This is a genomic window from Thioclava sp. ES.031, assembly GCF_002563775.1.
Lineage (GTDB): Bacteria > Pseudomonadota > Alphaproteobacteria > Rhodobacterales > Rhodobacteraceae > Thioclava.
In genome coordinates this window covers 1,614,532-1,669,628 of record NZ_PDJO01000001.1, presented here as the reverse complement: position 1 = coordinate 1,669,628, position 55,097 = coordinate 1,614,532, and the positions used below count along the sequence as shown (strand labels likewise).

The window sequence follows — 55,097 nt, the reverse complement described above, 5'->3', positions numbered from 1 at the left end:
GCGTTTCCCAGGTGGATTGGTGATTGCAGACATAGATGCAGGGGCTGTCGAGATGTTTGTTCTCGAGCCCTTGCTCGCACACGCGCAACCGCAGGATCCCGCGTGCGAGCGCGAAGACCCCGCCTGTCCAGACCCGCACGGCGGCGCGCACGAGCCGGGGGCGCCGCGCCAATGCGAGGACCGGGATCATTGGCGCTTGCAGAGCCGTCCACGCCCCGAAGGCCGCGTCGAAGAGCTTCGAGCGCAGGCCCTCGAACCGCGGCGCCGACCGGGCCTGTTCGCGTCGCGCGCGCGGCGCCGTATGTGCTGTATGATCAGGCTGCAATCGAGTGATCCATCGTATCAAGCGGCGAGAAACCGGCGGTGGTCGCGGCTGCGAGGAACGCGCGGCGCGCATCGCCCACGGTGCCCAGACACTCCATCGCCGCTTCGACGCGGTCAATTGCACGGATCTGTGCGGTATCACTGACCGGCCATTTCTCGCGCAGCCAGTAATGCACCTGTTCGATGGTGCTGAAGGTTTTGACGTCGCCGTCCGGCGACACGACAAGGGAGATGGGTTTGCCCCAGTAAATTTCGATCAAGGTTCGTTTCTTTCTAAGCGGTCGTGACGGCTCCGATTTGGACGGTTGCGCGATCACGGAGGCATAAGTGCGGGCCAAGCCGTTACTATGCGGTGAATTGGGTCTGCGCGCGCGGGCGCGCCGGTTTGGTATCCCGAGCGGATCGCGAGGCGTCAGCGTCCATGCGCGCGGATCGCGGTCCGGTCCCTGAGACATACGAAGCTCCGTGGAGGTCGCTCGGGACAGAAATTGCGGTATCGACCAGTTCAGCCCGGTAGGAGGGTTGAGGGATTGGTCTGCTCGAACAGGCTCACGGCATGATGGGCCGATATGAGGCTCCTTTTCCTTAGTGCCGCCTTTGAAAAGCTGCGGCCCGACAAAGCTCAAGATCGTCGCTGAGCCGGGAGGAACAGGGTCCGAGAATTAAGATATGCGAGTGCAGACATAAGGGTTTTGCACCGAAATTACGAGGATTTTGCAGACGCGGGCCGGAGTTTTCGCGCAACGGCTTGATTGTGCGCGATATAAACCCTGTGCGCCCGCAGGCGGGGTCGCGGGGGCCGATCTCGTAGCGCTTATTTCCTTTGCAAAGCGGGCCGAGTTCGCGTAGGTAGACCGGACTACGCTATTCCCTTCTGCAACCTGTTCCCTTTGTCGGCTTCCGTCAGACGATTGATTTGACCAAGCCTGACTGCCGCATTCTGCGGGTGGGATATTCTCGTCCACGTTTCGGACCTTGCGCGCGCGGGCATCTCGCAGCGCGAAGACGGACAGGCCGTCACCTACGAATTCGAAGCCGGCCGCGACGGGCGCAAGCCCGCCTGCGATATGGCACTTAGCTGATTTGAATGGTTCCGGGTCCGGCTCCAAAAGGCCGGTTCCTGCGAACAGCGAGGGCCTGTGCCCCGCAACCACGACTTGGGCGGCGTCTTCCGTGACCTGCCCCCGAGAGCCGCGACGGCTCAGGAAAAGTCGACTGCCGCAATGCGCCTCATTCGCGAGGCCGACGCCGGGAAACGAGCGCTCTGACCGCGAGTTTGCGCGCGGCACGATTGGAACGGAACGCGGGCGAACGCACCGCAAAACCGCCTTCTCCCAAGGAGAAGCCGGGACGCTGGCCGAAGATTTCGGTCATTCAGAGGAACTTCCCGAGTATCTCTCGGGACAAAAATGGAGGGCCGAACATGGCTGTCGAAAAAATGCCAACGGGCAAGAAGCCCCAGACGAATGAAATCGCGAACAACAAGGGCCATGCCGCCCTCGCCTGGCCTCATTTCTTCCGGACTCTTACCGAAGAGAAAGCTGCGAACGCGGAAAGCACAGCGCCGCGCAGCGCCCAGAAATAGTCCTTGCCTGAAGATCGGGACCGGAATTCCCGGCATGAAGGCTGAGCGATGTGAGGTTCCACGCGAACCGGCCGACGCTCGCCACACGACGTGCCGGGAGGCGAAGCGGCAGGAGGAAACTCCTGCCGTTTCTCTTTGAGAAGGGATGCTCTGCCGATCGCGGCCATCAGCGCGACGCACGCGGCTTTCTACCTAGCAAATTTCCAACCTGCATTGGGGCATCAGGGCCTCGGTCTCGGGCGCGTCGAGAAGCGCCGTTCCCTCTGTCCCGACTGTCGCAGCCGCCGCGGCAACGCCCCATGTGAGGGCCTGCTCGGGGGGCTCGCCCCGCGCAAGCGAGAGCGTGAAGGCGCCGAGAAACGCATCCCCTGCCCCGATCTTGCTGCGCACCGGCACCTCGGGCGCATGGCAAAAGACCCTCTGATCGCCTGCGACCATCGCGGACCCCTCCGCGCCATGACCGGAAATCACGATCCGCGCGACGCCGCGGCGCACAAGCTCGTCCGCGAAAGCGAGGCTGTCTGCAATCGACCGTATCTCGCGGCCGGAGGCCGTTTCCATTTCGCCGCGATCGAGCCGCAGGACATCCAAAGGGGCTGCGGGGTGATGGATCAGGTGCTGAAGCGGTGCCTTGGAGGTGTCGACAACCAGACGCCCGTTGCGCTCAGCGACCACCGCCTGCACCTGCTGCGGAAAATCGACGGGAAGCCCTTTCGGGACACCGCCGCTCAGCACGACGAAACCGTCCTGCGGCACGGCCTGCGATATCTGCTCCAGGATCATGCGGGCGTCGGTGTCGCTCAGCGAGCCGCCCGGCAGGGTGAAGCGGAACTGCTCGCTCGTCTCGGCATCGGTCACCGCAAGGCTGTACCCCGTCTCCGCCGCCACCCGACATTCCAATACAGGGACGTTTTCTGCCGCCAAGAGTGACAGGAGACGATCCCCCATGGTCCCGCCGACCACGACAAACGCGCGCACCTCTCCGCCCAGCTTCGCGATCGCCCGCGCGACATTGACACCCCCTCCGCCCGGATCCATCCGCGGCTCGCGGCAATAGAGCTTGGGACCGGCCTCGACATGGTCGGTCGCGGTTGCGTAATCGACCGCCGGTTTGAGCGTGATCGTCAGAATGTCCGGCATGACGCACCTTTTCCGCAAATCAGCCTTCCGCCCTATTCTAGACGACAGCGGTGCCTTGGTGGAAATTGACCTTTGCGACCGCGTCGCCCAAAGCCCGCATTCCCGCGATCGCACGCCCCGCTCATGTCACCCGCCCACGCGCCTTGAACGCAGGCGTGTCCCAGGCCCGCTGCGCCATCACATCGCCGAGGATTTCAGCGGCGCGCGTCACGTCGCTTTCATCGAGATAAAGGGGCGTGAAGCCGAAGCGCATCGCATCGGGCGCGCGGAAATCTCCGATCACCCCGCGTGCGATCAAGGCCTGAACGACGGCGTAGCTTTCGGCGAAACCGAACGACACCTGACTGCCGCGGGCCTCCGGGTCGCGCGGGCTGAGCAGCGTCAGCTCGGGGCAGCGCACCTCGACCTCGCGGATGAACAGCTCCGACAGCGCGACGGAGCGCTTACGCACTTCCGCCATCGTCAGCCTATCCCAGACCTTGAGCGCCTCTTCGAGCGCGGTCATCTGCAGGACCGGCGGCGTGCCGACGCGCATCCGCTCGACCGCGCGGCCGGGGCGATAGTCGAGATCGAAGGCGAAGGGCGCCTCATGGCCGAGCCAGCCGCTGAGCGCCGGGCGCACCGTGTCAGCGATGTCGGGCCGGACATAGATGAAGGCCGGGGCGCCGGGGCCACCGTTGAGATATTTATAGGTGCAGCCGACGGCGAATTCGGCCCCGTTCGCCGTCATGTCCACCGGCACCGCGCCCGCGCTATGGGCGAGATCCCAGATCATCACAGCGCCGACCGCGTGGGCCTTGCGGGTGATCGCCTCGAAATCGTGCATCCGTCCGGTGCGGTAATCGACCTGCGTCAGCATCACCACCGCCACCTCCTTGGTGATCGCGTCGGCCACGTCCTCGGGTGCGGGCGTGCGCAGCTCGTGCCCGCGACCGAGCGAACGGATCAGCCCATCCGCCATGTAGAGATCGGTCGGGAAGTTGCCCTTGTCCGACAGGATCACCTTGCGGTCGGGCCGCATTTCCAGCGCCGAGGCCAGCGCCTGATAGACCTTGATCGAGAGCGTATCGCCCAGCACGACCGAGCCCTCCGGCGCACCGATCAGCCGACCGATCCGATTGCCGACGCGGGCGGGCTGATCCATCCAGTGCGCCTCGTTCCAGCCCCGGATCAGCATCTGCCCCCATTCGTCGCGCGCGCAGCTCTCCAGCCGCTCCGCCACGCCGCGCGGCAGCGGCCCGAGCGAGTTCCCGTCGAGATAGATCACCCCCTCGGGCAGATCGAAAAGATGCTTTCTCGGCAGGTTCGCCATGGGTCTCTCCCTCAGATAATCGCGGCCTTGTCGGCGCGTCTCGAAACCCGGCAATCGGCTGATGGATCACGAGAGTTTCGGCTCCGGCGCACGCTACCCGCGCAACCATGCCCTCGCAATATCCCGTGGGATATGCTCTGTCTCCGAATGGGACGCGAAACGAGCGGGAGGGAACATGGAAGACCTGAGCGGGATCGACTGGGAAGACGCTTTCGAGAACGGCGGCTATATCGAGAATGGCAGCAGCTACCCCGATCTCTGGGCCAAGCGCGCCGCGGAATTCCGGTCGCGCCATGCCGATCGGATGAGCGAGGTAGCCTATGGCGAAGCGCCCCGAGAAAAGATCGACCTCTTCCGCCCCGAAGGCGCGTCCAAGGGGCTCGTAGTCTTCGTGCACGGCGGCTACTGGCTGAAATTCAGCAAGGACATGTGGTCCCATCTGGCGCAAGGCGCGCTGGCACAGGGCTGGACCGTCGCCCTGCCCGGCTACACGCTCGCCCCCGAGAACAGCATTCCCGGCATCGCGCAGCAGATCGCGCGGGCCATCGATCACGCGGCGGGGCTGGTGGAGGGGCCGATCCATCTCGTCGGCCATTCCGCGGGCGGGCATCTCGTGACGCGGTCGGTATCGCAAGGCAGCGCGCTCTCCGATGAAACCGCGGCGCGCATCCGGCGGGTGATCTCGGTAAGCGGCGTGCATGACCTGCGCCCGCTGCAGATGCATTCGATGAACGCGCGGCTCGGGATCACGCCCGAGATCGCCGCGAGCGAGAGCCCCGCCCTGCTGAAGCTGCGCCCCGGCGTGCAGGCCACCGTCTGGGTCGGCGCGGCGGAGCGGCCGGAATTCCTGCGCCAATCGTCCCTGCTCGCCGAGCACTGGCCCTCGGCCGATCTGGTCGCGGCCTACGGGCGGCACCATTTCGACGTGATCGAGGAGCTGTCCGACCCGTCCAGCGCGCTGGTCACGGCGCTTCTGAGCACGGGTTAAGAAAGCGTCACTCGCCGCCAAAACCGCCTCACCGCTCCACACATCACCTTCACGTTCGCGCGCTCGGGCTTTGCTGCACTTGCATTCTAACCGGCCTTGGGGTCTCAAAAGAGTGCATCTGTGCACCAAAGCGTCTTGCGAGTGTCGAACATGAGCGATGCCAACAACACCTACGAACACAGCGTGCCCTTCTTCTGGCCGATGGCGGCGGCGATGGAGTGGCAGAAGATCGGGCTCGACGCGGTCGAAAAAGGGCTGACCTATCTCGACGAGGCGGCGAAGATCACGCATCCGCCCGACCCGGACTGGGCCACGAAGAACCATATCCTGCTCGATCTCGACACGATGCGGCTGCGCGATTTCGGCGGCACGGGCGGCGACCTCCCGGTGATTGTCGACGCGCCCTATGCCGGGCATTCCTCGACCATCGCGGATTATGCCAAGGGCCAGAGCCTGATCGAGACGCTTCTGGATGCAGGCCTCGGCCGCGTTCTCTGCACTGACTGGAAAAGCGCGACGCCCGAGATGCGCGATTTCGACATCGACAAATACCTCGCCGAGATCAATGTCGCGGTCGATGAGCTCGGCGGGCGGGTGATGCTGGTGGGGCTGTGTCAGGGCGGCTGGATGTCGGCGATGTATGCCGCGCGCTTCCCCGAGAAAGTCGCGGGCCTCGTACTCGCCGGATCGCCCATCGACACCGATGCCGGGCACGGTCCGATCCGCAAGCTGGCCCATGAAATGCCGCTCTCAGCCTATCAGGAGATGGTCGAGGCCGGTGAGGGCCGGATGCCGGGGCGGTTCATGCTCGCCGGCTGGAAGAACATGCATGCCGATCAGCAGTATTTCGGCAAGTTCGTCGATCTCTACGAGCATATCGACGACCGCAATTTCATGAAGCGCACCGAGCGGTTCGAAAGCTGGTACGAGAACCCCATCGACCTGCCGGGGCGCTATTACCTGCAGGCGATCGACCTGCTCTTCAAACAGAACCTGTTCGCCAAGGGCGAGTTCGTGGGCCTCGGGCGCAAGCTCGATCTGGGCGCGATCACCTGCCCGGCCTTCCTACTGGCGGGCAAGGCGGACGACATCACCACGCGCGAACAGGTCTTCGCCGCCGAGACGCTGCTCGGCACGCCGCGCAAGGATATCGTGAGCCGCCTGGTCGAGGGCGGGCATATCGGCCTCTTCATGGGCAGCCACACGCTCTCGAATGTCTGGCCGGAAATCGGCCAGTGGCTCGGCAAGCTCGGGGCCAAAGCTGGAGACACGAACAATGGACCAGACCGTCGCTGAACCGATGACGCAGGATGTGCCGGAGACAGACCGCAAGACAGGTCTGAGCTCGGCAGAGGCGGCACAGAGGCTCGAGCGATACGGTCCGAACGCGCTCCAGAGCGACGAGAAAACCCTGCTACAGCGGATCGCGGGCTATTTCTGGGGGCCGATCCCGTGGCTGATCGAACTGGCGGCGCTGTTGTCGCTCGTGCTGCGCGACTGGTCCGATTTCGCGGTGATCTTCGTGATGCTGCTGCTCAACGCGGCCGTGGGCTTCAAGGAAGAAAGCAAGGCGAGTTCGGCCATCGCGGCGCTCAAGGCGCAGTTGGCCCCGAGCGCCCGCGTGAAACGCGACGGGCAATGGCAGGAGATCGCCGCGCGCGATCTGGTGCCCGGCGATATCGTGCGCCTGTCGATCGGCCAGATCGTGCCGGCTGATCTGACGCTCTTCGAGGGCAAATATCTCTCCATCGACGAGGCGGCGCTGACGGGCGAGTCCCTGCCCGTCGACAAGGCGGTCGGTGACAGCGCCTATTCCGGCTCGGTCGTGAAGCTGGGCGAGATGACCGGCGAGGTCACCGCGACCGGGATGGAAACCTATTTCGGGCACACCGCCTCGCTCGTGCAGACCACGAATGGCAAATCGCATTTCCAGAAAGCCGTGATGCAGATCGGGAATTTCCTGATCGCGGCGGCGCTGGTTCTGGTCGCGATGATCGTGATCGTCTCCTTCCAGCGGCACAACCCGCCGCTCGAGGTGATCCAGTTCGCGCTGATCCTGACGGTGGCGGCGATCCCGGTGGCGCTGCCGACCGTTCTGTCGGTGACGATGGCGGTGGGCGCGGAACGGCTCGCGCGGATGAAGGCCATCGTCTCGCGGCTGGTCTCGATCGAGGAGCTGGCGGGCGTCGATGTGCTGTGCTCGGACAAGACCGGGACGCTGACGCTTAACGAACTGACCGTCGAGGACCCGCGCCCGGCAGAGGGCATCGCGGTCGACGATCTGCTGCGCGCATCGGCGCTTGCCTGCGACCGCGACGCGCCCGATGCGATCGACAAGGCAGTGCTGGCGGCGGCGGAGGGTATTGCGCTCGACGCTATCGAGACGCTCAGCTTTACCCCCTTCGATCCGGTGAGCAAACGCAGCGAGGCGGAGGTCCGGCACGAGGCCGATCACTGGCAGGTCGCGAAGGGCGCGCCGCAGGTGATCGTGGAGCTTGCAGCCCTCGCGGACGATGCGCGCAAAGCGGTGGAGGCCGAGGTCGAAACCCTTGCTCAGCAGGGCTACCGCGCGCTCGGGGCCGCACAGAAGCGCGCCGGGCAGGATTGGGAATTCCTCGGCCTGCTGCCGATCATCGACCCGCCGCGCCCCGATGCCGCCAGCACCATCGCAGAAGCCCGCAACATGGGGATCGACGTCAAGATCATCACCGGCGACCACGAGGCGATTGCACGCCAGATCGCGGGCAAGCTGGACCTCGGGCAGAAAATCTATCCGGCGGGACAGTTGCTCGATGGCGACCCGGCCACGGTGGAGGCCAATGTCCGCGCCGCCGATGGTTTCGCGCGCGTCCTGCCCGAGCACAAGTTCCGCATCGTCGAGGTGCTGCAGGCCGGGCATTCCATCGTCGCGATGACCGGTGATGGGGTGAACGACGCCCCTGCCCTGCGCAAGGCCGATGCCGGGATCGCGGTGAGCGGGGCGACCGATGCCGCGCGTGCCGCCGCCGATCTGGTGCTGACCGACAAGGGGCTGTCGATCATCACCACCGCCATCGAGGAAGCGCGCCGGATCTTCGAGCGGATGACGAGCTACGCCACCTTCCGCGTGGCCGAGACGATCCGTGTGCTCTTGTTCATGACGCTCTCGATCCTGATCTTCGATTTCTACCCCGTCACCGCGATCATGATCGTGCTGCTGGCGGTGCTCAACGATTTCCCGATCATGATGATCGCCTATGACAATGTCTCGGTCTCGCCACGCCCGGTACGATGGGACATGCGGCGCGTGCTGACGGTGGCGGCGACGCTGGGCGTGACCGGGGTGATCGAGACCTTCGTGCTGTTCTGGTTCGTCGATGCCTATCTCGGCCTGCCGCGCGACCAGATTCAGACGATCATCTTCCTCAAGCTTCTCGTCTCGGGGCATATGACGCTGTTCGTCACGCGCCATCAAAGCTGGTTCTGGCGGCGGCCCTTCCCGGCGCTGCGGCTGTTCGCGACGACGGAGGCCACGCAATTGCTGGGCACGCTGATCGCGGTTTACGGGCTCTTCGTGACGCCGATCGGCTGGGGGCCCGCGCTGCTGGTCTGGCTCTATTGTCTCGTCTGGTTGCCCCTCGAGGGGGCGATGGCCTTGCTCATTCGCGCGCTTTATGATCGCAGGGCACAGGCGCGCGGGCACTGAGCCCCTCACGGCGCGCGCAGGAGGCACATGACGGACGACGCGCAAGAGGCACAGGACACGCCAGCGGGCAAGTTTGGACGCGGATTGCCGGTGGGCATCTGGGCGCTGGGGTTCGTGTCGCTTTTCATGGATATCTCCTCGGAGATGATCCACGCGCTTTTGCCGGTCTACCTGATGACCGGGCTCGGCGCGACGGCGCTGGCGGTGGGCGTGATCGAAGGGATCGCCGAAGCCACCGCCGCGATCACCAAGGTCTTCTCGGGCGCGCTGTCGGACCGGATCGGACGGCGCAAGGAACTGGCCGCGCTCGGCTATGGGCTGGCGGCCGTGACGAAACCGATCTTCCCGCTCGCCCCGACATTCGACTGGCTGGTGGCCGCGCGCTTCATCGACCGGGTGGGCAAAGGCATCCGCGGTGCGCCGCGCGACGCGCTGATCGCCGACCTCGCGCCGGGCAAGATGCGCGGTGCAGCCTTCGGGCTGCGGCAATCGCTCGACACGGTGGGCGCCTTTATCGGGCCGCTCGCCGCGATCGGGCTGATGTGGCTGTTCTCGGACGATTTCCGCTCGGTCTTCTGGGTCGCGGTGATCCCTGCCTTCCTATCGCTCGGGCTGATCCTGTTCGTGGTGAAAGAGCCCGCCCATCCCCGCACGCAACGCCGCGTGCGCAACCCGCTCGCCCGTTCGGAACTCAAGCTCCTGGGCCCTATGTTCTGGTGGGTCGTGGTGGTCGCCACGCTCTTCACCCTCGCCCGGTTCAGCGAGGCCTTCCTGATCCTGCGCGCCAACGATGATGGCATTCCTGTGATGCTGGTGCCGCTGGTTCTGGTGGGCATGAACGCGGTCTATGCGCTGATCGCCTATCCGGTGGGCGCACTCTCCGACCGGGTCGGGCGCGTGGGACTACTGCTGGTCGGGCTGGGGCTGTTGATCGCGGCGGACCTGACGCTGGCGCTGGTCAGCGGGATCGGCGGGCTTGCGGTCGGCGTGCTGCTCTGGGGGATGCATATGGGCTTCACCCAGGGGCTGCTGGCCGCGCTGTTGGCCGAAGCGGTCCCGGCAGAGCTGCGCGGCACCGCCTTCGGCATGTTCAACCTCGTGACCGGCGTGGGGCTGTTGATCGCAAGCGTGCTTGCCGGGGCGCTCTGGGAAATCGGCGGCGCGCAATGGACGTTCCTGGCGGGGGCGGGTTTTGCGACGACGGCGGCGCTGAGCCTGTTGCCGATGCGCTCGCGGTTCAATGGCACGCATAAACCCAAGGACGCAGCCTGACGCAGAGAGCGCCGCGCGGAGACCCCGCGCAACGCTCGCAACGCTTGAGACGGCTCAGGCGGTCGCCTCGACCTCCAGTTCCAGCTCCTCGATCATCGCATCGCGCATGACGAATTTCTGCGGCTTGCCCGAGACCGTGAGCGGCAGGCTCTCCTTGAAGCGGATCACCGCCGGAACCTTGAAATGCGCGATCTCGTCGCGGCAGAACGCGCGGATAGCGTCTTCGGTCAGTTCGGCCCCGTTGCGCGGCACGATCCATGCGGCGACGATCTCGCCGAACTTGTGATCCGGTATCCCGAAGACCTGCGCCTGACTGATATCGGGATGGGTGTAGAGGAATTCCTCGACCTCGCGCGGATAGACGTTCTCGCCGCCGCGCACGATCATGTCCTTCACCCGGCCCGTGATGTTGCAATAGCCCTCGCTGTCGATCCGGGCGAGATCGCCCGTATGCATCCAGCCGTCCGCATCGAGCGCCTCATCCGTGCGCTCGGGCTCGCCCCAATAGCCGCACATGACCGAGTAGCCGCGCGTCAGCAGCTCGCCCTGCTCACCCACATTGGCGAGCGAGCCATCCTCGCGCACGATCTTCACTTCGAGATGCGGCTGCACCTGACCTACTGAGGAGACGCGCTTTTCCAAAGGCGTATCGGTGGCCGACTGGAACGAGACCGGTGCCGTTTCGGTCATCCCGTAGGCGATGGTCACTTCCGACATGTGCATCTTCGACTGCACCTGCTTCATCACCTCGATCGGACAGGGCGCGCCCGCCATGATGCCGGTGCGCAGCGAGGACAGATCGTGGTTCGCGAAATCGGGATGCTCCAGTATCGCGACGAACATGGTCGGCACGCCGTAAAGCGCGGTGCAGCGCTCGGCGGCGACACATTCCAGCACGCTCTGGGCATCGAACCCTTCGCTCGGCACGACGATGGTCGCGCCCTTGGTGACGCAGCCCAGCGTGCCCATCACCATACCGAAACAGTGGTAGAACGGCACGGGGATGCAGACGCGGTCCGCTTCGGTCGCCAACATCGCGCCGGTCACGAAATGCGCGTTGTTGACGATGTTGCGATGGGTCAGGGTCGCGCCTTTCGGCGACCCGGTCGTGCCGGAGGTGAACTGGATGTTGATCGGCTCGTTCGGGTCCAGCTGAGCGGTGATCGGATCGAGCGCGCTACGGTCCTGCGCCTCGCCCAGCGCCTCCACATCCAAGAAGCGATGGCATCCGGGATGCTGGGTCTCTCCCAGAGTGATGATGTCGCGCAGGTCGGGCAGTTTCATGGTTTCCAGCTGGCCCGGCTCACTCTTCGCAAGCTCCGGCAGCAGGCGCTGGATCATCGACAGGTAATCCGAGCTCTTGAAGGTCTCCGCCAGCACCAGCCCCCGGCAGCCCGTCTTGCGCAGCGCGAATTCCAGCTCGTGCAGACGATAGGCCGGGTTGATGTTCACGAGGATCACCCCGATCCGCGCCGTCGCGAATTGCGTCAGCAGCCATTCCGAGCGGTTGGGCGACCAGATGCCGAGCCGGTCGCCGTGCCGCAAACCGAGCGCGAGCAGACCCGAGGCGAGCCGGTCGACCCGTGCCGCGAACTCAGCCCAGGTCCAGCGGATTCCTTCCGAGGTGAAGATGGCTGCCTCGCGATCGGGCCAGCGCGCGGCGGTGCGCTTGAGCACGGCCGGGATCGTGTCCTCGATCAGCGGGGTATCGGTCGGTCCGGCGACATGGGCCAGACCGCGTTTCGGGGCCACACCGAGTTCAGGGTGCGGGTTCGTCTCGCTATGCATGATTTCCTCCTCTGACACCCCATCGCCGGCACATTGGGCCAACGATCCTCCATGGGGGCGCTCATATTAAATGAACGATGGTTCATTTAATGCAACCCTAAAGCGTCGAGACAAGGAAATCCTGCCCTGCTCGCGAAACCGTGTTCGAGACGGTGATCGCCGCGGAGCCCAGCAAAACCTGACGACTCGCCGCGTTTCTGCTATAATTAAAGGATGTCGAATCTTCTGGGGGAGGAGAGAAAATGCGACCGGAACTCACGACGCGCCGCCGCGCCTTGCGTCTTGCGTTCGAGCGGTACATCGAGGCGGACAGAGCGTGGCGAGACGCGCTTGTGGCCTTGAACGACTGGTTTCCGCCAAGCGCGGACCGTCGTCCGGGAATGATCGGCAATCCGGGTTCACCGATACGGCGGCTCTATGACGCGCGCAGCCGGGCGCTGGTGCGCTTTGAGGTCACGCAGGTCAAGCTGGCCACCGCTAAACAACGGCTGGCAGAGCGCCGCGCGCGCGAACTGCCGCCCGTGTTTCTGATCGGGCCACCCTGCTGACAGCAACGCGCCGCGTTGAGGCGACGTCCCTTCAAAGTCACGGCGGACGCGTGTTTCCTCCGCCGGGGGTGCTTGTCATTTCCCCAAGGCTGACGCAGCTTCGCAACGGGCAGCACCGGACTTGTAACGGTGCCGCGGGTCCGACTCGCGCCTATAGCCCCGATACGCCCCTTCTCTGGAGAGCTTCATGAGCAGTTTCGTCACGATCACCCATGCGGATTGCCTTGGTCACGATACCGGGCCTCATCATCGCGAGCGTCCGTGGCGGCTGGAGACGGTGCGCGGACTGATCGACGAGCTGGAGCTGCCCGTCATCGAGGCGCGCGAGGCCAGTGACGAGGATCTCCTGCTGGGCCATGATCCGGCTTATCTTGCCGCACTCGAAGAGGTCTTCGCGCGGCAAGAGCATGCCGATCTCGACTCGGACACCCATGTCTCGCCGGGCTCGCGCCGTGCGAGCCGTCTGGGCGCGGGCGGTGCCTTGCAGGCCGTCGATCTCGTGCTGTCGGGCGAGGCCAAGCGCGTCTTCGTCGCGACCCGCCCGCCGGGGCACCATGCGACGCGGACGCGGGCGATGGGGTTCTGCATCTATGGCAATACCGGGCTTGCGGCGCTGCATGCGCTTGAACGGCATGGCCTGTCGCGCGTCGCGGTGCTCGATTTCGACGTGCATCACGGCAATGGCACGCAGGATATCCTCTGGGACGAGCCGCGCAGCCTGTTCATCTCGTCGCATCAGGAGCCCAAATCGCTCTGGCCGGGCACCGGGGCGCGCTCGGAGACCGGGGCGCATGACAACGTGCTCAACCTGCCGCTGGCCAGCGGAAGCGGCGCCTCCGAGATGAAGGTGGCATGGGAGGACGGGCTGGCGCGGCTCGAGGCCTTCAAGCCGGAGCTGATCATCGTCTCCGCCGGGTTCGACGCGCATCGCGAGGACGATATCTCCGGGCTGCTCTGGACCGCGGGCGATTACTGGTGGCTGACCAATGCGATCCGGGGCGTCGCGCGCCGCTGCTGCGAGGGGCGTATCGTCTCCTGTCTGGAGGGCGGCTATAACCCGACCGCGCTTGCAGAGGGGGCCACCGCCCATCTCGAGGCCTTGGCGCGCTGATATCCCGACACGCGACAGGCCGGGTCCGGTCCGCTCCCCCCGAAAGACAAAGGCAGGCACGAGATGGCACGTAACCGCTACTATTCCGGTCCGGTCACGGACCATTTCGACGGCGAGCGTTTTCACCCGCATGGCCAGCCCTCTACCGACCGCTCCCTGCGCGATATTCTGAAATGGCACCGCGAGGGGCAGCGGGCGCGCTGGCCCAAGAATGTCCCCGTCGAGCCGAACATCCCGCCCGAGCGTAGCGATGCGGCGCGGCTGACCATGGTCGGTCATGCCTCGGTTCTCATTCAGGTCGCGGGGCTCAACCTGCTGACCGATCCGGTCTGGTCGGAGCGCGCAAGCCCGCTGCGCTTTGCCGGGCCCCGTCGGGTGACCGCGCCCGGTATCGCCTTCGACAACCTCCCGCCCATCGACGCGGTCCTGATCAGCCATAACCATTACGACCATCTCGACACCGTCACTTTGCGCAAGCTGCATGCGCGTCACCGCCCGAAGATGGTGATGCCGCTGGGCACGGATGCGACGGTGCGAAAGGCGGTCCGCGGGGCACAGATCGAGACCGGGGATTGGCACGACCGCATCGCGCTGGCCCCCGGTGTCACCGTCACGCTGACGCCTGCGAACCATTGGTCGGCGCGCGGTCTTGGGGATCGGCGCATGGCGCTCTGGAGCGGCTTCTGGATCGACACGCCGCAGAGCCGGATCTGGTTCGCGGGCGATACCGGCTATGGCGACGGGGCGCTCTTTCGCGATATCCGCGCCCGGCACGGCGCGCCGGACATCGCGGTGATCCCGATCGGGGCCTATGAGCCGCGCTGGTTCATGCAGCCCCAGCATGTCGCGCCCGAAGAGGCCGTGCGCATCTTCACCGATATCGGCCCCACGCAGGCGCTTGGCTGCCATTGGGGGACGTTCCAGCTGACCGACGAGCCGCGCGAAGAGCCGCCCGCCCTGCTGGGTCAAAGCCTTGCGGCCTCCGGGATCGCGGCGGAGCGCTTCCTCCCCTTTGCCCCCGGCGAGGTCTATCTGGCGCCCTCTGGTATCTGAGACCGCCACCCCGACGAAACGCAGAGACACGCCAGCGTTGACGGGTTCGCTTTTCCTAAATATAAAACTGACGTCAGTTTCATTTTTGGAGCCGGAACGTGAAGCCCTCTCTCGCAAAAGCGTCGCAGGACGCCGCCGTGTTCTCTTTCCCGGAGCATCTTGCCACGACCAGCGCCGGACGCCCGAAGGGAGAGCGCACCCGCGCCCAGCTGCAAATCGCCGCCTGCAAGGTTTTGCAAGACGGCGGGCCGCAGGGCCTCACCGTCGCGGAGATCTGCAAGGCGGCCGGCGTCTCGAACGGCACGTTTTACCTTTACTTCAAGGATCGTAACGCCCTTCTCGACAGCCTGCTTCGGGGGTTCGTGGCCTTCCTTCAACTGGCGATGAGGGCGGCGAGCGAACGCGAAGGCCATGATGCGCCGCGCGCGGCGACCCGCGCCTATCTCCGTCTGTTCGAGCAAAATAGCGGGTTGATGCGCAGCCTGATCCACCCGACCGACGGCTTCCCCGAGGCGCAGGCGGCGTTTCAGACGCTGAACCGCGAATGGATCGAGGCGGTGGTCGCCTCCGTGGAACGCAGGCAGCGGCAGGAGGGCAAGACGGCGCCCCCGCGCGACGAATTGCTGCGCCGCGCCTATGCGCTGGGGGGCATGGTCGATCAATACCTCTCCAACCTTCTGCTGGCGAAGGATCCGGCCGTGATCGAGATATCGCAGGACCGCGACGCGGTGCTGGAGACGCTCTCGCTGCTCTGGGACCGGGGGATGACGGCATGAGCACCATTCCCGGCGCCGAGAACCTCTCCCGCGCGGAGCTGCAGCCCGAGATCGAACGCCGCTGGCAGGCGCAGCGCGCCCATGTCGTCGCGCATTCCGCCTTCTACCAAAGGCTCTGGCAGGGGCGCAGACCGCCCGAGGACCTGCGCGACCTGCCCGAATTGCCGCTCTCCGACAAATCGCAACTGCGGATCTCGCAGGCCGAGCATCCCCCCTTCGGCGACTACCTCGCCGCCACGCGCAGCACCGCCAACCGCCTGCATCGGACGTCGGGCACCACCGGTCAGGCGATGAACCTCGCCCTGTCGGCCCGCGACGCGTTGGTGACGCAGGAAGTCGGCGGGCGCTGTCACCGTTCTGCGGGGCTGACGCCCGAACACACGGTGGTGCATTGCCTCAATTACCAGATGTGGATGGGCGGGCTGACCGATCACATGACGCTGGAGGCGACGGGCGCGCTGGTCGTGCCCTTCGGCGTCGGCTCGACCGAGCTGCTGATCCAGACGATCCGCGAGGTCGGCATCACCGCGATCTCCTGCACGCCCTCCTACCCTTCCGTGCTCGAACGGGTCATCGCCGAGAAACACCCCGGGCTCACGCCACGCGATCTGGGCCTCAAGCTGGGTCTGTTCGGGGGCGAGCCGGGCCTTGACGATCCCGCCTTCCGCGCCCGCCTGCGCGAGACCTGGGGGATGGAGCCGCGCAACGCGAATTACGGCGTCTCGGACGTCTTCTCGAACTTCGCGGCGGAATGTCCGCATGACACCAAGCTGCATTTCATGGCCGCCGACGTGCTGCATCCCGAACTGATCGACCCCGATACCGACGCGCCGATCCCGCTGAAGGCCGGGGCGCGCGGCGAATTGGTTCTGACCCATCTTGTCCGCGACTGCCAGCCGCTGGTGCGGTTCCGCACGGGCGACATCATCACCATCGGCGAAACCGAGCCCTGCGCCTGCGGCTGCACCGGGTTCCGTTTCTCGGTCGTCGGGCGCTCCGATGACATGGTGGTCGTGCGGGGCCTGAACATGTTCCCCTCGATGGTCGCCGCCATGCTTAACGAAATCCCCGAGCTTTCGGGAGATTATCGCATCACCCTCGACACGCCGCCGCCCTATGACACCCTGCCCGTCAGCGCCGAACTGGCGGAGGGCGAGCACGCCACGCCCGATCTTGCGCGCAAGGTGGAGCAACGGATCAAGTCGAAACTGGGCGCGACGGCGAGCGTCACCCTGCTCCCGGCCCACAGCTTCCCGCGCACCGAGGGCAAGACCAAACGCGTCATCCGGAGTTTCCAATGAGCCATTTCAGCTACGACACCGTCCTGAGCCAGCTTGGCGCCAAGGGCGTGCGCACCATCACCCTCAACCGACCCGAACGCCTCAACGCGATGAACCGGCAGCTGGTTGTCGATGTGGCGCGTGCTTTCGAGGACGCCAATGCCGACCCGGCCACCAAGGCGATCATCTTCACCGGGGCGGGCAAAGCGTTTTGTGCGGGCGATGACCGCAAGGCCCATACCCATCCCGAGACCGAGGAAGAGGCGCGCGAGATCGTGCACGCGATCCAGCGCGCGACCCATGCGATTACGCTCGGCGCGAAGCCGGTGGTCGGCGCGATCAACGGCTGGGCCGTCGGCGGCGGCTTGGAATGGGCGATCAATTGCGACTTCCCGATCTGGGCGGAGAGCGCGAAGGGCTTCTTCCCCGAGGTCTCGCTGAACCTATTCGTCACCGGGGCCGTCACCTCGCTCCTGCCCGCGCTGGTCGGGCTGAACAAGGCGCGCGAGATGCTGATCTTCGGCGACCGGTATTCGGCGCAGGAGATGGGCGAGATCGGGTTGGCGTGGAAGGTGGTTGACGATGCCGCGCTGATCGCGGTGGCCGTCCAGACCGCCGAACGGCTCGCCGATCTTCCCGTCCTGTCGGTCCGTGCGATGAAACGCGTTCTCAATCACGCCGCGGTGCCGGACCTGCACCGGGCGCTGCAGCTCGAGACCGATGCCACGGTCGCGGGTTTCCTCGACCCGGAGACGACGCGGCGCGTGACGGAATTCTGATCTGCGCGGGCAGAAGCTTTTTCAAACTCCGTCACTTATTGGGATTGCTTCCTTGTGGTGACCGGGACGAAGGGTCAGATTGAGGGCGGCGGACATCCGTGTGCCGCGCCCCGCTTTCGGGGCAACCGCACGGCGGAAAGAGAGGGATGAAATGAGCTGGTCCTATTCACTCGGCAAGATCGGCGGCACGGTTCTCAGGGTGCATGTCACCTTTGTCCTGCTGATCATCTGGATCACCGCTTCCGCCTGGGCGGCGGACGGGCCGCAGGCCGCGCTGATCAACATGCTCTTCATCCTGTCGGTCTTCGCCTGCGTCGTGCTGCACGAATTCGGCCATGCGACGATGGCGGCCCGGTTCGGCGTGCGCACCCCCGACATCACCCTTCTGCCGATCGGCGGGCTGGCGCGGCTGGAGCGGATCCCGGAAAACCCCAAGCAGGAAATCCTGATCGCGGTGGCGGGTCCAGCGGTCAATGTGGTGATCTTCCTGATCCTGACGATCTTTCTTGGCGGCAGCGGCTGGCTGAGCGATCTGCAATCGCTCGACAATCCGGCGCAAAGCTTCTGGGGGCGGCTCGCGCTGGTCAACGCGCTTCTCGTGGCGTTCAACTTGATCCCGGCCTTCCCGATGGATGGCGGGCGGGTGTTTCGCGCCGTGCTTGCGCTGTTCATGGACCGGGTGAAAGCCACGCAGGTGGCGGCGCGGACCGGGCAGGTCATCGCCGTGCTCTTCGCCTATTGGGGGCTGACGAGCGGCAACCCGATCCTCGTTCTGATCGCGGCGTTCATCTTCTTCGCGGCCGGGGCGGAAAGCTCGGATGCGGCGATGCGTGGCCTCGCCCATCGTTCGGCCGCGCGTGACGCGGTAATCACCTCCTTCGTGTCGCTGACGCCCGACGATACGCTCGACACCGCCGCTCAGGCGATCCTGCACAGTTCGCAATCGGAGTTCCCCGTGCTTACGCCAGACGGGCAGTTCGTCGGTTTCGTCACCCGCGAGAGCGTGCTGGCCCGACCCGACCCCGAATTCCGCCAGCGCCCCGTTTCCGAGATCATGTTCGACAACGTACCCGTCGTGTCGCTGAAGACGGGGATGGACGATGTGCTCGACGCGTTCGCGAAAGGGCGTATTCCGGCCGTAGCGGTGATCGGCAAGACCGGCAATTTCGTGGGCTTCATTAATCGCGAGAATATCGGCGAGTGGTTCATCCTCGCCCGCGGCAGCTAAGAGGGGCGCTCGCGCCCTGCCCTAGAGATAGACCGACAGGCCCCGCCAGCCCGCCAGCACCGCCGAAATCGCCATGACCACGATGGCGATCGTCCGGTACTGGGCGTTGTCGAGCCGCGCGAAGGCAGCCGTGCCCGCCCATGTCCCCAGCGCCAGCGCAGGCACCGAGACCAGCGTCAGCCAGAGCGCGTCGCCATTCACAGCACCCGCCCAGATCAGCCCCGGCGTGGCCAGCAGCGAGGCCACGAAGAAGAACAGAAGCAAAGAGGCCCGCGTCTGCACAGCCGTGGTGCCCGCGCCCAGATAATAGGCCACCGCGGGCGGGCCGGGCATCGCCGCCAGCCCGGAAAACGCCCCCGAGGCGACGCCCGCCAGCAGCGCGAGCCCGCTATGGGGATGCGGGCGCGCAGGTTTGTAGCGCAGCAGCAGCGCCAGCCCCGCCAGAACGGCGAGCGCGATCATCACCCGCGCGGCATCGGCGCTGACGGCGGTGAGCGCGAAAATCCCGACCGGCGTGCCGAGGATCGCGCCCAACGACAGCCGTGCGAGCGAGGGTTTGTGCACATGCCCATGCAGGGTGAAAAGATCGCGGCACCCGACCACGACCTGCAGCAGCACCGCCAGCGTCACAGCCTCGATCGGCGGCACCATCAGCGAGACGATCGGCACCGCGGCCAGCGCGAAACCGAACCCCGCGATGCCGCGCAGGAAGGCGGAGAAGAACACGGCGGTGATGACCAGCAGGGTCGTTGCACTCAGCATCCGGTCACGTCTCGGCCTGCGCGATCCGCGCCGCACAGCCCGCCGCGCAGAAGGCGACCAGCCCCTCGACCGAGGCTTGCGCATCTGACTGCGAGGCCAGCGCCGCGATCCGCCATTCCGAGGTCAGGAAGGCCAGAAGCGCCGCCACCGAATAGACGAACCCTTCGGCCACGACCGCCCGGCTGACCTTGGGATGCAGCGCGCAGATCTCGTCCATGAAGCGCTGCGCGGTCGGGTCGAACAGATCGGTGGAGATATCGGCCCAGGCCGGATCGGCCGAGACCATCGCCACCAGCCGCGCATAGGCCAGCCATTGCGGATCGCTGCCCGCCGCCTTCGCCAGATAGGGCCGGAAGAAACAGCCGAGAATCGCCGTCAGATCGAGCGTCCCCTGCCCCTTCGCCTGCGCCAGAGCCTCCAGACGCAGACGCGCCAGCTCTTCGGCGCGCCGCTCCACCACTTCGCGAAACAGCGCCTCTTTCGAACCCCCGTGATGGTTCACCAGACCCAGTGGCACCTCGGCCAGCGCGGCGATGTCGCGCACCTTCGCACCCTCGAATCCGTCCCGTGCAAACACCGTTTCCGCCGCATCGAGAATCCGTGAACGACTCGCGAGAGAGCGCTTCGACGGCGCTCTAAGTCTTTGTTTCTCGGTCGTCTTTTTCGTCATCAGATCGGGGCTTGCTTATTTTGAACAATGGTTCAATTTAAGAATGTCTGGGAGGAGACGCAACATGACAAATACGAGGGGCACGTTCGCCCTGATCGGCGCGGGCCCGATGGGTCTGGCCGCGGCCAAGGTGCTGGGCGAACAGGGAGTGGACTATCAGGGCTTCGAGCTGCACAGCGATGTGGGCGGGCTCTGGGATATCGAGGGCGCGCATTCGACGATGTATGAAAGCGCGCATCTGATTTCCTCGAAACGGATGACGGAATTCACCGACTTCCCGATGCGCGACGAGGTGGCGGAATATCCCAGCCACCGCGAGATGGCGCAGTATTTCCGCGATTTCGCCGATCATTTCGACATTCGCCGCCATTACCGCTTCAACGCCGAAGTGACGAAACTGGAGCCGCTGGGCGGCGATGGCGAAGGCTGGCGGGTCAGCTGGCGCGATGGCGAGGGCGAGCATTCGGAGGTCTATGCGGGCGTCTTGATCGCCAATGGCACGCTCTCCGAGCCGAACATGCCGGACTTCCCCGGCCAGTTCGACGGCGAGCTGATCCATTCCTCGGCCTATCGCGATCCCTCGCAATTCACCGGCAAACGGGTGCTCGTCGTGGGTGCGGGCAATTCCGGCTGCGACATCGCGGTGGACGCGATCCATCACGGCAAAAGCTGCGATCTCTCGATGCGGCGCGGCTATTACTTCGTGCCGAAATACGTCTTCGGCAAACCCGCCGACACGCTGGGCGGGGCGATCAAGCTGCCGATGTGGCTCAAGCGCAAGATCGACGGCGCGCTGCTGAAATGGTTCGTGGGCGATCCGCAGAAATACGGGTTTCCCAAGCCCGATTACAGACTCTACGAGAGCCATCCGATCGTGAACTCGCTGGTGCTGTTCCACGCGGGCCACGGCGATCTGAAAGTGCGCCCCGATATCGAACGGCTCGACGGCAAAACGGTGCATTTCAAGGATGGCACGCAAGCCGAGTATGACATGATCCTCGCGGCCACCGGCTACAAGCTGCATTACCCGTTCATCGCACCGGAGCTGCTGAACTGGCAGGGCGATGCGCCGCATCTGTATCTGAACGCGATGCATCCCAAGCGCGATGATCTCTTCGTGCTGGGAATGCTCGAGGCGAGCGGGCTTGGCTGGCAGGGCCGTCACGAGCAGGCCGAGATGGTGGCGCGCTACATTCGCGGGCTGCGCGACGGCTCGGAGGCCGCGAAGCGCCTGCAGGCGAAGAAGGCCGACGGGTTCGAGCGCGCGACCGGCGGCATGGCCTATCTGAAACTCGCGCGGATGGCCTATTACGTGGACAAGGCGACCTATCGCAAGGCGGTCACCGGCTGGATCAAGGCGCTCGGCGGGAAGGCTCCGGCATGACGGGGCTCGACGCGGTCCGGCTGAATTTCAGCCCCGGCGCCCTGCATCTGCTCAACGCGATCCTCGGCATCGTCATGTTCTCGGTCGCGATTGACCTATCCCCCCGCGATTTCCGCCCGCTGGTGCGCAGGCCCTGGGCGCTGATCGTGGGGTTCACGTCGCAATTTCTGGTGCTGCCCGCGCTGACCTTCGGGCTGGTGCTGGCGCTGCAGCCCAGCCCCTCGATCGCGCTGGGGCTGATCCTTGTCGCGGCCTGCCCGGGCGGGAATGTCTCGAACTTCTTCACCCATCGGGCCGGTGGCAACACGGCGCTCTCGGTGTCGCTGACCGCCTTCGCCACGGCAGCGGCGATCGTGCTGACGCCGCTCAATATCGCCTTCTGGGGCAGTCTTTATGCACCGACGCGGACGCTGCTGCACGAGACCCATATCGACCCGGTGAGCGTGGCGATCACCGTCGGCGTCATGCTGCTCTTGCCGCTGATCGCCGGCATCGCGCTGAACCATTACCGCTATGACCTCACGACGCGTATTCGCGATCCGCTGAAATGGGTCTCGATGGCGATTTTCGTCGCGTTCGTGGCGCTCTCGCTCAGCGCCAACTGGCAGTATTTCGTGCAATTCGTCGGGCTGATCGCGGGGATGGTGGTGCTGCACAACGCACTTGCCTTCGCGGGCGGCTATGGCACCGCGACACTGGCGGGACTGTCGCCCTTCGACCGGCGCGCGATCACCGTCGAGACCGGCATCCAGAATTCGGGCCTCGGGCTCGTGCTGATCTTCGCCTTCTTCGGGGGCCTGGGCGGCATGGCGATCGTCGCGGCTTTCTGGGGCATCTGGCACATCATCGCGGGCTTCGCGATCTCAACCGTCATGAGACGAAAGGAGGCCGCGCGATGACCCGGATCCTGATCACCGGTGCGGGCGGCATGATCGGCCGCGTGCTGACCGCAGAACTGTCTGAGAGCGGCCATGAGGTCATCGCAACCGATCTCGCGGCACCTGATACGCTCCCCGAGGGCGTTCGCTTCGTGGCAATGGATGTGACCACCGACGCCCCCGGCAAGGTCATCGCGCGCGAACGCCCCGAGGTGATCGTGCATCTCGCCTCCATCGTGACGCCCGGCCCCGGCATGGGGCGCGAGCTGGCCTACCGGGTCGATGTGGAGGGCACGCGCAAGGTGCTGGAGGCTGCGCTCGCCGTCGGGGTGCGGCGGCTCGTCGTGACCTCCTCGGGCGCGGCCTATGGCTATCACGCGGACAACCCCGTGCCGCTGCGCGAGAGCGATCCGGTGCGCGGCAATCCCGAGTTCGCCTATGCCGATCACAAGCGGCAGGTCGAGGAGATGCTGGCCGAGGCACGCGCCACCCACCCTGCCCTCGAGCAGGTCGTGCTGCGGGTGGGCACGGTTCTGGGCAAGGGCACGGACAACCAGATCACCGCGCTTTTCCGCAAACCGCGCCTGCTCGCGCTGAGGGGCTGCGAGAGTCCCTTCGTCTTCATCTGGACCCGCGATCTCGCGCGGATTCTGATCCGCGCCGCGACCGATGGTCCGCCGGGCATCTTCAACGTAGCGGGCGACGGCGCGCTTGGCGTCAGCGATCTCGCGCGGCGTCTGGGCAAACCGGTGCGCCGCCTGCCCGCGCTTGGCATCAAGGCCGCGCTCGCGCTCGCCCATCCGCTGGGGCTGAGCCGCTACGGGCCAGAGCAGGTGCGCTTCCTGCAATACCGCCCCGTGCTCGCAAATGACGCGCTGAAGGAGGTCTTCGGCTACACGCCCGAGCTGACCAGCGCGGAAGTCTTCGATCTCTGGGCGCGCGAGGCGGGGCTATGAGCGCGCGCGTCGCGGTGATTTCGGGCGGTGCCGGGGGGCTTGGGCAGGCGCTCTCGGCGGGTCTGCGCGCCGAGGGCTGGCAGGTCGTGCTGCTCGACCGGGAGATCTCCGGGCTGACGGCCACGCCGAACGAGGAGGCCATCGCCTGTGATCTGACCGACGCGGATCAGCTTGCCAGTGCCTGCACAGACATCCTGACGCGTTACCCCCGCATCGATCTGGTGATCTATAACGCAGGCGTCACCCAGATCGGGCCGTTCTCGGAGCTGACCGAGGCGGCGCATCGCAAGGTTTTCGAGATCAACTATTTCGCGGCGACCGCGATGGCGCGGTATTTCCTCGAGCCCCTGCGGGAAAGCCACGGCACGCATCTGGCGATTTCCTCGGTCGCGGGGTTCTCGCCGCTCTATCACCGCACCGCCTATGCGGCGTCGAAACATGCGCTGGAAGGGTTTTTCAAATCGCTGCGCTCGGAAGAGGCCCCTCACGGCGTGCGCGTGCAGATCGCGGCGCCGTCTTTCGTGGCGACCAATATCGACCGGGCCGAGCGGCAATCCGACGGCATCGCGCGCCCCGGTGCGGCTGCGGACGGGGTGGATTACATGACGCCAGAGGCTGCCGCACAGGTGATCCTCGCCGGGCTTAAGCGCGGCCGCCCGATGATCCCGGTGGGCCGCGTCGCGCGGCTCGCGTGGTGGATCAACCGCGCCTCGCCCGGGCTGTTCCAACGGCTGATGGAGCGCAACATCGCGCGCGATCCGTCCTGACGCCCAACACCGTGGCCTTTCGCTAGATATCTCGAAGAATCGCGCCCGACTTGATCGAGCGCATTGAAGCGATGCGTCCCTTCAGCGCTAATCTGGCCCCGATCCCGTGAAGGTCAGAGGCCCGTGATGCGATCACTCTCATCGATAGATTCCCGCGCCCCGGTGGATGGGTGCGACCGAATGCTCCACCTCGGGCGCGTTGACTCTATTTGCGCGAATGCGCATATGCGAATGTCGAAATGGAGGCACCGATGATCGTGACGATTCTTTCCGCACTTGCCGAACCCACCCGGCTGGGGGCGATGCAGCTTTTGCATGACGGGGGCGAGCATTGCGCCTGCGAACTGATGGCGCGTCTCGATGTCACCCAGTCGCGCATGTCGCGCCATATGGGCGTGCTGAAAGCCGCCGGGCTGGTCGTCGACCGGCGCGATGCGCAATGGGTCCGGTATCGGGTGAACCCCGACCTCTCCCCGGAAATCCAGCAGATTCTGAGCGCGGTCATGAAAGCCAGCGCCAACACGGAAAGGACCGCGGCATGAGTGTGACACAGCATGAAACCCCGCATGGCGGGATGCCCGGCTGGGCGTGGAGCGTGGTCGTCGCGGCAGGGCTCGTCGTTTGGTGGGTAGTCTACCACCAGCTCCCGGCCCTCTCCGAATGGATCGTCTCGCTGCTGCCGGTCGCCCGCGACACCCATACCGGCGAGGCGCTGGCCTTCTTCTTCTACGACGTGCCGAAAGTGATGATGCTGCTCACCCTGATCGTCTTCGCGATGGGGGTCGTGCGCAGCTTCTTCAGCCCGGAAAAGACCCGCGCGCTTCTCTCGGGCAAGCGCGAGGGCGTCGGCAACGTGATGGCGGCGGGCCTGGGCGTCTTGACCCCGTTCTGCTCCTGCTCGGCGGTGCCGCTGTTCATCGGCTTCGTCTCCGCGGGCATCCCGCTGGGCGTCACCTTCTCCTTCCTGATCGCAGCCCCGATGGTCAACGAAGTGGCGCTGATCCTGCTGGTCGGCCTCGTCGGCTGGTCCGTGGCGCTGGTCTATCTCGCCTTCGGCCTCGCCATCGCGATCGTCGCGGGTTGGGTGATCGGCAGGCTCCATGTCGAGGGCTGGCTGCAGGACTGGGTGCGCGATATCCATTCCGGCGCAACCACCCCGGGCGCGGTCGAGAGCGACGATCTGAGCATGACCGACCGCTATCGTCTGGGCCTCGAGGCGGTGCGCGAGATCTTCGCCAAGGTCTGGATCTGGATCATCGTCGGGATCGCCATGGGCGCGCTGATCCACGGCTATGTGCCGCAGGACCTGATGGTGCGCATCATGGGCTCGGGCACGTGGTGGTCGGTGCCGGCAGCCGTTCTGATGGGCGTGCCGATGTACACCAACGCCGCCGGCGTCATCCCGATCGTGGAGGCGCTTCTGGGCAAGGGCGCCGCGCTCGGCACGGTTCTGGCCTTCATGATGTCGGTGATCGCGCTTTCCATGCCCGAGATGATCATCCTGCGTCAGGTCCTGAAACTGCGCCTGATCGCGGTGTTCATCGGGGTCGTCGCCAGCGGCATCCTCGCCGTCGGCTTCCTGTTCAACGCATTGTTCTAAGGAGAAAAGAAATGAAGGACGTCAAGGTTTACGGCCCCGGCTGCAAACGCTGCGAAAAGACCGAAGAGATGGTCAAGGAAGCGGCCGCCAAGCTCGGCATCGAGGTCTCGGTCGAGAAGGTGACCGATCCCCGCGCGATCGCCATGGCGGGCGTGATGTCGACCCCCGGTGTCTCGGTCGACGGGAAGCTGGTCCACACGGGCGGCCTGCCCGACAGCGGCAAGCTCGAAGGCTGGCTGTCGGCCTGAGCGGCCGCTCAACCGTCCCGAAAAAGAAGACCCCGCGCCGGGTGGCGCGGGGTGAATCAGTGGGCGGCGTTCGTCACGGGACCTGCTGACCGAGCCCGGCCTCGTAGAGGCGGAACCACGTCTCCCTGTCGATCTGAACCTTCAAAGCATCGGAAAGCTTCGCGATGCGCTCGAGATTGTTCGTCCCCATCACCGGGATGATCCGCGCCGGATGCGCCAGCAGGAAGGCCGTCGCGACAGCCGCGCGATCCACGCCCTGCGCCTCGGCGATCTCGTCGAGAGCGCTCTGCACCCGGCCCTCGCCCGTCATCAGCGCGCCGCCGCCCAGCGGCGACCACGCCATCGGGGGCTGCGCCTGCCGCTGGTGGAAGGCCAGATCGCCATTGGTGAAGGGCTGCAGGCAGCCAAGGCTGATCTCGATCTGGTTGGTCACCAGCGGCGTCTTCATCCCCGATTGCAGCAACTCCCAGTCCCACGGGCGGAAGTTCGACACGCCGACCGCGCGAACCTTGCCCGAGGCCACGAGGTCATCAAGCGCCGCCCCCGTCTCGTGGTGATCCATCAGAGGATCGGGGCGGTGGATCAGCAGCAGGTCGATCCGGTCGGTGGCCAGCTCCTTCAGCGAAGCCTCGACCGAGGCTTCGATATGCGCCCGCGAGGTGTCGTAATGCTTCACCTTGCGATGCGAATGACGGCCCGCCGAGACGATGATGTCGCATTTCGTGACGATCTCCATCTGATCGCGCAGCGACGGGTCCTCGCGCATCGCCGCGCCGAAGATCCCCTCCGCCGTGTAGCCGCCATAGATGTCGGCGTGATCGAACGTGGTGATCCCCTGCGCCAGACAGGCGTCGATCTTCGCGCGCACATGGGCGGGCGAGGTGTCGGCATCGTCGGCGAGCCGCCACATGCCATAGACGATCCGGCTGAGCGCGACATCCGAGGTAAGGTCAATCTTTTCCATTAGCGGCGTTTCCCTTCTGCGAGCGGTGTTGCGGGCGGTCCCATAGATTTCGGGCAGCGAGACCGTGTCGAGATGCGGATAGCCCTACAAGATGAAGGCGCGAATGCCCATCTCGCGGCATTCTTCGAGCTTCGAGATCACCTGATCGGCTGAGCCCACCAGCGCCGCACCGCAGCCGGCGGGCGCGCCCGGTCCAGAGGTTCGGCGCGACATAGCCGTTCTCATCCGCACTGCAGTCATGCGCCTCTCCCTCGCGATTCCTCTTCGACTTAGCTTAGGCAGGCAACCTGCTTGATAGCGCACCGGCCTGCCGACCTATCATCAGGTTTCCGAGTTGCTGTGTCGAGATATCGCAGCGGACCCCGAAAGGCCCGGTGCAGCGCTCGATCGAGACCGGGGAGGCCGTGCACTTTCCCGCGCAACCTTGGCGGCGCGTGGCCTGAAGGCACGGGGTCTGGCCGGGCCATGGCCGGGCCGCCTCTGCTCTGGGCGCGCGACACTGCGACGCTGAGTCACCCCTCAAGCGTTTGACGCGGATCAATTCTCGGCTCACCCTCGTGTGATACGAGCTTGAGTGATGACCCGACCCCAACGCGCCTCCAGAGCCTTTGACGGCAAGATCGAACGCGGCCCGCGCCTGCACGCGCCGCGCTTCGCTGGATTGCGCCGCGCGCAATCGGCGCTGCTGACCGCGCTCGTCGCGATCCTGCTGCAGGTCGTCCTGCTGACCGATCATCTGGGCGCGGCCGCCATCGCCGCCACCGGCCGGGCCGCGCCCGGCGCGCAGATGGGGCTGCTGCAGATCTGTACCGGCGAGGGCATCGTCTACATGACCCCGCAGGGCGAAACGGTCGCCGCCCCGGATGGGGCCGCGCCCCTGCCCGGCCAGACCGCGCCCACCGGTCAGGTCCACAGCCAATGCGCAGTCTGCGGCTCGGCCTCGGTCTGCGCGTTTGAGGCGCCCGACACGATCGTCACCCCGGCCCGTCTCGACCGCGAGATCGCCCCGCTCCACGCGTCCCTTGAGCGGCTCTCTCTCCCGGTGCAGACCGCGCCCCGTTTCCGGCACGCCCGCGCCCCTCCTGTCGTCTGAGTGCGTCCCTGCACGTCGATCCGGACGTGCTTTTTTCCAAACCAGACACATGGCTCGCGACTGCGCCCGTCTCTCGATGGCGGTGCGTTGCGATATGACAGGATGATCCCGATGAAACGACGCGACTTTCTTCTGACCTCTTCGACCGGCCTCGCGCTGGTGGCTTCCGGCGCCGCTGCCGAGGATATGAAACCGATGGACGGCATGCCGATGTCGCCGATGGACTGGACCGACCAGAACGGGCTGACCCGCTTTCTCAAGACCGACACGGCGCCGCTCGAGAACGAGTTCGAGAAATACCCCCGCTGCCCCTATTGCGGCATGATGCGGCAGATGTTCAGCCAGACGCGCCACCTGATCGTCTATGACAACGACACCGTCGACGGCACCTGCTCGCTGCATTGCGCGGCGATCAGCCTCGCGCTCAACGTGGATGCGGGCCCCAAGACGATCTACGCGGGCGATGCGGGGGCCACGGCCAAGGTCAAGCCGCTCGCGGTGGTCGACGACATGACCTATGTGATCGACGCGAAAAAGCCCGGCACGATGACCGGCACGTCGAAATACGCCTATGCCGATCCGGCCAAGGCGGATGCGGCGGCCAAGGACGGGGGCAAGCTGGCGAGCTTCGATGAGGCGCTGGTCATGGCCTATGCCGATATGGCGCGCGACACGATCAACATTCGCAAACGCCGCGCCGAGCGCCGCGCCCGCGCCGGTCAGTGATCGCCTCAGGGCGGGGCCCGCGCGGCCCCGTCCTTTCCGACCTCTATTCAAGGAGTTGCAAGACGATGTGCAACCATCCCTGCCATCACGGGAGCACGCCCGCACGCCCCCTGTCACGCCCCATGTCACGCCCAACGCGGCGCCAGATGCTCAAACGCGCGGCGGGCCTCGCCGCCGCCCTCTCGCTCGGCCCGGGGCTGAGCCCCGCGCGCGCCGATGCGCCCACGCTCGACCTGCCCCCGCCCGGCCCCGGCGACACCTGCCCGGTCTGCGGCATGTTCGTCTACAAATACCCCGAATGGGTCACCACGGTGCTCTACGCGGATGGCTATGCCGATCATTTCGACGGCGCCAAGGACTACTTCAAATACATGTTCGACATGGAGAAATACGCCCTTGGCCGGACCGCCGATCAGATCACCGGCATGGGCGTGACGGAGTATTACGGGCTCAAGCTGATCGACGCGCGCGAGGCGCTTTATGTCGTGGGCTCGGACGTGCTGGGCCCGATGGGCCACGAGCTGGTGCCGCTTATGAACGCGGTCGATGCGCAGGATTTCATGCGCGACCACAAGGGCCAGAAGCTGCTGCGCCATGACGAGGTCACGCCGGAGCTGCTCGACGCGCTCGATCAGGGCGGCCCGTTCTGATGCGCCGTTCGAGCTATGTTTTCGCGGGTCTCGGTTGTCTGACGCTACTGCTGGCGGTGGAGCTTTATTACCCCGTCTTCGCGCGTCCCCATCGTGATGGCCGCCTGTTGGAAGAGCGCACATTGGTCGCGCGGCTAGGGCTGACCGATCCGGCGCTGTTTACCGAGGCGCGCTATACCCGGAACCCGAGCCTCGCCGATCTGAACACGCCGTTTCAGGACCACCCGGGCAGCTTCGACCACTTCCCCTCCGGCACCTTCGTGCCGCCCCCCGCCACGCCCGGCAAGGGCTGGCTCCTCTTCCAACCCGAGGCCGCGAAATGACCCCATTCCTGCGCCGCCAGCGCGCGCTGGCCGATTTCACCCTCGCCGCTCTCGCCCGCCGCAAAGGCAAGAATATCGCCCTGATCGCCGTCTATTCCGTGGTGGTCTTCGTGCTCGCCTCGGCGATATTCTTCGCCGCCAGCCTGCGGTTCGAGACCACGACCGTGCTCGAAGGCGCGCCCGAGATCACCGTACAGAAAATCACGCTGGGCCGTCAGGACCTGATCGACGGATCGGTCGCGGACGAGATCGCCGCAATCCGCGGTGTAACCGAGGCCCATCCCCGGCTCTGGGGCTATTACTACGACCGGATCAATGGCGCGAATTACACCGTCATGGTGCCCGACGACCCCGAGATGATGCCCGATCCCGGTCAGATCACGATTGGCGAGGGCATCCCCCGCGCACGCGGCCTCGAATGGGCGGGCGCCCCGGTTTTCCTGTCGCGCTACGAGGGCGATCTGAAGAAATTCGACGTCGCCAGGACCTTCAGCCGCGACTCCGCGCTGATGACCTCGGATCTGATGCTGATGAACGAGGCTGATTTCCGCAACTTCTTCGACATTCCCGAAGGTCGCTACACCGATGTCGTGGCCCGTGTGCGCAACCCCAACGAGGTCGCCACGATCGTCCAGAAAGGCTCGACCGCGCTGCCGCAGATGCGCTTCGTCACCCGCGCCGATATCGCGCGTACCTATCAGAAACTGTTCGACTGGCGCGAGGGGCTGCTGACGGCACTGGCCTTCGCGGGCATCCTCGCCTTCGTCATCTTCGCCGCCGAAAAAGCCAGCGGGCTCTCGGCCGAGGAAGCGCGCGAGATCGGCATCCTCAAGGCCGTGGGCTGGAACACGCGCGACGTGATCGCGATGAAGATGTGGGAAGGCGGGCTGATCTCGCTCGCAGCTTTCCTGATCGGCACCGTCGCGGGCTTCGCCCATGTGTTCTTCTTCGGCGCCCCGCTCTTCGCACCGATCCTGAAGGGCTGGGCGGTGATCTATCCCGATTTCCCGCTGAGCCCGCATGTGGACGGGCTGCAACTGCTGACGCTCGCGCTGCTGACCACCCTGCCCTATATCGCCGCGACCGTGGTGCCGATCTGGCGCACGGCCTCGGCCGATCCCGATGCCGTGATGCGCTGAGGAGGCCCCCATGATCACACTGCAATCCGTGACCAAGACCTATAATGCGGGCCGCCCCAATGCCGTGACCGCGCTGGACGGGATCGACCTGACGATCGAGGGCCGGGCCGTCACCGTTCTCAAGGGACCGTCGGGCTCGGGGAAATCCTCGCTCCTGTCGGTCGTCGCCTGCATGGCGCGCCCCTCCACGGGCCGCGTCAGCCTCGATGGCGAGGTCGTCTCGGGCCTGCCCGAGCACTTCCAGACCGAACTGCGGCGCGAGCGGTTCGGCTTCATCTTCCAGCGGTTCAACCTCGTGCGCGGGCTGACCGTGCTGGAAAACGTGATGCTGCCAGCCGCGCCGCTGGGCCAGCCCTTCGGGGAGTTGCACGAACGGGCGATGGACCGGATCGAGGCGCTGGGTCTGGGGCCGCGCGCCCAGACCCGGATCGAGCTGCTCTCGGGCGGCGAGGCACAGCGCGCGGCGATCGCGCGGGCGCTCATCAACGATCCCCCGATCCTGATCGCAGACGAGCCCACGGCCAATCTCGACAGCGCGCTTTCCGAGACTTTCCTGCAGATCGTCGCCGAGGAGAAAGCGCGCGGGCGCACCGTCATCATGTCGAGCCACGACCCCCGCGTCTGGGGCGCGGACTGCGTCGACCGGGTGGTGGCGATGCGTGACGGGCGGATCGAGGACGCGCCCGCCCAGCAGGAGCCGCAGCCATGATCTTTCAAACGCCGATCATGGCGCTGTTGCTGGTGGCGGGTCTGGCCGCGCTGACGGCGCTCTGGGCGGGCGGCTTCGCCGTCACCGTGCTGCGCCGCTGGGATCTGACGGATATGGGCGCGCGCCAGCTGCGCATGGAGCGCATGACCGAGCTGGTCTCGACCCTCTTCGCCGCTGTCATGCTGGCCGAGCTCGCCGCGCTTTTGCTGTTCGTCTTCAATGCCGACCGGATGTCGTCGCTATTCGTCGGCGCGATGTGCGCCGTCGGCACGCTCAACGTAAACGATTACGGCTTCCCCGCGCTCTATCTCAAGATCGGCGTGTTCTTCGCCGCCGTGATCTGGCTGATCCTCGACCGGGCCGACAGGCTGGGACGGGACTACCCGCTGACCCGCGTGAAATACGCAGCCCTTTTGGCGATCACGCCGCTGATCCTTGCCGATGGCGCGGTCGAGTTGAGCTATTTCCTCGACATGCAGACCGATGTCATCACCTCGTGCTGCTCGAAACTGTTCACGCCGAACAACCCTAATCTCGCGAACCAGATGGCGGGCGTCGGCGAAGCGCAGGCGCTCTGGCTGCTTGGCCTCACCGCGCTGATCGCCTTGGCTACGGGGATCGCGGCGTTGATCCGCAAGCGCGGCTACGGGCTTTACGCGCTGGCCTCGGCGCTGGTGTTCGGGATGGGGCTGACCGCGATCGTCGCCACGATCTCGCTCTATATCTATGAAAACCCCAACCATCATTGCCCGTTCTGCATCCTCAAGCCCGAATACGGCTATGTCGGCTACGCGCTGTATGTGCCGCTGTTTCTGGCCACCGCAGCCGGGCTTGGGGCGGGCGCGCTCAGCCCGTTTCAAAAGCGCGCCTCGCTGGCCGGGCCGCTGCCGGGCTTGATGCGGCGGCTGCTGATCTGGTCGATGGCCGGGTTCGCAAGCTTCGGGATCGTCTGCCTGATCGTGATCTGGCGCTCGCATCTGATCCTCTTCGGCTAAGCTGTCCGCGATGCGGACGGCTCCGATTTGGGCCATTGTCGCGCCGGGCTATGTCGTAAGGCATCCGCGCGGGGCGCGGAAACGCGAACTGGAGGAGGACAGACCATGAGCAAGGCACAGGCGGTGATAATCGGAGTGGGCGACGGGCTTTCAGCCGCAGTGGCACGAGAGCTCGCGCCCGATTATGACCTGACGCTGGCGGCTCGCAGCGCCGAGAAGATGCAGGCGCTGGCCAAGGAAACCGGCGCGCGCATGGTGCAGCTGGACGCGACCGACGAGGCCGCGATTGCCGATCTGTTCGACGCCCTGCCCGCGCCGCCGCGCGTCGTCGTCTACAACCCGTCTGGCCGGGTGCGTGGCCCGGTAGCGGAACTCGATGCCGAGGACGTTCGCGCCGCCGTCGAGATCACCGCAATCGGGGCGTTTCTCACCGGCAAACACGCCGCGCGGCGGATGCTCGAAGCCGAGCCTACCGAGGGCACTCGCGGCACGATTCTGTTCACCGGGGCCTCCGCCGGGGTGAAAGGCTTCGCGCGCTCCGCCCCCTTCGCGATGGGGAAATTCGCGCAGCGCGGACTGGCCGAAAGCATGGCGCGCGAATTGCACCCGCAAGGCATCCATGTCGCCTGGGTGAATATCGACGGCATGATCCTCAATCCGGGCCGCAGCGAGGCGCCCGACAAGCCCGGCTCGATGCTACGCCCCGAGGCGATCGCAAAGACCTATCGCCAGCTGATCGAGCAGGATCGCAGCGCCTGGACGAACGAAATCACGCTGCGCCCCTGGGTCGAGACATTCTGAGGCGGCACGCGCTCAGCGCCCCTTGCCCGCCTCCAGCGCCGCGGCCCGCATCGCAGAGAGCGACTGACGCGGAGTGAGCGCCTCGGGCGAGATCACGAGGTCCAGCACCGCGCCGGTCTCGGACGCCCGCGCCCGTTCGAACGCGGCGGCGAAATCCTCCGTCCGCTCGACCCGCTCGCCGTGGAAGCCATAGGCCTTCGCCAGCGCCGCGAAATCCGGGTTCACCGCCATCGAGGTGCCCGACACACGGGTCGGATAATTGCGCTCCTGATGGGCCCGGATCGTGCCGTAAATCCCGTTATTGAGGATCAGGATGATCGGCTGCGCGCCCGCCTGCGCGGCGGTGGCAAGCTCCTGCGAGGTCATCTGGAAATCGCCATCGCCCGCGAAGCAGACCACCGTTTTCTCGGGCTGCGCCACCTTGGCGGCAATCGCGGCGGGCACCCCGTAGCCCATCGCGCCCGATTGCGGCGCAAGCAGCGTGGCGTTCGGCCCGAAGCGGAAGAACCGCCCCGGCCAGACCGCGAAATTGCCCGCCCCGTTGGTCAGGATCATATCCTCGGGGAGGTGCTCACGCAGATAGGCGCAGACCTTGCCCATATCGACCGGCGAAGGCAGATTGGGCAGATCGAAGCCCGCCTCATAGGCCGCGCGGCCCTCGGCCCGCCAGTCGGCCCAGTCACCCTTGACCGGCTCCAGCGCGCCAAGGGCTGCAGCAAAGGCGTTCGGTCCGGCTTGGATGCCCAGTTTGGGGCGGTAGATCTTGCCGATCTCCAGATCCGAGCCGTGGACATGGATCAGCCGCTGCGCGGGCTGCGGCACATCCAAGAGTGTGTAGCCATCGGTCGTGTTCTCGCCAAAGCGCGCATTGATCGCGAGGATCACGTCGGCCTCGCGCATCAGGCGCTTCACATGCGGCGCCATCCCGACGCCCGCATCGCCGCAGAAGACGGGCGAATTATTGTCGAACTGGTCCTGATAGCGAAAGACGGAAAGAACAGGGATATCAGAGACTTCCGCGAAGGACTTAATGGGCGCGGTACCGTCCCCGCGCCAGTTGCACCCGCCATAGAGGATCAGCGGACGCTTGGCCCCGGCCAGCATCGCGCGCAGTTCGCCCATCGCGACCGGATCGGGCTGCGGTTCGGTGATCCGGACGGGCGCGCTAAGCGGCGCGGCCTCGGTCATCGACGTCAGCATATCCTCGGGCAATGCCACCACGACCGGACCGGGCCGCCCGCTCACAGCCATCGTCCAGGCACGCGAGAGGATTTCGGGGATACGCTCGACCCGGTCGATCTCGACCGCCCATTTCGCCATGGTGCCGAAGACCGCCTTGTAATCGAGCTCCTGAAACGCCTCGCGGCCCTTCATATCGGTGCCGACCTGCCCCACGAAGAGGATCATCGGCGCGGAATCCTGCATCGCCGTATGCACCCCGATCGAGGCATTGGTGGCCCCGGGGCCGCGCGTGACCATGCAGATGCCGGGCTCCCCGGTCAGTTTGCCGTAAGCCGCGGCCATGAAGCTCGCCCCGCCTTCCTGACGGCACAGCACGAAATCCAGCGTGCCTTGCGTGTCATGGAGCGCGTCGAGCACCGCGAGATAGCTCTCGCCCGGCACCCCGAACGCCTTGCGCGCACCAAGCCCCACAAGGCTTTCGACCAGAAGTTGTCCACCGTTTCTCATGCGCGCGCCTCTCTTCCCTCGTGCCGCCCGCGCATCGGCGCGGCGCTTTCGAGAGGCCTAGCACGCGCCAAATCCGAGCGCACCCCCGGCAGGCCGCGAGCGCGCGGCGGCTTATCCGGCGAGGTAGGTCCGGAACCACGCGATCATGCGCTCCTCGGCGAGCTTCGCGGCGGCCTCGTCGTAGCGCGGCGTCGTGTCGTTGTGGAACCCGTGGTTCACGCCCGGATAGATATAGGCCTCGTAGCGCTTGTCGTTCTCCTCGAGCGCCTTTTGATACTCCGGCCACATCGCGTTGATCCGCTGATCGAGCGCTGCGAGCTGGATCATCAGCGGCGCCTCTATCATCGCGACCTGCGCAGAGTCGGGCGCGGCGCCATAGAACGGCACGCCCGCACCCATCTCGGGATAGGCGACGGCGAGTTTGTTCACCACGCCCCCGCCATAGCAGAACCCGGTCGCACCGACCTTGCCATTGGTTCCGTCGAGCGTCTGGAGATACTCGAACCCGGCGAAGAAATCATTGAGCAGCGCGCCCTGATCGAGGCTGCGCTGCATCGTGCGCCCCTCGTCGTCATTGCCCGGATAGCCCCCGAGCGAGGACAGCCCATCGGGCCCCATCGCCACGAAGCCCGCCTTGGCGAGCCGGCGCACGACGTCGCGGATATAAGGGTTGAGCCCGCGGTTCTCATGCACGACGAGGATCGCCGCGGGCGGGCGCTCCGGGTCGATCTGTGCCGGGCGCACCAGATAGGCGGCGATCTCTCCGGTGCCGTTCGGACTGGAATAGGTGATGTCCTCGCCCAGAATGTCGGGATCGTCCTCGGCCACCTGCTGGGCCAGCGCGTAATCGGGTGCGAGCGCCCCGAGGATCGCCAGCGCGGTCACGCCGCCCACTGCCCATTTCCCCGCCCGATCAAGAAATTCCCGTTTCGAGATCTTGCCATGGACATAGTAATCGTAAAGATCGAGAAGTTCCTGGTCGAAATCGGCCGCCGTCAAGCGACGCGCATTGGCTGGGTCGGTCATGGTGAATCCTCCTCCTGAACTGGAAGAGTATATCACGAGCGCGCGCGTTTCCGTCGCGTTATCGACGGACCTCTCGGGCCCGGAAACGGCCATATCCAGCACGGGCCGCTCCGCATCACAAACCAATTATTCGACCTTGGTCCCCGGGTTGTATCTTGCAATTACGTTACGTTTATAGGTTGTTTAAAATCTAGGCCCCGCCGCCCAGAAACGAGCAACATAGAGGAGCCCCGAGTTGAAAACTGTTCGCCCTGTTATCGGTATTATTTTGGTTGCGGGCGCTCTTTGGGTGATCGTCGGAGAGCAGATGTCGGGCGTCAGCGCGGATGCCGTGGTCAATGCGCCCGTGGTCACGGTGCGCAGCAGCACCGCCGGCAAGCTGTCGATGCCGAAACGACCGCTTGGCGCCCATGTCGACAAAGGCGAGCGGCTGGCCACCGTCGACGATGTCCTCTCGGACACGATCCGTCTCAACGATTTGCGGATGGAAGTGACGAATGCGGAGGCGAATGTCGCGCGGATCAAGAGCGACCTCGCCGCCAAACGCACGCAACGCGACGCCTATAGCGCGCGCAGCAAGCTCTATCGCGCGCATCGCATCGCCGAGATCGAGACGAAACTGAAATTCGCCCGCGCGCGGCTCGACCGGCTGCAGCCCGATGCGCAAAGCTCGGAGACGAGTGCGACGAAAGTGGCGCAGACCGCCCCTGCCGCCCCGGCGGAGAATGGCCCCGTGACGCAGGCGCGCGAAGACGTGGCGCTGCTCGAAAACGCGCTCGATGCCGCCAAGTCCGGCGTCTATCTGGGCGACGGCTATAACGACGCCCCGAGCTCCGAACAGCGCGGCGCGCTTCTCGACGAGGAGATCGCCTCGCTCGAAGCAGACCTCACCGAGGCCGAGGCCCGCGTCAAGACGCTCGACGCCCGCCGGTCGAAGGAACAGACGCGGGTGAACACCCTGACATCGAGCCAGGTGACATCGCCCGCGAACGGCATCTACTGGGAAACCCTGCAGGCGGATGGTGTCACGGTGCAGCGGGGCGACCCGATCATGTCGATTGTCGATTTCGATGTCTCGCTGGTGACCGCCTCGGTGAGCGAAGGCGTCTATAACGGCCTCAAGGTGGGCGATTCCGCGACCTTCAAGCTGGCCTCGCGCGACAGGATCTACGATGCGACGATCGCCCGGCTCGCGGGCAGCGGCGCGGCGCGCGTCTACCAGCATCTCGCCATCGCGCCGAGCCAGAAACATCTCGAGCGCTACGATGTGACCCTTCTCGTCCCGGAACTGAAATCCGATCCCGATCTCGACTGTCCCGTGGGGCGGACCGGGCGGGTGTTCTTCGAGCACCGCCCCCTCGACTTCCTGCGCTAAGGGCGGGGCGGCATGGTCTTCTATCCGCAACTGGGAGAGCTTGGCTCGGCGGCGATGCAGCTCATCCTCGTGGTGGGTATCACCGCCATTCTGCCGAGCTTCGTCAAACCGCGCCGCAACTGGCACCGTGCGGTGCTTCTGGGGATCAGTGCAGTGCTGGCGCTGCGCTATATCTGGTGGCGCGCGACCGAGACCCTCGCCCCGCCCGGCCTGACGCTGGATGCTCTGGCGAGCTGGTCGCTCTTCGGTCTCGAAGCCTTCACCATGATCGGATCGCTCAGCGCCTTTCTCGTCCTGTCGCGGATCAAGCTGCGCAGCGAGGAAGCGGATCAATACGCCAATCTCCCGACCGAAAAAGAACCGCTCGTCGCGATCCTGATCGCCACCTATAACGAGGATCGTGACGTTCTCGAACGCACCATCGTCGGCGCCAAATTCCTGCGCCATCGCAACAAGATGATCATGGTCTGCGACGACAGCCGCCGCGACTGGCTGCGCGATTTTTGCGAGACCAAGGGCGTGCGCTATATGCGCCGGGCCGACAATGAGGGGCAGAAGGCGGGCAATATCAACCACGCGCTGGACCGGCTGGCCGAGGAAGAGGTGCAGCCCGATTTCGTGGCGATCCTCGATGCGGATTTCGTGCCCCATCGCGGCTTCATCTCGCGCACGCTGGCGCTGTTTCACGACCCCGAGGTGGGTCTCGTGCAGACGCCACAGCATTTCTTCAACTCCGACCCGATCCAGCACAATTTCAAGCTCGACAACTCCTACCCCGACGAGCAGCGCTTCTTCTTCGACCAGATGCAGCCCGCGCGCGACGGCTGGGGCATCGCCTTTTGCTGCGGCACTTCCTCGGTCTGCCGCTGGAGTGCGCTGCGCGAGATCGGCGGCTTCAACACCGAGAGCGTGACCGAGGATTTCATGCTGACGCTGGCGTTGCAGAATGCAGGCTGGCGCACCGTCTATCTGGCCGAGCCGCTGACCGAAGGCCTCGCCCCGGAAGGCCTCAAGGAATACATCACCCAGCGCGCCCGCTGGTGCCTCGGCCTGATGCAGATCGCGCGGTCCTCGCTCGGCCCGTTCTCGAAAAGCAACCTGCGACTGCGCGACCGCTGGAGCGTCATCGACTCGATCTTCTACTGGACCACGACCTTCCCCTTCCGGATCGCGGCGATCTGCTACCCCCTGCTCTACTGGTATTTCAACATCACGGTAGTGAATGCAGGCCTCGCGGATGTGCTGAGCTATTTCGGGGTCTATTACCTGTGGAGCCTGATGATACTGAACATGCTCAGCCGCGGCATGGTCGTGCCGCTCCTGAACGACGTGAGCCAGCTGATCGGCGCGATTCCGATCGCCCGCGCCGCCTTCACCGGCTTGCTGCGGCCCCATGGGCATCCGTTTTCGGTGACGGCGAAAGGCGGGGATCGGTCGAAGGTCGTCGTGCAATGGCGGATCATGATGCCGTTCCTGATCCTGTTTTTCCTGACGCTGGGCGGCCTTCTGATCGGGATCATCTGGGATCGCTTCGCCTATTTCGACGCAGGCGACGGCAAATGGGTGATCCTGTTCTGGACGATCTATAACCTGTTCCTGCTGGCGGCGACCTGCCGCGCCTGCGTGGAGCTGCCCCGGCGCGAAATCCATGTGGCCGATGAGCCCGAGCGGATTTCCTTCGAATCCGACGGCACGGAATACTGGGTCTGGATGACCTCGTTCACGATGGACACGGTGCGCCTGCGCGGCCTGACTCTGCCGGAACAGACCCGGGGGATGCTGACGATCGACCAGATCACCGACCCGATCGAGTGCTACGTCATCGCGAAGACACGCGATGGCGCGCGGCTCCAGCTTCTGCCGACCGAGGAGCAGCGCGAAGAGTTGTTCGTGCGCTTCTATGCCGAAGGGAACGAGCCGGGCGTCAGCCATGTCCGCGCAAGCGCGCTTCTGCACGACATCTACCGCCGGTTCCTGCCGAAATTCTCCTCGGACGAGTGAGCCTGCGGGCGCCGCGAATTAATAGGTGTTAATGGAAAGGCCGACGAAGGCTTCCTTGGCCAAGGCGCGCCACCCCGCCCGGATCGAGACCGGCCCGCCGTCGATTTTCTGGGTCACCGCGATGGTGCGCTCGGAATAGGTGTCGCTCCCGCCCGCGGAGAGTTCCAGCCCCAGCCCGGAGCGGTTCCCGGCCTGAAACAGCGCGAACCAGTCCTGATCGATCGTGTTGTATTGCCCCAGCATGAAGACATGCCCGAAGCTGGTCGGCGTATACCGCTCCAGCCCCACGCGCGCGCCAAGTCGCCAGCTATCGTCCGCCAAGGTGCGACCGATGCTGGGGCCGAGTTTCAGCGTGCCGACTCCCTCGAGCGCGAAGTCCCGCGTCACGGCTGCGCCGGTGGACCATCCGCCTTCGTAATCAGAGAAATTTGCGCTGAAGCTCACCTTCCCGCGCGACATCGAAAAGACCGTGTCGGAGGTGTTCTTCGCCGCGTCGAACTGCAGAAAAGTGCCGTCCGCGCAAGCCTGCGACCCCGCCCCCAGCGACAGTGCCAGACAGGTCGCGATCGCGACGCTCACCCCGTAATTCTTGTGCATTTAGCGCTTCCTGTAAGCCTGTATCCTAGACCTTTGCGGCCTTCATTTTCTGTTCTGCTTTTCCGCGCCGCGGCGCAACCGGTTCATGCTGCCACGCCCCGAAATTCGCGGGACGTCCCTGTCAGCGCGAAGCCTCAAAATCGAGTGTTCGGCATCGCCCTGGACTTTGCAAGCGCGCCCCGTCCCGGCATCAGCAAAATTTAACCAAGAAGTGGGCGCCCACCATTTTCTCGCCGTATTTACTCAGTAACCATGATTTAAATCGGACCCCTTCTACAATTAGCGTAGGATTGAAGCGAAGATGACCATTCGGCGACAACACAATCTCGGGGGCATTTTCCGACGCACCGCTCTGGCGATGGTGCTCGTCGTGGCAGCGACGGCCGTCTTCGTCGCCAAGGTCGTCTCGGATCAGGCCCATGAATTTCAGACCGCGATCGAGCACAAGCTCGTCCTCAGAGGCTCGGATGCGATCGCGCTCAGCTTCAACACGGCCCTGATGCGCGAATGGGACAGTATGCATGCCGTTGCGCGAAGCATCGGCACCGCGTCGCAAGACGACATCAACAAGTTCATGGACGCCGTCGCCCGCACCGGGGGTCAGGTCGCCTGGGCAGGCTTCGCCGCGCCCGATGGCACGATCATCTCCGGCTCGAACGGCTATGAGGTCGGCAAGAATGTCAGCTCCAAGCGGTGGTTCCGCGATGGTATCCGCGTGCCGTCGGTCGACTCGATCACCGAGACGGCCACGAATGCGCAGACCGGCAAGATGGAGTATTTCCTGAACCTCTCGACCCCCGTGAAGGGCGCGAACGGCCAGAAGATCGGCGTGCTGGTCTACCGCGTGCGGATCGCATGGGTGCGCAGCTTCCTGTTCGAGGCGAGCAAGGAGCTCGGCATCGACGTGGTCGTGCAGGACATCAACGGCGACACCGTCATCGACACCCGTCACGAGAGCACGCCCCTGCCCAAGAGCCTGACGTCGAGCGCGAGCCTGCGCAGCAAGTCCTCCGGCGTCTTCCACCTTGTCGACGGCAAGGACGGCGGAACCTATGCCTTTGCGCCGGATTTCGTCTGGAACAAACTGCCCAACTTCGGCTGGCGCGTCTTCGCGGTTCTGCGCCGCGACAACATCTCGAATGATCTGCCGGTTTTGACGCAGGTGACGCTGGCGACGGTCGCAGCTGCGGCGCTGTGCCTACTCGCCGTGACGCTCGTGTTCCTCAAGCTGCTGCTGCGCCCGGTCGAGCGGCTGGCGGAGGATGCCAAGAGCATCGCGAACGGCAACTACGTCTTCCCCGAAGAAGCGACGAGCTCTCAGGAAGCCGCCTCGCTATCGAGCGCGCTCGCGATCATCCAGAGCAAGCTCACCCCGCAGCGTAGCGAGCGGCCACCCCGCCAGACACCTGAACCGCATTCCTGATTTGGGCCGGATCTGGAAACGAGACATAAAGGGGCGCATCGGCGCCCCTTTTTCCTTTGGGGACACGTCTAGAGCGGCAGCCCCGTCAGCCGCGCCACCAGTTCGGCGGTGTTGCGCGCGCCAAGCTTGGCCTGCAGTCGCGCGCGATGCGCCTCTGCCGTGCGCGGCGACAGTTCCAGCACCCGCGCGATCTCCTTGTTGGTCTGCCCCTCGGCCAGAAGGGCTGCCACCTGCCGCTCGCGTGCGGTCAGATCGACGACGGGCCGTAATTCCGACAGATCAGCAAAGCTCCAGACAGCGCGGGCGAAGGGGTCGTCGGGCGTCAGCGACTGACCCCGCACCCGGCACCAGAACAAAGACCCGTCGCGACGCTGCATGATCCGCTCATCGGCATAGCGCCCGGTCTCGCGCATCCGCCGCAAGCCGATCTCGCCGATGCGAAGGAATTCCTCCTGCGACGGGTAGAGCACCGCGAGCGAGCGCTGCGGCAACTCGTCTTCGCGATAGCCGAAACTCTCGCAAAACCGCGCGTTGCACCGCTCGATCACCCGGTCGCGGGTGACCGCCAGCCCGACCGGCGCATGCTCGAACGCCAGCAGCGCCATCTCATCGCTGTCCAGCAGGTCCTGCTCCATCCTCTCCTCCCGATAGCGTAGTTCTACGAATAGAGGTCGCGCCGCCCCTGCGCTAGTCTCCCCCGCAACGGAGGATCATTGGGAGGAGACCCGCATGGACGCGAAGATCGTCGGCTGGGGCCATACGAAATTCGGCAAGCTGGAGGGGCGCACGCTCGAGGACCTGGTTCTCGAAGCGGGCGGCGGCGCGCTGGAGCACGCAGGGATCGACCCGGCAGAGATCGACGGCATCTGGCTGGGCCATTTCAACGCCGGGCTGGTGCCGGACGGGTTCGCAAGCTCGCTGGCGCTGGGGATCGACGACAGGATGCGCTTCACGCCTGCGACCCGCGTGGAGAATGCCTGCGCGTCGGGCTCGGCTGCGATCTATGCCGCGCGCGATGCGATCCGCTCGAGCCGGGTGAAGGCCGCGCTGGTGATCGGGGCCGAGAAGATGACCGCGAAGGACACCGCCGGCGTCACCGAGGCGCTGGCCGGGGCGTCTTACCAGATGGAGGAAGCGGGCGTTTCCTTCCCGCAGATTTTCGCACGGTTTGCGCAGGCCTATTATCAGGCGCATGGCGACCGCTCGGCCGCGCTGGCCCGGATCGCCGCGAAAAACCACCACAATGCGCTGGCCAATCCGCTGGCGCAGATGCGCAAGGATGTGGGGTTCGAATTCTGTAACACGGTCAGCGACAAGAACCCGATGATCGCCCCGCCCCTGCGGATGACCGATTGCTCGCTGATTTCCGACGGGGCGGCGGCGCTGGTCATGGTCGCCGATGACCGCGCGGGCGATTTCGCCAATTCCATCGCGTTCCGCGCCGCCGAGCAGGTCAGTGACTACCTGCCGATGTCGCGCCGCGATCTGCTGGCCTTCGAAGGCCCGGCAGAGGCCTTCCGCCGCGCCTATGCTTCGGCGGGCGTGGGGGTCGACGATCTCTCCTTCGCCGAGGTCCATGACTGTTTCACCATCGCGGAACTGCTCGTCTACGAGGCGATGGGGCTTGCGCCGCAAGGCGCGGGCGCGCGGGCCATCGACGACGGTCTGGTGCTGCGCGACGGGCGTCTGCCGGTGAATGTCTCGGGCGGGTTGAAGGCCAAGGGCCATCCCGTGGGCGCGACCGGCGTGTCGATGCATGTGCTGGCCGCGATGCAGCTCACCGGTCAGGCGGGCGAGATGCAACTGCCCGGCGCGGAACTGGGCTGCGTCTTCAACATGGGCGGCTCGGGCGTCGCGAATTACTGCTCCATCCTCGAAGCGGAGCGCGCGGCATGAACCCGGCGGAGTGGCTGATCCGCAGCTCGGTCCGCACGCCGGACGCCCCTGCGCTACTGCAGGGCGAAGAGCTGCGTGCGACCTATGCGCAATTCGCCGACCGCGCCGCCCGGATCGGGGCGGCGCTGGTCACGAAAGGGATCGCTCCGGGCGACCGCGTGGCGCTGTTCGCCAAGAACTGCCCCGAATATCTAGAGGCGATCTATGGTATCTGGTTCGCAGGCGCGGTGGCGGTGCCGATCAACGGCAAGCTGCACCCGCGCGAGGCCGCATGGATCGTTGAGGCTTCCGAGGCGAAGCTGGCCTTCACCGGCGACCCGGGGATCGATCTGGGCGTCGAGACCGTGGACCTGAAAGGCCCGGCCTATGCCGATCTTCTGCGCCATGATCCGATGCCCGCCCCGGTCGAGATCATTGAGACCGAGACGGTCTGGCTGTTCTACACCTCCGGCACGACCGGGCGGCCCAAGGGCGTGTGCATCACCTCGGCCAATGTGCAGGCGATGTGTCTGGGCTATTTCTCGGATGTCGACAGCGTGGAACCGCAGGACGCGATCCTCTACGCCGCGCCGATGTCGCATGGCGCGGGGCTTTACAATTTCGTCCATGTGATGCGCGGGGCGCGCCATGTGGTGCCGCACTCGGGCGGGTTCGAGGCGGACGAAATCCTCGATCTCGCGCCGAAGCTGCAACATGTCTCGATGTTCGCCGCCCCCACGATGATCCGCCGTCTGGTGGACCGCGCCCGCGCCACGGGCCAGACCGGCGAGGGCATCAAGACGATCGTCTATGGCGGCGGGCCGATGTATGTCGCCGATATCATCGACGCGGTCGAAGTGATGGGGCCGCGCTTCGTCCAGATTTACGGCCAGGGCGAGAGCCCGATGACGATCACCGCCCTGTCGCGCGAGCTGGTCGCCGACCGCAGCCATCCACGCTGGCGTGAGCGTCTGGCCTCGGTCGGTCAGGCGCAGAGCCCGGTCGCGGTGCGCATCGCCGACAGCGAGGGCCGCGCCCTGCCCGCGGGCGAGACCGGCGAGATTCTGGTGCGCGGGGCAGCCGTCATGGGCGGCTATTGGCAGAACCCCGAGGCAAGCGCGAAGGCGCTCCGCGACGGCTGGCTCTGGACCGGCGATCTGGGCACGATGGATGCGGACGGCTTCGTCACGCTGCAGGACCGCTCGAAGGACGTGATCATCTCGGGCGGCACGAATATCTACCCCCGCGAGGTCGAGGAGGCGCTGCTCTTGCACCCTTCGGTCCACGAGGTCGCGGTGGTCGGAAAGCCCGATCCGGAATGGGGCGAGAGCGTCGTGGCCTTCGTCACGCCCGCGCCGGAGACCGAGATCGACCCCGCCGCCCTCGATCAACATTGCTGCGAGCAGATCGCGCGGTTCAAGCGCCCCAAGGCGTATCGCGTGGTGACGCAGCTTCCCAAGAACAATTACGGCAAGGTCCTCAAGACCGAGCTGCGCAAGAAAGTGACGGAGGAGGACTAATGTCGCGACTGGATGGAAAGACGGCTCTGGTAACGGGTTCGGTGCAAGGCATCGGGCTTGCGATCGCGAAATCGCTGGCCGAGGCGGGCGCGCGCATTGCATTGCACGGTTTGGCCGATGAGGCGCAGGTCGCCGAGGCGACAGCGGTGCTGGAGGCCGCGGGCGCGCCCGAGGTGAAGTTCTTCGACGCCGATATGGCTGATCCGGCACAGATCGACGCGATGATGGATGCGGTCGAGGCGTGGGGCGGCGCGGATATCCTCGTGAACAATGCAGGCATCCAGCGCACGGTCAGCCTCGCCGAGGCCACGCCCGAGATCTGGAACGCCATTCTCGCGGTGAACCTGTCGGGCGCGTTCCACACGATGCGCCGCGCGATGCCGGGCATGGCCGAGCGCGGTTATGGCCGCGTCGTGAACATCGCCTCAGTGCATGGGCTCGTGGCCTCGGCCAACAAGGCGCCCTATGTCGCCTCGAAATTCGGTCTGGTGGGCATGAGCCGGGTCGCCGCACTGGAATATGCGCAGGCGGGCACGCGCGAGGCGGGCGGCGTGACGGTGAACTGCATCTGTCCGGGCTGGACCGAGACCGACATTCTCGGCCCCCAGATCGCGGAACGCGCAGCGGCGCATGGTGGCGACCGGGCGGCGGGGATCGCGGATCTTCTGGCGGAAAAGCAGCCCACCCGGCGCATGTCCGATCCCTCCGAGATCGGGGCGCTCGCGCTGTGGCTCTGTGCGCCGATCGCGCACAACGTGACCGGCACCTCGATCCCCGTCGATGGCGGCTGGACCACGCAATAAGGCTCGGAGGTGAGAAAGGGGCGGCGGATTGACCACCGCCGCCCCTGCCTTCGATCCGGCGCAGGCCCCGCTTGGGAGGAGCGGGGCCTGCGTTTGGGGGTGCGGTCTCAGTCCGAGATCGCCCCCTCGTCATCGCGGCGCTCATGCATCCGCGCCTTCACGAAGCGGCTCAGGAACAGCGGCAGAATGAAGCCGATGATCGCCACCGCCCACAGCCCGATCGCAAGCGGGCTGCCGACCAGCGTCCAGTAATCGCCGTTCGAGATCGTCACGGCCCGGCGCAGGTTGTTCTCCATCGTGTTGCCCAGGAGCGTGCCGAGGATGATCGGCACCAGCGGCACGTCGAGCTTGCGCAGCACCCAGCCCATCACGCCGAAGCCGATCATCACCAGCAGATCGAAGCTGGAGCCGGAGATGCCATAGATCCCCACGAAGGAGACCATCGCGACGATCGGCATCAGGATGCGCGGCGGGATCATCAGCACGCGGGTGAAGATGCCCACCATCGGGATATTCATCGCGAGCAGCATGAAGTTGGCGATGAAGAGCGCCGCGATCAGGCCCCAGACCACATCGGGGTTGTTCTGGAACAGCAAGGGGCCGGGCGTGATGTTGAGCGACAAAAGCACCGCCAGCAGCACCGCCGTGGTGCCCGAGCCCGGCACGCCAAGCGCCAGCATCGGCACAAGCGCACCGCCTGCCGCGGCGTTATTGCCCGCCTCGGGCGCCGCGACACCGCGCGGATCGCCCGTGCCGAAGGTGTTCTTGCGGTCCACCAGCTTCTTCTCCATCGAGTAGGAGATGAAAGAGCCCAGCGACGCCCCTGCCCCCGGCAGCACGCCCGCGACGAAGCCGAGGAAGGAGGAACGCAGCATCGACGGCGTCGTCTCTTTCACCATCTTCCACGGCGGCGTGATGCGCCCGACCGAGACCTTGTGGCCCGCGCCGGTGGCCGAGCCGTGACGGTGTTCGAGGAAGATGAACACTTCCGACAGCGCGAAGAGGCCGACGATGGCGACGAGGAAATCGAGCCCGTCATAGAGGTGGACCTCGCCGAAGGTCAGACGCGGCACGCCGGTCTGGGTGTCCACCCCGATCACCGACAGACCGAGGCCCAGCATCGCGGCGAAAGCCGATTTCGCCTGATTGGTCGAGGAGACCCCGCCCAGCGTGGCAAAGGCCAGTGCGAAGAGGGCGAAATATTCCGCCGGTCCGAACAGCAGCGCGAATTTCACCAGCTGCGGCGCCAGCAGGATCAGCCCCCAGGTCGCAAAGAAGGCGCCCACGAAGCTCGCGATGCCCGACAGCGACAGCGCCTCGCCCGCAAGGCCTTTCTTGGCCATCGGATAGCCGTCGAGACAGGTCATCATCGCGGGCTCGTCGCCCGGAATGTTCAGCAGGATCGAACTGATCCGCCCGCCATACATCGCCCCGTAATAAACGCTCGTCAGCAGGATCAGCGACGGCGTGGCGCCCAGCCCCAGCGTGAAGGCCAGCGGGATCAGGATCGCGACGCCATTGGACGGCCCGAGGCCGGGCAGCGCGCCCATCATGGTGCCAAGGAACGTGCCCAGCAGGGCGAGCAGCAGGTTCTCGAAGGTCAGAGCGGTGTGAAAACCGTCTGCGAGTGACATTAAGGTGTCCATCATATCACCTCAGAAACCGAAGGGGCCGCTGGCGAGCGAGAGGCCCAGCACCAGCTTGAAAATTACGTAGATACCGATCGAGGTGGCGACGCCGACGACGACGGATTGCAGCGGCCCTGTCCCCAGCCGCCAGGTCAGGTAGGCGCTGGCAAAAGCGGTCGCGATCAGGAAGCCCACGACGGGCAGGAACTCGGCATAGAGGATCATCACCACAACGGCGGCGAGGATTTCGGCGAGCCGGGCGAGGCTTGGCCAGACCGGGTCGGGATCGGGGCGCAGTAAGATCACGAGCGAGGCCAGCCCGAGGATCACCGCGATCACCAGCGGGAAGGTTTTGGGCCCCACCGCATCCGACAGGAAACTTTCTTGGATTTGCAGCGTCGCCCAGCCGTAGAACAGCGCGAGGCACAGGCCGACGGCGCCGAAGATGCGATCACTCATGATCCCCTCCCTTGGTATGAAGGCGCGGCGGCGCTCGAAAGCCCGCCGCGCGCATGGGTTGTCTCGCTTACTTGATGATGCCGATCTGGCGCGAGATGTCCTGGATCTGCTGGACCGAGTTCTGCACGAAGCTCTCGAATTCAGCGCCCTGCAGATTGAGCGGGGCCAGACCGTTGGCCGCCATCACCTGCTTCCACTCGTCGGAGGCGTAGAGCTGGCCAACCTTGTCGACCCACGCCTGATAAGCCTCGTCCGACATGCCGCCCGGCGCGTAGAAGCCGCGCCAGTTGGCGCCGATCGCATCGATGCCCTGCTCTTTCGCGGTCGGGAATTTCGAGAATTCACCCTCCAGCCGCTCGGGCGCGAGCACCGCGATCACACGGATATCGCCCGAGTCGACGAAGCCCTTGGCTTCCGACAGATCGCCGGTGAAGGCCTGCACGGAGCCCGCCAGAAGCTGGGTCACCGCTTCGCCGCCACCGTCGAAGGCGATGTATTTGACCTGACGCACATCGTCGATGCCATAGGCGTCGGCCGCGATCAGAACCTTGAGGTGATCCCAGCCGCCCACGGCCGAGCCACCCGCGACCGAGACGCTGGTCGGGTCGGCCTTGATCTTGTCGAGCAGTTCGGGAAGCGTCTGGATGTCGCTGTCGGCTGCCACGGCGATCACGCCGTAATCCGCGCCGATCGAGCCGACCCAGCGGACCTGATCCATCGAGTTGCCCGGATAGGCGCCTTGGGCCAGACGGGTCGCGGTGGCCGAAGAAGCCGCGACGATCAGGTTGTCGTCGTCATTGCGCTTGTTCACCACTTCGGCGAAGGCCACGCCGCCGCCGCCACCGGCGAGGTTCACGACCTGCATGGTCGAGTCGATCAGACCCAGATCCTGCATGGATTTGCCGACCTGACGGCAGGTGAAGTCCCAGCCGCCGCCGGGGTTCGCGGGCGCGATGCATTCCTGCGCCGAGGCGCCGGTCGCAACGGTAAGTGCCGCTGCAGCAATCGCCGCGCGCATGAGTTTAAAAGCCATGATATGTCCTCCACTGTCCGCCCGTTGCCTCCCGCAGCGGGCTATGGGACGGGTTTTACCGCTTGAACCTGTCACGAACCTGTCACAGGCTCAGAGCCGGAATAGGGAGGACGGATGCGGCTCTTGCTTGTCGAAGATGCCGAGGAGCTGGCCGAGGCCACGCAGCGCAGGCTTGCGCGCTCGGGCATGGCCTGCGATCTCGCCGCCACCGTCGAGGAAGCGCGCGACTTTCTGGCGGTGCAGGCCTATGACGCGGTGATCCTCGACATCAACCTGCCCGATGGCACCGGCACCGACCTTTTGCGCGAGATGCGCGCGCAGGCCGCGATGATGCCGGTGCTGATGTTGACCGCGCAATTCTCGGTCGACGACAAGATTTCCGCCTTCCAGCTCGGGGCGGACGATTATCTTGTAAAACCCTTTGATCACCGGGAGTTGGAGGCAAGACTTCATGCGATCGGGCGGCGGCAGACGGCGGATCGCTCCGCCGATCTGGAGCTTGGCCATCTGCGCTATAACGCGACGGCGGGCAGCGCCTCGGTCGGGGATCAGCCGCTGAAGCTGACGGGCCGCGAATTCGCGCTGCTGGGCCTGCTGATGCGCAATGCGGGGCAAGTGATGTCGAAGGACCGGCTGCACGAGGGGCTCTACGCTTTCGACGACGCGGTGCCGGGCGACAATGCGATCGAGCTTTATATCGCGCGGCTGCGCAAGAAGATCGCGGGCAGCGGGGTCGAGATCGAGACCCTGCGCGGACGCGGCTACCGTCTGGCGGCGCGCGATGGCGATGTCTGACGGCGTGCGCTCCCGCGAGATCGGCATTTCCGCCACGCGCTCGCTGACCGCGCGGCTTGTCACCGGGCTGTCGGGTCTGATGATCGTCGGCGGGCTGATCCTCGCACTGGCCGCCTTCGCCTATGGGCGCGCGGCGGCGCGCGACGCCTTTGACCGGCTATTGGTGGGCGCGGCCAATGACATCGCCGCCTCGATCTCGATCCGCGACGGCGCGCCGGTCGTCGATCTGCCGGTCTCGGCCTTCGAGCTCTTGGCCCTCGCCCCCGATGACCGCATCGCCTATCAGGTCAGCGGCCCGAAAGGCGCGGTGCTCACGGGCTACGAAGACCTGCCCCGCCCCGGCACGACCGCACAGGATTCCGAGCTGTACGATGCGCGCTTCAAGGGAGAGCCCGCGCGCTACATCCGGGTCACACGCCGTTTCGCGGAACGACAGTTCTCCGGCACGGTAGAGGTGATCGTCGGCCAGACCCTGCGGGCGCGCACCCAGCTTGCGCTCAGCATCACCCGCAATGCGCTTGGCGGGCTGGCGGTCGGCGGCATCGCCATGCTCGCCTTCGCGATCATCATCGTGCATAGCGCGCTGCGCCCGCTGGAGCGGCTGGCCCATCGCATCTCGGAACGCGATCCGCAGGATCTGACCCCGATCCGCGCCGCCGTGCCGCGCGAGGTCGATGTGCTGGTGCAGGCGACGAACGGGTTCATGGGGCGGCTGGACCGGCAATTCGCCACGATGAAAAGCCTGATCTCGGACACTGCGCATCAGCTGCGCACCCCCGTCGCGGCCCTGCGTGCGCAATCCGACCTTGCCGCCGAAGAGGACGACCCGGCGCAGCGCGCGCAGATCGTCGCGAAGATGCATTCCGGCACGGTCCGGTTGAGCCGCCTGCTCGATCAGATGCTGTCGCGTGCGCTTGTGATCCACCGCGCCGACAGTGCGCGACGCGCGCGGGTCGATCTGCGCAACATCGCCTTGGATATCTTCGAGGAAGGCGATCACGCGACCCTCGCGCCGGGGAGCGAAATCCAGCTGGAGATCGCCGAGGCGGAGGTACCCGTGCTGGCCGATGAGCTTTCGCTGTCGGAGGCCGCGAAGAACCTGCTGGGCAATGCGCTGGCACATGGCGAGGCCCCGGTCACCATCGGCGCGGAGCTGCGCGACGGGCGCGCCCGGCTCTGGGTGCGCGACGCAGGCCCCGGCCCCACGCCCGAGCTGCGCGCGCGTCTGGGCGAGCGGTTCGCGCCGGGGCATTCGGACACGCGGCGGCGCGGTGCGTCGAGCGGGCTGGGCCTCGCCATCGCGCAATCGGTGGCGGAGACCTATGGCGGCACGCTCGAGATGGAGAGCGATGCGGCAGGCTTCACCATCGCGATCACCCTGCCCCAGGCCGAGGAGACCACATGATCCGCGCGCTCCTGTCCCTGACGCTCTGGCTCGGCCTGAGCGCCGCCCTCGCGGCCGCAGAGCCCGAGGCCGTGCGCACCTTCGGCCCCGATCAGCCCGCGCGCGAGATCACCCTGCGCACCACGACCGATGTCGGCATCCTCGCCCCCGCCGTCGAGGCGTTTCTGGACACCCAGCCCGGCCTCGCGATCCGGTTCGAGCAATGGGGCTCGAACGATCTCTACGAGATTTCCGAAGCCGATTGCGCGTCCGGCAAACCCGGTGCCGATCTGGTGATCAGCTCGGGCGTGCAGCATGTGGTGAAGCTGGTGAACGACAATTGCGCGGCCACTTGGGTCTCGCCCGAGACCACGGCGCTGCCGAAGGAGCTGCGCTGGCGCGATCAGGTCTGGGGCATCTCGCGCGAGCCTGCGGTGATGATCTACAACCGCGCGCTGGTCCCGCCCGAGGACGTGCCGCGCACGCGCTTCGATCTGGTCGACCTGCTGCGCCCCGCGCAATCGCCCTACAGGGGCAAGGTCGCGACCTATGATATCGCGGATTCCGGGCTGGGCTTCCTCTTCGCCTTTCTCGACAGTCAGGAGGCCAGCACCTTCGGCGCGCTGATGGAGGCCTTTGCGCGCTCCGGCGCGGTCGCCACCTGCTGCTCGGCCGAGATCATCGACGGCGTCGCGGGCGGGCGCTACCTGATCGCCTATAATATCCTCGGCTCCTATGCGGCGCAGGCGGCGCGCGACAATCCCGATCTGGGCATCATCGCGCCCGCCGATTACACGCTGGTTCTGTCGCGCGCAGCCTATCTGCCGGGGCGCGAGCCCAACCCGACCGCCGCGAAACTGCTGGATTTCCTGCTCTCGCCCGCCGGCAAGCGGGCGCTGGCGGAGACCAAGCTGATCGACCCGATCACGCGCGACGGTGGCGGCAGCGACAGCGACGAGACGCTGGCGCTGCAACGCCTCATCGCGCTTGGCCCGCCGCTACTGGTCGCGACCGACACGATGAAAGCCGCGCGTTTCCTCGAACGCTGGCGCGACATCTTCGCGCAATAGCGCGCTTCTCAACTCGCCAGCGCGCCGAACTTGCCACCGCAGAACAGAAGCGGCCGGGCCTCCAGATCGCGCTCGATCGCGACGACCTTGCCGATGAAAAGCGTGTGATCGCCCGCCTCCACCTCCTGCGCGACCTCGGTCACGAAAACGCACGCAGCCCCCGGCACAACGGGCATCCCGGCGCGCTCGATGAAGGGGTCGTTATGCGCCGGATCGTGGCGGCCCGCGAAATGCATCGCCAGCCCTTCCATCTCGTGATTGAGCACCGAGACCGCGTAGCGCCCCGAGGCGCGCACCTTCTCGCGCAGCTTGCAATTGTGATCGAGCGAGATGGTGATCAGCGGCGGATCGAGCGAGACCGACATGAAGGCGTTGGCCGTCATTCCGTGATCGCCCTCCTCGGTGCGCGTCGAAATCACCGTCACGCCGGTTGCGAAACTGCCGCAAGCGTCGCGCAGATCGCGCGGATCAATTCCGGACATCGAATTCCTCCCCAAATCTCATATCCAGTGTCAGAAGCGCGCCGGACATCAGCGCGGCGGCATCGGTCGAGCCCTGCAGGGCCATGGCCTCGCGCGACCGGCCTTCGGCGCGCAGGCCCCGGATGCGCGTGGACGAGATCACCTCGCCGCCTTCGCACAGCACCGCAGGCGCCAGCGTCACGTCGAAGCGCTCGGCCAGTGTGGTCACGCAGCCCGCCTGTTTCGCGCCGAAGCGGAAATCCGCGCCGACATGGATGCGGGCCGGGTTGATCCGCGCCAGATCGTCCAGAAACGCCTGCGGGCTGCGCGCCGCGTAGCTTTTGCAAAACGACGCCAGCACGATGTAGTCCGGCCCGAGCCGCGCGATCCGGGCGAGTTTCTCCGACACCGGCGACAGTTGCTTGGCGCGCCCGAAGAACACTTTCGGCGGCGGATCGAAGGTCCAGACGACCGACGCGACCCCTGCCGCCCGCGCCTCGGCCACGGCGCGCGAGATCAGCGCCTGATGGCCACGATGGACGCCGTCGAAAGCGCCGATGGTCAGGACGCTCGCGGGCAGCGCGATCTGATCGTCGCGCAGCACCTGCGTCTTCATCCCTGTGAAATCCAAACTCATGGGGCTCCTCCTTCCCCGGGGTCGTGGGCCGCGCGAGGATCCCGCGCAGCCCTTTCGTCTCAGGCCTGGAACCCGCCCTTGAGGCGGTTCACGTCCCAGGGGTTCACGAGATCCTTCGACACCCAGCCGTCGAGGTCGTATTCGCTCATGAAATTGTCGACGAGGCCGCGCATCATATCCAACTCGCCCGTGGCCTGAGCGGTGAACATGGTCTCCATGCGGATCGCTTCGTAATTGCCCGCATAGTTGCTCTCGTAGAGCTCGTGACGACCGCCGAATTCCGAGCCGATCGCGTCCCAGAGAAGCTTCAGCAATTTCACCCGGTCGACCGCGACCATCCCGTTCGAGCCGCGCACGAAGCGGTCGAGATAGGGGCGCACGTCTTCCGATTGGAAATCGAGCGTCGAGGACGGCAGGTAGATCAGACCCGAGGCGACGTGGCGCTCGATCAGCTCTTTGATCCGGCTATAGGCCATCGGCGCGAAGACGCGGTAAGCCATCGCCGAGGACGATTTCGGCGCGAGATAGCCATCGGTTCCGGCCCAGTCGTCGGGGTTCATCACCATTGCGTCGCTGAGGCCCCAGAACAGGTTACGCCAGCCGATCACCTCGCCCACCGCCGTTTGCGGACCGCGGAAGCCGCCTGCCCCGGTCGCGTCGAGTGCCTTGGAGAACAGGCCCGCGATGAAGTCGAGCTTCACCGCCAGACGGGTGCAGCCATGCAGCGTGAAGCGCGGCGCGAAGCCGGAGGCCGGGAAGAAGCCGTTCACCTTCTCGATATCGCCATAGAGGAACAGGTTCTCCCACGGCACGAGCACCTTGTCGAAGACGAGGATCGCGTCGTTCTCATCGAGGCGCGAGGACAGCGGGTAGTCGAAGGGCGTGCCCATGACGGCGGCGTTCAACTCGTAGGACGCGCGCGAGATCAGCTTCACGCCGGGGCTGTCCATCGGCGCGGTGAAGGTCAGTGCGAACTTCTTGTCTTTGATCGGCACGCCGTAATAGCCGATGAAATTGTAATGCGTCAGCGCCGAGCCGGTCGCGACCACTTTCGCGCCGGACACCACGATGCCCGCATCGGTTTCCTTCTCGACCTGCATGAACACGTCGCCGGTCTCCTCAGCCGGCAGGTGACGGTCGATCGGCGGGTTGATGATCGCGTGGTTCCAGTAATCGAGACGCTCCTGCGACTTGGCATACCAGTTCTTCGCGTTCTGCTCGTATTCTCCATAATAGCCGGAATTCGCGCCCAGCGTGCCTAGGAAGGCCGCCTTGTAATCCGGGGCACGGCCCATCCAGCCGTTTGCCACGCGCTGCGTGGCGGCGATGGCGTCGCGGCCCGCTATCAGGTCTTCTTTCGTCTTCGCGCCCTTGAAGAACGGGTGCGTCCATCCGCCCGAGCCGGTATCGGTGGGCCGCCCGATCGTGTCCTTCTCGGCATGCAGCTTGTCATACCAGCGCGCCACCATGCGCGACGAGTTGCGAAATGCCGGGTGCTTGGTCACATCCTTGACGCGCTCGCCATGGACATAGACCTCACGGGCGTCCTGCAGGCTCGCGAGATATTCGTCACCGGTATAGGGGGTCGTGACGCCGCTTTGGGCGTCTTTCACTTGGTCTTTCATGGTTCCTCCTCCATCAGGTCGGATGAACGAAAGACATGTCCGACCTGTCCCCATCACGGTGCCGGAGCCGGGCTGATACCGAAAGGTATCGACAAATACCGCGACTTTTTCCGGCAATACCGGAATTCTGAGACCCGAAATCACCGCGGGAGGGTCCAGATG

The 55,097-nt window shown here is 65.7% G+C and carries 55 protein-coding genes and 1 pseudogene (2 of these 56 only partly in view); 37 read left to right on the top strand and 19 right to left on the bottom strand.

The window, feature by feature from the left end; translation table 11 throughout:
• Both AXZ77_RS08105 and AXZ77_RS08100 read right to left on the bottom strand, forming a co-directional pair.
• Positions 1-190, bottom strand: the beginning of a protein-coding gene (locus AXZ77_RS08105; protein ID WP_098412478.1) for a 1-acyl-sn-glycerol-3-phosphate acyltransferase. 458 nt of this gene lie to the left of the window's left edge; the window shows 190 of its 648 coding nt (coding positions 1-190); it begins with the start codon at positions 188-190; its stop codon lies off the left edge, out of view.
• Between the two features lie 124 nt (positions 191-314).
• Positions 315-584, bottom strand: a complete 270-nt coding sequence (locus tag AXZ77_RS08100; protein WP_369679772.1) for a DUF982 domain-containing protein — start codon at positions 582-584, stop codon at positions 315-317.
• Positions 585-1,747: 1,163 nt separating this feature from the next.
• On the opposite strand from AXZ77_RS08100, the gene AXZ77_RS19555 reads away from it, so the two are divergent.
• On the top strand, positions 1,748-1,909 hold the full coding sequence (locus tag AXZ77_RS19555) for a hypothetical protein (RefSeq protein WP_176535989.1): 162 nt from the start codon (positions 1,748-1,750) through the stop codon (positions 1,907-1,909).
• A gap of 192 nt (positions 1,910-2,101) precedes the next feature.
• Here the strand turns inward: AXZ77_RS19555 and AXZ77_RS08095 are convergent, their stop codons facing one another.
• Both AXZ77_RS08095 and kynU read right to left on the bottom strand, forming a co-directional pair.
• Positions 2,102-3,049 carry a 1-phosphofructokinase family hexose kinase gene (locus tag AXZ77_RS08095; protein WP_098410749.1) on the bottom strand — a complete coding sequence of 316 codons (948 nt, stop codon included), beginning with the start codon at positions 3,047-3,049 and terminating at the stop codon, positions 2,102-2,104.
• Positions 3,050-3,170: 121 nt separating this feature from the next.
• Entirely contained in the window at positions 3,171-4,361 is a 1,191-nt protein-coding gene (kynU, locus tag AXZ77_RS08090; protein WP_098410748.1) for a kynureninase, read from the bottom strand.
• Between the two features lie 175 nt (positions 4,362-4,536).
• On the opposite strand from kynU, the gene AXZ77_RS08085 reads away from it, so the two are divergent.
• From AXZ77_RS08085 to AXZ77_RS08070, 4 genes are all read left to right on the top strand, one after another.
• Positions 4,537-5,349, top strand: a complete 813-nt coding sequence (locus AXZ77_RS08085; RefSeq protein ID WP_098410747.1) for an alpha/beta hydrolase — start codon at positions 4,537-4,539, stop codon at positions 5,347-5,349.
• Between the two features lie 150 nt (positions 5,350-5,499).
• A complete protein-coding gene (locus AXZ77_RS08080; protein ID WP_218000478.1) occupies positions 5,500-6,645 on the top strand; it encodes an alpha/beta fold hydrolase in 1,146 nt (381 codons plus the stop codon).
• Complete coding sequence (locus AXZ77_RS08075) at positions 6,626-9,034, top strand: plasma-membrane proton-efflux P-type ATPase (protein ID WP_098410746.1); 2,409 nt, start codon at positions 6,626-6,628, stop codon at positions 9,032-9,034. Before AXZ77_RS08080 ends, AXZ77_RS08075 begins: the two co-directional genes overlap by 20 nt.
• Positions 9,035-9,061: 27 nt before the next feature.
• Entirely contained in the window at positions 9,062-10,306 is a 1,245-nt protein-coding gene (locus AXZ77_RS08070) for an MFS transporter (protein ID WP_098410745.1), read from the top strand.
• Between the two features lie 54 nt (positions 10,307-10,360).
• On the opposite strand, the gene AXZ77_RS08065 is transcribed toward AXZ77_RS08070, so the two are convergent.
• The gene (locus tag AXZ77_RS08065) at positions 10,361-12,094 is read right to left on the bottom strand and encodes an AMP-binding protein (protein ID WP_098410744.1); all 1,734 of its coding nucleotides are present in this window, start codon (positions 12,092-12,094) and stop codon (positions 10,361-10,363) included.
• Between the two features lie 242 nt (positions 12,095-12,336).
• On the opposite strand from AXZ77_RS08065, the gene AXZ77_RS08060 reads away from it, so the two are divergent.
• From AXZ77_RS08060 to AXZ77_RS08030, 7 genes are all read left to right on the top strand, one after another.
• Positions 12,337-12,642 (top strand): hypothetical protein, encoded by a 306-nt coding sequence (locus AXZ77_RS08060; RefSeq protein ID WP_078599143.1) that lies wholly within the window; start codon positions 12,337-12,339, stop codon positions 12,640-12,642.
• Positions 12,643-12,829: 187 nt separating this feature from the next.
• Positions 12,830-13,753: a histone deacetylase family protein gene (locus tag AXZ77_RS08055; protein ID WP_098410743.1), complete on the top strand. Its 924-nt coding sequence runs from the start codon at positions 12,830-12,832 to the stop codon at positions 13,751-13,753.
• Positions 13,754-13,816: 63 nt separating this feature from the next.
• Positions 13,817-14,806, top strand: a complete 990-nt coding sequence (locus AXZ77_RS08050) for an MBL fold metallo-hydrolase (RefSeq protein WP_098410742.1) — start codon at positions 13,817-13,819, stop codon at positions 14,804-14,806.
• Between the two features lie 98 nt (positions 14,807-14,904).
• Positions 14,905-15,582, top strand: coding sequence for a TetR/AcrR family transcriptional regulator (locus tag AXZ77_RS08045; protein ID WP_255266436.1), 678 nt, complete (start codon positions 14,905-14,907; stop codon positions 15,580-15,582).
• Positions 15,579-16,883, top strand: coding sequence for a phenylacetate--CoA ligase family protein (locus AXZ77_RS08040; RefSeq protein ID WP_098410741.1), 1,305 nt, complete (start codon positions 15,579-15,581; stop codon positions 16,881-16,883). The genes AXZ77_RS08045 and AXZ77_RS08040 overlap by 4 nt, the downstream gene beginning before the upstream one ends.
• Positions 16,880-17,641: an enoyl-CoA hydratase/isomerase family protein gene (locus AXZ77_RS08035; protein WP_098410740.1), complete on the top strand. Its 762-nt coding sequence runs from the start codon at positions 16,880-16,882 to the stop codon at positions 17,639-17,641. Before AXZ77_RS08040 ends, AXZ77_RS08035 begins: the two co-directional genes overlap by 4 nt.
• Positions 17,642-17,792: 151 nt before the next feature.
• Positions 17,793-18,869 (top strand): site-2 protease family protein, encoded by a 1,077-nt coding sequence (locus AXZ77_RS08030; protein WP_098410739.1) that lies wholly within the window; start codon positions 17,793-17,795, stop codon positions 18,867-18,869.
• Positions 18,870-18,890: 21 nt separating this feature from the next.
• Here the strand turns inward: AXZ77_RS08030 and AXZ77_RS08025 are convergent, their stop codons facing one another.
• Positions 18,891-19,631 carry a sulfite exporter TauE/SafE family protein gene (locus tag AXZ77_RS08025; protein ID WP_098410738.1) on the bottom strand — a complete coding sequence of 247 codons (741 nt, stop codon included), beginning with the start codon at positions 19,629-19,631 and terminating at the stop codon, positions 18,891-18,893.
• Between the two features lie 4 nt (positions 19,632-19,635).
• The gene (locus AXZ77_RS08020; protein ID WP_176535988.1) at positions 19,636-20,301 is read right to left on the bottom strand and encodes a TetR/AcrR family transcriptional regulator; all 666 of its coding nucleotides are present in this window, start codon (positions 20,299-20,301) and stop codon (positions 19,636-19,638) included.
• Positions 20,302-20,365: 64 nt separating this feature from the next.
• Between AXZ77_RS08020 and AXZ77_RS08015 the strand changes: the two genes are divergently transcribed.
• The 7 genes from AXZ77_RS08015 to AXZ77_RS07985 all read left to right on the top strand — a co-directional run bounded on the left by AXZ77_RS08015 (position 20,366) and on the right by AXZ77_RS07985 (position 26,134).
• On the top strand, positions 20,366-21,685 hold the full coding sequence (locus AXZ77_RS08015) for an NAD(P)/FAD-dependent oxidoreductase (protein ID WP_098410736.1): 1,320 nt from the start codon (positions 20,366-20,368) through the stop codon (positions 21,683-21,685).
• Positions 21,682-22,584, top strand: coding sequence for a bile acid:sodium symporter family protein (locus AXZ77_RS08010; protein WP_098410735.1), 903 nt, complete (start codon positions 21,682-21,684; stop codon positions 22,582-22,584). Before AXZ77_RS08015 ends, AXZ77_RS08010 begins: the two co-directional genes overlap by 4 nt.
• Positions 22,581-23,519: an SDR family oxidoreductase gene (locus AXZ77_RS08005; protein ID WP_098410734.1), complete on the top strand. Its 939-nt coding sequence runs from the start codon at positions 22,581-22,583 to the stop codon at positions 23,517-23,519. The genes AXZ77_RS08010 and AXZ77_RS08005 overlap by 4 nt, the downstream gene beginning before the upstream one ends.
• Positions 23,516-24,286 carry an SDR family oxidoreductase gene (locus AXZ77_RS08000; RefSeq protein WP_098410733.1) on the top strand — a complete coding sequence of 257 codons (771 nt, stop codon included), beginning with the start codon at positions 23,516-23,518 and terminating at the stop codon, positions 24,284-24,286. Before AXZ77_RS08005 ends, AXZ77_RS08000 begins: the two co-directional genes overlap by 4 nt.
• A gap of 251 nt (positions 24,287-24,537) precedes the next feature.
• Positions 24,538-24,828, top strand: coding sequence for a metalloregulator ArsR/SmtB family transcription factor (locus AXZ77_RS07995; RefSeq protein WP_098410732.1), 291 nt, complete (start codon positions 24,538-24,540; stop codon positions 24,826-24,828).
• Positions 24,825-25,886, top strand: coding sequence for a permease (locus AXZ77_RS07990; protein WP_176535987.1), 1,062 nt, complete (start codon positions 24,825-24,827; stop codon positions 25,884-25,886). Before AXZ77_RS07995 ends, AXZ77_RS07990 begins: the two co-directional genes overlap by 4 nt.
• Before the next feature lie 11 nt (positions 25,887-25,897).
• Positions 25,898-26,134: a thioredoxin family protein gene (locus AXZ77_RS07985; protein ID WP_078546966.1), complete on the top strand. Its 237-nt coding sequence runs from the start codon at positions 25,898-25,900 to the stop codon at positions 26,132-26,134.
• Positions 26,135-26,207: 73 nt separating this feature from the next.
• Here the strand turns inward: AXZ77_RS07985 and AXZ77_RS07980 are convergent, their stop codons facing one another.
• Together AXZ77_RS07980 and AXZ77_RS19730 are read right to left on the bottom strand one after the other, a co-directional pair.
• Positions 26,208-27,098 carry an aldo/keto reductase family oxidoreductase gene (locus AXZ77_RS07980; RefSeq protein WP_098410730.1) on the bottom strand — a complete coding sequence of 297 codons (891 nt, stop codon included), beginning with the start codon at positions 27,096-27,098 and terminating at the stop codon, positions 26,208-26,210.
• 87 nt (positions 27,099-27,185) lie between these two features.
• Positions 27,186-27,327: pseudogene (locus tag AXZ77_RS19730) on the bottom strand (alkanesulfonate monooxygenase); the annotation flags it as partial.
• A gap of 348 nt (positions 27,328-27,675) precedes the next feature.
• Between AXZ77_RS19730 and AXZ77_RS07970 the strand changes: the two are divergent.
• The 8 genes from AXZ77_RS07970 (at position 27,676) to AXZ77_RS07935 (ending at position 33,534) form a co-directional block, all read left to right on the top strand.
• Positions 27,676-28,191 carry a DUF2946 family protein gene (locus AXZ77_RS07970; RefSeq protein ID WP_078570412.1) on the top strand — a complete coding sequence of 172 codons (516 nt, stop codon included), beginning with the start codon at positions 27,676-27,678 and terminating at the stop codon, positions 28,189-28,191.
• Between the two features lie 111 nt (positions 28,192-28,302).
• Positions 28,303-28,917, top strand: coding sequence for a nitrous oxide reductase accessory protein NosL (locus tag AXZ77_RS07965; RefSeq protein WP_078570514.1), 615 nt, complete (start codon positions 28,303-28,305; stop codon positions 28,915-28,917).
• 146 nt (positions 28,918-29,063) lie between these two features.
• Entirely contained in the window at positions 29,064-29,567 is a 504-nt protein-coding gene (locus AXZ77_RS07960) for a nitrous oxide reductase accessory protein NosL (RefSeq protein ID WP_098410729.1), read from the top strand.
• Positions 29,567-29,890 (top strand): hypothetical protein, encoded by a 324-nt coding sequence (locus tag AXZ77_RS19545; protein WP_078599159.1) that lies wholly within the window; start codon positions 29,567-29,569, stop codon positions 29,888-29,890. Before AXZ77_RS07960 ends, AXZ77_RS19545 begins: the two co-directional genes overlap by 1 nt.
• The gene (locus tag AXZ77_RS07950; RefSeq protein WP_098410728.1) at positions 29,887-31,029 is read left to right on the top strand and encodes an ABC transporter permease; all 1,143 of its coding nucleotides are present in this window, start codon (positions 29,887-29,889) and stop codon (positions 31,027-31,029) included. Before AXZ77_RS19545 ends, AXZ77_RS07950 begins: the two co-directional genes overlap by 4 nt.
• A gap of 10 nt (positions 31,030-31,039) precedes the next feature.
• Positions 31,040-31,738, top strand: coding sequence for an ABC transporter ATP-binding protein (locus AXZ77_RS07945; protein ID WP_098410727.1), 699 nt, complete (start codon positions 31,040-31,042; stop codon positions 31,736-31,738).
• On the top strand, positions 31,735-32,733 hold the full coding sequence (locus tag AXZ77_RS07940) for a hypothetical protein (RefSeq protein WP_098410726.1): 999 nt from the start codon (positions 31,735-31,737) through the stop codon (positions 32,731-32,733). Before AXZ77_RS07945 ends, AXZ77_RS07940 begins: the two co-directional genes overlap by 4 nt.
• Positions 32,734-32,838: 105 nt before the next feature.
• Positions 32,839-33,534: an SDR family NAD(P)-dependent oxidoreductase gene (locus AXZ77_RS07935; RefSeq protein WP_098410725.1), complete on the top strand. Its 696-nt coding sequence runs from the start codon at positions 32,839-32,841 to the stop codon at positions 33,532-33,534.
• A 12-nt stretch (positions 33,535-33,546) separates the two neighbouring features.
• Here AXZ77_RS07935 and AXZ77_RS07930 read toward each other — a convergent pair whose 3' ends face one another.
• Positions 33,547-35,223 (bottom strand): thiamine pyrophosphate-binding protein, encoded by a 1,677-nt coding sequence (locus AXZ77_RS07930; protein WP_098410724.1) that lies wholly within the window; start codon positions 35,221-35,223, stop codon positions 33,547-33,549.
• A 111-nt stretch (positions 35,224-35,334) separates the two neighbouring features.
• On the bottom strand, positions 35,335-36,249 hold the full coding sequence (gene yghX, locus AXZ77_RS07925) for a YghX family hydrolase (protein ID WP_098410723.1): 915 nt from the start codon (positions 36,247-36,249) through the stop codon (positions 35,335-35,337).
• Between the two features lie 307 nt (positions 36,250-36,556).
• Here yghX and AXZ77_RS07920 point away from each other — a divergent pair, with 307 nt between their 5' ends.
• Together AXZ77_RS07920 and AXZ77_RS07915 are read left to right on the top strand one after the other, a co-directional pair.
• On the top strand, positions 36,557-37,624 hold the full coding sequence (locus AXZ77_RS07920) for an HlyD family secretion protein (protein WP_255266435.1): 1,068 nt from the start codon (positions 36,557-36,559) through the stop codon (positions 37,622-37,624).
• A 12-nt stretch (positions 37,625-37,636) separates the two neighbouring features.
• A complete protein-coding gene (locus AXZ77_RS07915) occupies positions 37,637-39,625 on the top strand; it encodes a glycosyltransferase (RefSeq protein WP_098410721.1) in 1,989 nt (662 codons plus the stop codon).
• 18 nt (positions 39,626-39,643) lie between these two features.
• On the opposite strand, the gene AXZ77_RS07910 is transcribed toward AXZ77_RS07915, so the two are convergent.
• Complete coding sequence (locus tag AXZ77_RS07910; protein ID WP_098410720.1) at positions 39,644-40,222, bottom strand: hypothetical protein; 579 nt, start codon at positions 40,220-40,222, stop codon at positions 39,644-39,646.
• A 301-nt stretch (positions 40,223-40,523) separates the two neighbouring features.
• Between AXZ77_RS07910 and AXZ77_RS07905 the strand changes: the two genes are divergently transcribed.
• Positions 40,524-41,645, top strand: coding sequence for a cache domain-containing protein (locus tag AXZ77_RS07905; RefSeq protein ID WP_098410719.1), 1,122 nt, complete (start codon positions 40,524-40,526; stop codon positions 41,643-41,645).
• 68 nt (positions 41,646-41,713) lie between these two features.
• Here AXZ77_RS07905 and AXZ77_RS07900 read toward each other — a convergent pair whose 3' ends face one another.
• On the bottom strand, positions 41,714-42,280 hold the full coding sequence (locus tag AXZ77_RS07900; RefSeq protein WP_244176527.1) for a PAS and helix-turn-helix domain-containing protein: 567 nt from the start codon (positions 42,278-42,280) through the stop codon (positions 41,714-41,716).
• Positions 42,281-42,374: 94 nt separating this feature from the next.
• On the opposite strand from AXZ77_RS07900, the gene AXZ77_RS07895 reads away from it, so the two are divergent.
• From AXZ77_RS07895 to AXZ77_RS07885, 3 genes are read left to right on the top strand one after another with little or no spacing between them, the layout of a single operon-like run.
• Positions 42,375-43,541: an acetyl-CoA acetyltransferase gene (locus AXZ77_RS07895; RefSeq protein WP_098410718.1), complete on the top strand. Its 1,167-nt coding sequence runs from the start codon at positions 42,375-42,377 to the stop codon at positions 43,539-43,541.
• Positions 43,538-45,040, top strand: a complete 1,503-nt coding sequence (locus tag AXZ77_RS07890; protein WP_098410717.1) for a class I adenylate-forming enzyme family protein — start codon at positions 43,538-43,540, stop codon at positions 45,038-45,040. Before AXZ77_RS07895 ends, AXZ77_RS07890 begins: the two co-directional genes overlap by 4 nt.
• Positions 45,040-45,843: a 3-hydroxybutyrate dehydrogenase gene (locus AXZ77_RS07885; RefSeq protein ID WP_098410716.1), complete on the top strand. Its 804-nt coding sequence runs from the start codon at positions 45,040-45,042 to the stop codon at positions 45,841-45,843. Before AXZ77_RS07890 ends, AXZ77_RS07885 begins: the two co-directional genes overlap by 1 nt.
• Before the next feature lie 107 nt (positions 45,844-45,950).
• Here the strand turns inward: AXZ77_RS07885 and AXZ77_RS07880 are convergent, their stop codons facing one another.
• The 3 genes from AXZ77_RS07880 to AXZ77_RS07870 form a co-directional block, all read right to left on the bottom strand.
• Positions 45,951-47,489, bottom strand: coding sequence for a tripartite tricarboxylate transporter permease (locus tag AXZ77_RS07880; protein WP_098412475.1), 1,539 nt, complete (start codon positions 47,487-47,489; stop codon positions 45,951-45,953).
• 9 nt (positions 47,490-47,498) lie between these two features.
• Positions 47,499-47,930 (bottom strand): tripartite tricarboxylate transporter TctB family protein, encoded by a 432-nt coding sequence (locus AXZ77_RS07875; protein ID WP_078599173.1) that lies wholly within the window; start codon positions 47,928-47,930, stop codon positions 47,499-47,501.
• 67 nt (positions 47,931-47,997) lie between these two features.
• Positions 47,998-48,963 (bottom strand): tripartite tricarboxylate transporter substrate binding protein, encoded by a 966-nt coding sequence (locus tag AXZ77_RS07870; RefSeq protein WP_218000477.1) that lies wholly within the window; start codon positions 48,961-48,963, stop codon positions 47,998-48,000.
• Between the two features lie 114 nt (positions 48,964-49,077).
• On the opposite strand from AXZ77_RS07870, the gene AXZ77_RS07865 reads away from it, so the two are divergent.
• From AXZ77_RS07865 to AXZ77_RS07855, 3 genes are read left to right on the top strand one after another with little or no spacing between them, the layout of a single operon-like run.
• Positions 49,078-49,758, top strand: coding sequence for a response regulator transcription factor (locus AXZ77_RS07865; RefSeq protein ID WP_098410714.1), 681 nt, complete (start codon positions 49,078-49,080; stop codon positions 49,756-49,758).
• Positions 49,745-51,163 carry a sensor histidine kinase gene (locus tag AXZ77_RS07860; protein ID WP_098410713.1) on the top strand — a complete coding sequence of 473 codons (1,419 nt, stop codon included), beginning with the start codon at positions 49,745-49,747 and terminating at the stop codon, positions 51,161-51,163. Before AXZ77_RS07865 ends, AXZ77_RS07860 begins: the two co-directional genes overlap by 14 nt.
• Entirely contained in the window at positions 51,160-52,212 is a 1,053-nt protein-coding gene (locus AXZ77_RS07855; protein WP_098410712.1) for an ABC transporter substrate-binding protein, read from the top strand. The genes AXZ77_RS07860 and AXZ77_RS07855 overlap by 4 nt, the downstream gene beginning before the upstream one ends.
• An 8-nt stretch (positions 52,213-52,220) precedes the next feature.
• On the opposite strand, the gene AXZ77_RS07850 is transcribed toward AXZ77_RS07855, so the two are convergent.
• The 3 genes from AXZ77_RS07850 to AXZ77_RS07840 are packed head-to-tail and all read right to left on the bottom strand — an operon-like array spanning position 52,221 to position 54,935.
• Positions 52,221-52,694 (bottom strand): flavin reductase family protein, encoded by a 474-nt coding sequence (locus AXZ77_RS07850; protein ID WP_098410711.1) that lies wholly within the window; start codon positions 52,692-52,694, stop codon positions 52,221-52,223.
• Positions 52,681-53,310, bottom strand: coding sequence for an FAD synthetase family protein (locus tag AXZ77_RS07845; protein ID WP_098410710.1), 630 nt, complete (start codon positions 53,308-53,310; stop codon positions 52,681-52,683). The genes AXZ77_RS07850 and AXZ77_RS07845 overlap by 14 nt, the downstream gene beginning before the upstream one ends.
• A 59-nt stretch (positions 53,311-53,369) precedes the next feature.
• Positions 53,370-54,935, bottom strand: coding sequence for a 4-hydroxyphenylacetate 3-hydroxylase N-terminal domain-containing protein (locus AXZ77_RS07840; RefSeq protein WP_098410709.1), 1,566 nt, complete (start codon positions 54,933-54,935; stop codon positions 53,370-53,372).
• A gap of 159 nt (positions 54,936-55,094) precedes the next feature.
• Here AXZ77_RS07840 and AXZ77_RS19305 point away from each other — a divergent pair, with 159 nt between their 5' ends.
• Positions 55,095-55,097, top strand: partial view of an IclR family transcriptional regulator gene (locus tag AXZ77_RS19305; RefSeq protein WP_176535986.1) — the beginning only. 744 nt of this gene lie beyond the right edge of the window; only the first 3 of its 747 coding nucleotides appear in the window; it begins with the start codon at positions 55,095-55,097; its stop codon lies off the right edge, out of view.

Coding starts and splice junctions, on each gene's coding strand:
- AXZ77_RS08010 (WP_098410735.1), top strand. CDS start 21,682: ATGACGGGGCTCGACGCGGTCCGGCTGAATTTCAGCCCCGGCGCCCTG.
- AXZ77_RS07940 (WP_098410726.1), top strand. CDS start 31,735: ATGATCTTTCAAACGCCGATCATGGCGCTGTTGCTGGTGGCGGGTCTG.
- AXZ77_RS19545 (WP_078599159.1), top strand. CDS start 29,567: ATGCGCCGTTCGAGCTATGTTTTCGCGGGTCTCGGTTGTCTGACGCTA.
- AXZ77_RS08050 (WP_098410742.1), top strand. CDS start 13,817: ATGGCACGTAACCGCTACTATTCCGGTCCGGTCACGGACCATTTCGAC.
- AXZ77_RS08025 (WP_098410738.1), bottom strand. CDS start 19,631: ATGCTGAGTGCAACGACCCTGCTGGTCATCACCGCCGTGTTCTTCTCC.
- AXZ77_RS07945 (WP_098410727.1), top strand. CDS start 31,040: ATGATCACACTGCAATCCGTGACCAAGACCTATAATGCGGGCCGCCCC.
- AXZ77_RS07965 (WP_078570514.1), top strand. CDS start 28,303: ATGAAACGACGCGACTTTCTTCTGACCTCTTCGACCGGCCTCGCGCTG.
- yghX (WP_098410723.1), bottom strand. CDS start 36,249: ATGACCGACCCAGCCAATGCGCGTCGCTTGACGGCGGCCGATTTCGAC.
- AXZ77_RS08065 (WP_098410744.1), bottom strand. CDS start 12,094: ATGCATAGCGAGACGAACCCGCACCCTGAACTCGGTGTGGCCCCGAAA.
- AXZ77_RS07980 (WP_098410730.1), bottom strand. CDS start 27,098: ATGGAAAAGATTGACCTTACCTCGGATGTCGCGCTCAGCCGGATCGTC.
- AXZ77_RS07855 (WP_098410712.1), top strand. CDS start 51,160: ATGATCCGCGCGCTCCTGTCCCTGACGCTCTGGCTCGGCCTGAGCGCC.
- AXZ77_RS08005 (WP_098410734.1), top strand. CDS start 22,581: ATGACCCGGATCCTGATCACCGGTGCGGGCGGCATGATCGGCCGCGTG.
- AXZ77_RS19555 (WP_176535989.1), top strand. CDS start 1,748: ATGGCTGTCGAAAAAATGCCAACGGGCAAGAAGCCCCAGACGAATGAA.
- AXZ77_RS07890 (WP_098410717.1), top strand. CDS start 43,538: ATGAACCCGGCGGAGTGGCTGATCCGCAGCTCGGTCCGCACGCCGGAC.
- AXZ77_RS07880 (WP_098412475.1), bottom strand. CDS start 47,489: ATGGACACCTTAATGTCACTCGCAGACGGTTTTCACACCGCTCTGACC.
- AXZ77_RS08040 (WP_098410741.1), top strand. CDS start 15,579: ATGAGCACCATTCCCGGCGCCGAGAACCTCTCCCGCGCGGAGCTGCAG.
- AXZ77_RS07845 (WP_098410710.1), bottom strand. CDS start 53,310: ATGAGTTTGGATTTCACAGGGATGAAGACGCAGGTGCTGCGCGACGAT.
- AXZ77_RS08085 (WP_098410747.1), top strand. CDS start 4,537: ATGGAAGACCTGAGCGGGATCGACTGGGAAGACGCTTTCGAGAACGGC.
- AXZ77_RS07910 (WP_098410720.1), bottom strand. CDS start 40,222: ATGCACAAGAATTACGGGGTGAGCGTCGCGATCGCGACCTGTCTGGCA.
- AXZ77_RS07985 (WP_078546966.1), top strand. CDS start 25,898: ATGAAGGACGTCAAGGTTTACGGCCCCGGCTGCAAACGCTGCGAAAAG.
- AXZ77_RS07870 (WP_218000477.1), bottom strand. CDS start 48,963: ATGGCTTTTAAACTCATGCGCGCGGCGATTGCTGCAGCGGCACTTACC.
- AXZ77_RS07995 (WP_098410732.1), top strand. CDS start 24,538: ATGATCGTGACGATTCTTTCCGCACTTGCCGAACCCACCCGGCTGGGG.
- AXZ77_RS07900 (WP_244176527.1), bottom strand. CDS start 42,280: ATGGAGCAGGACCTGCTGGACAGCGATGAGATGGCGCTGCTGGCGTTC.
- AXZ77_RS08095 (WP_098410749.1), bottom strand. CDS start 3,049: ATGCCGGACATTCTGACGATCACGCTCAAACCGGCGGTCGATTACGCA.
- AXZ77_RS07960 (WP_098410729.1), top strand. CDS start 29,064: ATGCTCAAACGCGCGGCGGGCCTCGCCGCCGCCCTCTCGCTCGGCCCG.
- AXZ77_RS07950 (WP_098410728.1), top strand. CDS start 29,887: ATGACCCCATTCCTGCGCCGCCAGCGCGCGCTGGCCGATTTCACCCTC.
- AXZ77_RS07860 (WP_098410713.1), top strand. CDS start 49,745: ATGGCGATGTCTGACGGCGTGCGCTCCCGCGAGATCGGCATTTCCGCC.
- AXZ77_RS07895 (WP_098410718.1), top strand. CDS start 42,375: ATGGACGCGAAGATCGTCGGCTGGGGCCATACGAAATTCGGCAAGCTG.
- AXZ77_RS07865 (WP_098410714.1), top strand. CDS start 49,078: ATGCGGCTCTTGCTTGTCGAAGATGCCGAGGAGCTGGCCGAGGCCACG.
- AXZ77_RS08020 (WP_176535988.1), bottom strand. CDS start 20,301: ATGACGAAAAAGACGACCGAGAAACAAAGACTTAGAGCGCCGTCGAAG.
- AXZ77_RS07875 (WP_078599173.1), bottom strand. CDS start 47,930: ATGAGTGATCGCATCTTCGGCGCCGTCGGCCTGTGCCTCGCGCTGTTC.
- AXZ77_RS08015 (WP_098410736.1), top strand. CDS start 20,366: ATGACAAATACGAGGGGCACGTTCGCCCTGATCGGCGCGGGCCCGATG.
- AXZ77_RS08030 (WP_098410739.1), top strand. CDS start 17,793: ATGAGCTGGTCCTATTCACTCGGCAAGATCGGCGGCACGGTTCTCAGG.
- kynU (WP_098410748.1), bottom strand. CDS start 4,361: ATGGCGAACCTGCCGAGAAAGCATCTTTTCGATCTGCCCGAGGGGGTG.
- AXZ77_RS07920 (WP_255266435.1), top strand. CDS start 36,557: ATGTCGGGCGTCAGCGCGGATGCCGTGGTCAATGCGCCCGTGGTCACG.
- AXZ77_RS08075 (WP_098410746.1), top strand. CDS start 6,626: ATGGACCAGACCGTCGCTGAACCGATGACGCAGGATGTGCCGGAGACA.
- AXZ77_RS07930 (WP_098410724.1), bottom strand. CDS start 35,223: ATGAGAAACGGTGGACAACTTCTGGTCGAAAGCCTTGTGGGGCTTGGT.
- AXZ77_RS07850 (WP_098410711.1), bottom strand. CDS start 52,694: ATGTCCGGAATTGATCCGCGCGATCTGCGCGACGCTTGCGGCAGTTTC.
- AXZ77_RS07915 (WP_098410721.1), top strand. CDS start 37,637: ATGGTCTTCTATCCGCAACTGGGAGAGCTTGGCTCGGCGGCGATGCAG.
- AXZ77_RS07935 (WP_098410725.1), top strand. CDS start 32,839: ATGAGCAAGGCACAGGCGGTGATAATCGGAGTGGGCGACGGGCTTTCA.
- AXZ77_RS07840 (WP_098410709.1), bottom strand. CDS start 54,935: ATGAAAGACCAAGTGAAAGACGCCCAAAGCGGCGTCACGACCCCCTAT.
- AXZ77_RS07990 (WP_176535987.1), top strand. CDS start 24,825: ATGAGTGTGACACAGCATGAAACCCCGCATGGCGGGATGCCCGGCTGG.
- AXZ77_RS08000 (WP_098410733.1), top strand. CDS start 23,516: ATGAGCGCGCGCGTCGCGGTGATTTCGGGCGGTGCCGGGGGGCTTGGG.
- AXZ77_RS08080 (WP_218000478.1), top strand. CDS start 5,500: ATGAGCGATGCCAACAACACCTACGAACACAGCGTGCCCTTCTTCTGG.
- AXZ77_RS08070 (WP_098410745.1), top strand. CDS start 9,062: ATGACGGACGACGCGCAAGAGGCACAGGACACGCCAGCGGGCAAGTTT.
- AXZ77_RS07970 (WP_078570412.1), top strand. CDS start 27,676: ATGACCCGACCCCAACGCGCCTCCAGAGCCTTTGACGGCAAGATCGAA.
- AXZ77_RS08035 (WP_098410740.1), top strand. CDS start 16,880: ATGAGCCATTTCAGCTACGACACCGTCCTGAGCCAGCTTGGCGCCAAG.
- AXZ77_RS08060 (WP_078599143.1), top strand. CDS start 12,337: ATGCGACCGGAACTCACGACGCGCCGCCGCGCCTTGCGTCTTGCGTTC.
- AXZ77_RS07885 (WP_098410716.1), top strand. CDS start 45,040: ATGTCGCGACTGGATGGAAAGACGGCTCTGGTAACGGGTTCGGTGCAA.
- AXZ77_RS08055 (WP_098410743.1), top strand. CDS start 12,830: ATGAGCAGTTTCGTCACGATCACCCATGCGGATTGCCTTGGTCACGAT.
- AXZ77_RS07905 (WP_098410719.1), top strand. CDS start 40,524: ATGACCATTCGGCGACAACACAATCTCGGGGGCATTTTCCGACGCACC.